The sequence below is a fragment of the Heliorestis acidaminivorans genome, from assembly GCF_008933955.1.
Taxonomy (GTDB): domain Bacteria; phylum Bacillota; class Desulfitobacteriia; order Heliobacteriales; family Heliobacteriaceae; genus Heliorestis; species Heliorestis acidaminivorans.
Genome location: NZ_WBXO01000004.1, coordinates 115344 through 173014 on the forward strand (window position 1 = coordinate 115344; position 57671 = coordinate 173014).

Annotated in this window: 48 protein-coding genes, 1 other RNA gene and 1 riboswitch (2 of these 50 cut by a window edge); of the genes, 31 read left to right on the forward strand and 18 right to left on the reverse strand. The window is 42.7% G+C overall.

The window, feature by feature from the left end; translation table 11 throughout:
• A protein-coding gene (locus F9B85_RS06765; RefSeq protein WP_151619623.1) for a hypothetical protein crosses the window boundary here: on the reverse strand, positions 1-635 show its 5' portion. Its footprint begins 106 nt before the window's first position; 635 of the gene's 741 nt are visible here — the first part of the coding sequence; its start codon is at positions 633-635; its stop codon lies beyond the left edge, outside the window.
• An 819-nt stretch (positions 636-1454) separates the two neighbouring features.
• On the opposite strand from F9B85_RS06765, the gene gltB reads away from it, so the two are divergent.
• On the forward strand, positions 1455-6140 hold the full coding sequence (gene gltB / locus F9B85_RS06770; RefSeq protein WP_151619624.1) for a glutamate synthase large subunit: 4686 nt from the start codon (positions 1455-1457) through the stop codon (positions 6138-6140).
• A gap of 60 nt (positions 6141-6200) precedes the next feature.
• Positions 6201-7673: a glutamate synthase subunit beta gene (locus F9B85_RS06775; protein ID WP_151619625.1), complete on the forward strand. Its 1473-nt coding sequence runs from the start codon at positions 6201-6203 to the stop codon at positions 7671-7673.
• Positions 7674-7880: 207 nt separating this feature from the next.
• Here F9B85_RS06775 and cheB read toward each other — a convergent pair whose 3' ends face one another.
• Genes cheB through F9B85_RS06790 form a run of 3 tightly spaced genes read right to left on the reverse strand, consistent with a single transcriptional unit; the run spans position 7881 to position 12925 of the window.
• The gene (gene cheB, locus F9B85_RS06780; protein ID WP_151619626.1) at positions 7881-8993 is read right to left on the reverse strand and encodes a chemotaxis-specific protein-glutamate methyltransferase CheB; all 1113 of its coding nucleotides are present in this window, start codon (positions 8991-8993) and stop codon (positions 7881-7883) included.
• Positions 8990-9802: a CheR family methyltransferase gene (locus F9B85_RS06785; RefSeq protein ID WP_151619627.1), complete on the reverse strand. Its 813-nt coding sequence runs from the start codon at positions 9800-9802 to the stop codon at positions 8990-8992. The genes cheB and F9B85_RS06785 overlap by 4 nt, the downstream gene beginning before the upstream one ends.
• 30 nt (positions 9803-9832) lie before the next feature.
• On the reverse strand, positions 9833-12925 hold the full coding sequence (locus tag F9B85_RS06790) for a methyl-accepting chemotaxis protein (protein WP_207707065.1): 3093 nt from the start codon (positions 12923-12925) through the stop codon (positions 9833-9835).
• A gap of 350 nt (positions 12926-13275) precedes the next feature.
• Between F9B85_RS06790 and cls the strand changes: the two genes are divergently transcribed.
• Positions 13276-14724: a cardiolipin synthase gene (cls, locus tag F9B85_RS06795; RefSeq protein ID WP_151619628.1), complete on the forward strand. Its 1449-nt coding sequence runs from the start codon at positions 13276-13278 to the stop codon at positions 14722-14724.
• Positions 14725-14922: 198 nt separating this feature from the next.
• Here the strand turns inward: cls and cshA are convergent, their stop codons facing one another.
• The gene (gene cshA, locus F9B85_RS06800; RefSeq protein WP_423245050.1) at positions 14923-16392 is read right to left on the reverse strand and encodes a degradosome RNA helicase CshA; all 1470 of its coding nucleotides are present in this window, start codon (positions 16390-16392) and stop codon (positions 14923-14925) included.
• Positions 16393-16611: 219 nt separating this feature from the next.
• On the opposite strand from cshA, the gene F9B85_RS06805 reads away from it, so the two are divergent.
• Positions 16612-17757 carry a DUF362 domain-containing protein gene (locus tag F9B85_RS06805; protein WP_151619629.1) on the forward strand — a complete coding sequence of 382 codons (1146 nt, stop codon included), beginning with the start codon at positions 16612-16614 and terminating at the stop codon, positions 17755-17757.
• On the opposite strand, the gene F9B85_RS06810 is transcribed toward F9B85_RS06805, so the two are convergent.
• Genes F9B85_RS06810 through F9B85_RS06820 form a run of 3 tightly spaced genes read right to left on the reverse strand, consistent with a single transcriptional unit; the run spans position 17744 to position 21476 of the window.
• Positions 17744-19921, reverse strand: coding sequence for a TRAP transporter permease (locus tag F9B85_RS06810; protein WP_207707066.1), 2178 nt, complete (start codon positions 19919-19921; stop codon positions 17744-17746). The genes F9B85_RS06805 and F9B85_RS06810 overlap by 14 nt on opposite strands.
• Positions 19922-19925: 4 nt before the next feature.
• Positions 19926-20498, reverse strand: a complete 573-nt coding sequence (locus F9B85_RS06815) for a DUF1850 domain-containing protein (RefSeq protein WP_151619630.1) — start codon at positions 20496-20498, stop codon at positions 19926-19928.
• 24 nt (positions 20499-20522) lie between these two features.
• The gene (locus F9B85_RS06820; protein WP_151619631.1) at positions 20523-21476 is read right to left on the reverse strand and encodes a TAXI family TRAP transporter solute-binding subunit; all 954 of its coding nucleotides are present in this window, start codon (positions 21474-21476) and stop codon (positions 20523-20525) included.
• Between the two features lie 268 nt (positions 21477-21744).
• Here F9B85_RS06820 and F9B85_RS06825 point away from each other — a divergent pair, with 268 nt between their 5' ends.
• Both F9B85_RS06825 and F9B85_RS06830 read left to right on the forward strand, forming a co-directional pair.
• Positions 21745-22641: an ATP-grasp domain-containing protein gene (locus tag F9B85_RS06825; protein ID WP_243138105.1), complete on the forward strand. Its 897-nt coding sequence runs from the start codon at positions 21745-21747 to the stop codon at positions 22639-22641.
• 30 nt (positions 22642-22671) lie between these two features.
• The gene (locus F9B85_RS06830; RefSeq protein WP_170270273.1) at positions 22672-23553 is read left to right on the forward strand and encodes an ATP-grasp domain-containing protein; all 882 of its coding nucleotides are present in this window, start codon (positions 22672-22674) and stop codon (positions 23551-23553) included.
• 123 nt (positions 23554-23676) lie between these two features.
• Here F9B85_RS06830 and F9B85_RS06835 read toward each other — a convergent pair whose 3' ends face one another.
• Positions 23677-24963, reverse strand: coding sequence for a LysM peptidoglycan-binding domain-containing protein (locus tag F9B85_RS06835; protein WP_151619634.1), 1287 nt, complete (start codon positions 24961-24963; stop codon positions 23677-23679).
• A gap of 180 nt (positions 24964-25143) precedes the next feature.
• On the opposite strand from F9B85_RS06835, the gene F9B85_RS06840 reads away from it, so the two are divergent.
• From F9B85_RS06840 to F9B85_RS06850, 3 genes are all read left to right on the forward strand, one after another.
• Complete coding sequence (locus F9B85_RS06840) at positions 25144-25458, forward strand: hypothetical protein (RefSeq protein WP_151619635.1); 315 nt, start codon at positions 25144-25146, stop codon at positions 25456-25458.
• 69 nt (positions 25459-25527) lie between these two features.
• Positions 25528-25830 (forward strand): MoaD-like domain-containing protein, encoded by a 303-nt coding sequence (locus F9B85_RS06845; RefSeq protein WP_151619636.1) that lies wholly within the window; start codon positions 25528-25530, stop codon positions 25828-25830.
• Between the two features lie 84 nt (positions 25831-25914).
• A complete protein-coding gene (locus tag F9B85_RS06850; RefSeq protein WP_151619637.1) occupies positions 25915-26658 on the forward strand; it encodes a ZIP family metal transporter in 744 nt (247 codons plus the stop codon).
• Positions 26659-26726: 68 nt separating this feature from the next.
• On the opposite strand, the gene F9B85_RS06855 is transcribed toward F9B85_RS06850, so the two are convergent.
• Positions 26727-28106, reverse strand: coding sequence for an NAD(P)-dependent oxidoreductase (locus F9B85_RS06855; protein WP_151619638.1), 1380 nt, complete (start codon positions 28104-28106; stop codon positions 26727-26729).
• 311 nt (positions 28107-28417) lie between these two features.
• On the opposite strand from F9B85_RS06855, the gene F9B85_RS06860 reads away from it, so the two are divergent.
• The 8 genes from F9B85_RS06860 (at position 28418) to F9B85_RS06895 (ending at position 36933) form a co-directional block, all read left to right on the forward strand.
• Positions 28418-30835 carry a cyclic nucleotide-binding domain-containing protein gene (locus tag F9B85_RS06860; RefSeq protein ID WP_151619639.1) on the forward strand — a complete coding sequence of 806 codons (2418 nt, stop codon included), beginning with the start codon at positions 28418-28420 and terminating at the stop codon, positions 30833-30835.
• A 180-nt stretch (positions 30836-31015) separates the two neighbouring features.
• A complete protein-coding gene (locus F9B85_RS06865; RefSeq protein ID WP_151619640.1) occupies positions 31016-31312 on the forward strand; it encodes a zinc-ribbon domain containing protein in 297 nt (98 codons plus the stop codon).
• A gap of 193 nt (positions 31313-31505) precedes the next feature.
• A riboswitch (molybdenum cofactor riboswitch) is annotated at positions 31506-31633 on the forward strand.
• A 77-nt stretch (positions 31634-31710) separates the two neighbouring features.
• Positions 31711-32409 carry an ABC transporter permease gene (locus tag F9B85_RS06870; RefSeq protein WP_151619641.1) on the forward strand — a complete coding sequence of 233 codons (699 nt, stop codon included), beginning with the start codon at positions 31711-31713 and terminating at the stop codon, positions 32407-32409.
• Positions 32406-33494: an ABC transporter ATP-binding protein gene (locus tag F9B85_RS06875; RefSeq protein WP_151619642.1), complete on the forward strand. Its 1089-nt coding sequence runs from the start codon at positions 32406-32408 to the stop codon at positions 33492-33494. The genes F9B85_RS06870 and F9B85_RS06875 overlap by 4 nt, the downstream gene beginning before the upstream one ends.
• A gap of 156 nt (positions 33495-33650) precedes the next feature.
• Complete coding sequence (locus tag F9B85_RS06880) at positions 33651-34046, forward strand: bacteriohemerythrin (protein ID WP_151619643.1); 396 nt, start codon at positions 33651-33653, stop codon at positions 34044-34046.
• Positions 34047-34091: 45 nt separating this feature from the next.
• Positions 34092-34745 (forward strand): chemotaxis protein CheC, encoded by a 654-nt coding sequence (locus F9B85_RS06885; RefSeq protein WP_151619644.1) that lies wholly within the window; start codon positions 34092-34094, stop codon positions 34743-34745.
• Entirely contained in the window at positions 34732-35217 is a 486-nt protein-coding gene (locus tag F9B85_RS06890; RefSeq protein WP_151619645.1) for a chemotaxis protein CheD, read from the forward strand. The genes F9B85_RS06885 and F9B85_RS06890 overlap by 14 nt, the downstream gene beginning before the upstream one ends.
• 42 nt (positions 35218-35259) lie before the next feature.
• Complete coding sequence (locus tag F9B85_RS06895; protein ID WP_151619646.1) at positions 35260-36933, forward strand: two-component system response regulator; 1674 nt, start codon at positions 35260-35262, stop codon at positions 36931-36933.
• Between the two features lie 389 nt (positions 36934-37322).
• On the opposite strand, the gene F9B85_RS06900 is transcribed toward F9B85_RS06895, so the two are convergent.
• The 4 genes from F9B85_RS06900 to F9B85_RS14370 all read right to left on the reverse strand — a co-directional run bounded on the left by F9B85_RS06900 (position 37323) and on the right by F9B85_RS14370 (position 40207).
• On the reverse strand, positions 37323-37487 hold the full coding sequence (locus F9B85_RS06900) for a DUF1540 domain-containing protein (protein ID WP_151619647.1): 165 nt from the start codon (positions 37485-37487) through the stop codon (positions 37323-37325).
• 129 nt (positions 37488-37616) lie between these two features.
• The gene (dnaX, locus tag F9B85_RS06905; protein WP_170270275.1) at positions 37617-39449 is read right to left on the reverse strand and encodes a DNA polymerase III subunit gamma/tau; all 1833 of its coding nucleotides are present in this window, start codon (positions 39447-39449) and stop codon (positions 37617-37619) included.
• Between the two features lie 99 nt (positions 39450-39548).
• Positions 39549-39813, reverse strand: an RNA gene (ffs, locus tag F9B85_RS06910) — signal recognition particle sRNA large type.
• Between the two features lie 253 nt (positions 39814-40066).
• Positions 40067-40207: a hypothetical protein gene (locus tag F9B85_RS14370; protein ID WP_170270277.1), complete on the reverse strand. Its 141-nt coding sequence runs from the start codon at positions 40205-40207 to the stop codon at positions 40067-40069.
• Positions 40208-40331: 124 nt separating this feature from the next.
• Here F9B85_RS14370 and F9B85_RS06915 point away from each other — a divergent pair, with 124 nt between their 5' ends.
• The 9 genes from F9B85_RS06915 (at position 40332) to F9B85_RS06955 (ending at position 46557) form a co-directional block, all read left to right on the forward strand.
• Positions 40332-40649, forward strand: coding sequence for a YbaB/EbfC family nucleoid-associated protein (locus F9B85_RS06915; protein WP_151619649.1), 318 nt, complete (start codon positions 40332-40334; stop codon positions 40647-40649).
• A gap of 13 nt (positions 40650-40662) precedes the next feature.
• The gene (gene recR, locus F9B85_RS06920; RefSeq protein ID WP_151619650.1) at positions 40663-41262 is read left to right on the forward strand and encodes a recombination mediator RecR; all 600 of its coding nucleotides are present in this window, start codon (positions 40663-40665) and stop codon (positions 41260-41262) included.
• A 161-nt stretch (positions 41263-41423) separates the two neighbouring features.
• On the forward strand, positions 41424-41699 hold the full coding sequence (locus F9B85_RS06925; RefSeq protein WP_243138106.1) for a pro-sigmaK processing inhibitor BofA family protein: 276 nt from the start codon (positions 41424-41426) through the stop codon (positions 41697-41699).
• Positions 41700-41951: 252 nt separating this feature from the next.
• Positions 41952-42605, forward strand: a complete 654-nt coding sequence (locus tag F9B85_RS06930) for a hypothetical protein (RefSeq protein ID WP_151619651.1) — start codon at positions 41952-41954, stop codon at positions 42603-42605.
• 29 nt (positions 42606-42634) lie between these two features.
• Entirely contained in the window at positions 42635-43720 is a 1086-nt protein-coding gene (locus F9B85_RS06935; RefSeq protein ID WP_151619652.1) for a transketolase C-terminal domain-containing protein, read from the forward strand.
• A 17-nt stretch (positions 43721-43737) separates the two neighbouring features.
• A complete protein-coding gene (locus F9B85_RS06940) occupies positions 43738-44499 on the forward strand; it encodes a thiamine pyrophosphate-dependent enzyme (RefSeq protein ID WP_151619653.1) in 762 nt (253 codons plus the stop codon).
• A gap of 2 nt (positions 44500-44501) precedes the next feature.
• Positions 44502-45071 carry a 2-oxoacid:acceptor oxidoreductase family protein gene (locus tag F9B85_RS06945; RefSeq protein WP_151619654.1) on the forward strand — a complete coding sequence of 190 codons (570 nt, stop codon included), beginning with the start codon at positions 44502-44504 and terminating at the stop codon, positions 45069-45071.
• Between the two features lie 32 nt (positions 45072-45103).
• Positions 45104-45376 carry a 4Fe-4S dicluster domain-containing protein gene (locus tag F9B85_RS06950; protein WP_151619655.1) on the forward strand — a complete coding sequence of 91 codons (273 nt, stop codon included), beginning with the start codon at positions 45104-45106 and terminating at the stop codon, positions 45374-45376.
• Between the two features lie 134 nt (positions 45377-45510).
• A complete protein-coding gene (locus F9B85_RS06955; RefSeq protein WP_151619656.1) occupies positions 45511-46557 on the forward strand; it encodes a hypothetical protein in 1047 nt (348 codons plus the stop codon).
• Positions 46558-46568: 11 nt separating this feature from the next.
• On the opposite strand, the gene F9B85_RS06960 is transcribed toward F9B85_RS06955, so the two are convergent.
• On the reverse strand, positions 46569-48389 hold the full coding sequence (locus tag F9B85_RS06960; protein WP_151619657.1) for a divergent polysaccharide deacetylase family protein: 1821 nt from the start codon (positions 48387-48389) through the stop codon (positions 46569-46571).
• 557 nt (positions 48390-48946) lie between these two features.
• On the opposite strand from F9B85_RS06960, the gene F9B85_RS06965 reads away from it, so the two are divergent.
• From F9B85_RS06965 to F9B85_RS06980, 4 genes are read left to right on the forward strand one after another with little or no spacing between them, the layout of a single operon-like run.
• Positions 48947-49249 carry a DUF4212 domain-containing protein gene (locus tag F9B85_RS06965; protein ID WP_151619658.1) on the forward strand — a complete coding sequence of 101 codons (303 nt, stop codon included), beginning with the start codon at positions 48947-48949 and terminating at the stop codon, positions 49247-49249.
• Between the two features lie 21 nt (positions 49250-49270).
• Positions 49271-50932 carry a sodium:solute symporter family protein gene (locus F9B85_RS06970; protein ID WP_151619659.1) on the forward strand — a complete coding sequence of 554 codons (1662 nt, stop codon included), beginning with the start codon at positions 49271-49273 and terminating at the stop codon, positions 50930-50932.
• Positions 50916-52844: a DUF294 nucleotidyltransferase-like domain-containing protein gene (locus tag F9B85_RS06975; RefSeq protein ID WP_151619660.1), complete on the forward strand. Its 1929-nt coding sequence runs from the start codon at positions 50916-50918 to the stop codon at positions 52842-52844. The genes F9B85_RS06970 and F9B85_RS06975 overlap by 17 nt, the downstream gene beginning before the upstream one ends.
• 32 nt (positions 52845-52876) lie before the next feature.
• The gene (locus tag F9B85_RS06980; protein WP_207707067.1) at positions 52877-53539 is read left to right on the forward strand and encodes a 3'-5' exonuclease; all 663 of its coding nucleotides are present in this window, start codon (positions 52877-52879) and stop codon (positions 53537-53539) included.
• A gap of 97 nt (positions 53540-53636) precedes the next feature.
• Here the strand turns inward: F9B85_RS06980 and F9B85_RS06985 are convergent, their stop codons facing one another.
• The 3 genes from F9B85_RS06985 to rd form a co-directional block, all read right to left on the reverse strand.
• Positions 53637-55493, reverse strand: coding sequence for a pyruvate kinase (locus F9B85_RS06985; protein WP_243138112.1), 1857 nt, complete (start codon positions 55491-55493; stop codon positions 53637-53639).
• Between the two features lie 207 nt (positions 55494-55700).
• The gene (locus F9B85_RS06990; RefSeq protein WP_151619663.1) at positions 55701-56894 is read right to left on the reverse strand and encodes a VanW family protein; all 1194 of its coding nucleotides are present in this window, start codon (positions 56892-56894) and stop codon (positions 55701-55703) included.
• 160 nt (positions 56895-57054) lie between these two features.
• A complete protein-coding gene (rd, locus tag F9B85_RS06995; protein WP_151619664.1) occupies positions 57055-57216 on the reverse strand; it encodes a rubredoxin in 162 nt (53 codons plus the stop codon).
• A gap of 171 nt (positions 57217-57387) precedes the next feature.
• Here rd and rnhA point away from each other — a divergent pair, with 171 nt between their 5' ends.
• Positions 57388-57671: the 5' portion of a ribonuclease HI gene (rnhA, locus tag F9B85_RS07000; RefSeq protein WP_151619665.1), read on the forward strand. 184 nt of this gene lie beyond the right edge of the window; 284 of the gene's 468 nt are visible here — the first part of the coding sequence; the start codon lies at positions 57388-57390; the stop codon falls past the right edge of the window.

Here is a 57671-nt window from a genome sequence, read left to right on the forward strand (position 1 = left end):
GTAACTGTAACGCAACCACGAATTGTTACGTTAGCGATTGCTACTTCTTCTGTTACTGTTACATCACCGTTAAGTACAGTAAACTCAGCTTTTTTACGGTCAAAATGTTCGCTGTTGTCGCCATCGAAGTCTTGGTCAATTACGACATCGCTCCAGATAGCGGGGTACTTCTCATCAAGGCCTTGGCTGAAGACTTGCTCTACTTTTTGCACTTGACCACTTAGGCCAGTTACTTCTTGACCTTCTAAGTTCTTGATAGTGCCAACTAAAGTAACAGTAGTACCTTCTTCAGCTCTTTCACCAAGCTCCAGAACAGTCCAGAAAACTTCGTCAGCGTTGATACCTTTAGGAGGGCCAGGAGGTCCTACGCTAGTAACACCTTTGACAGTGTAGCCTTCAACTGCAAAAGTCTCTTCGTCAATACCATCGTTGGCCATCAATTCACTATAGCCAACGGCAACTTTTGTTCCATAAGCATAGATATAAGGTGCATCATTAACCATTGCTAATTGTGGGGAAGCTTCGACTGCAACATCCTCGATGGGAGCTGTTGTTTCCTCTACTTTCGTCTCGCCGCCACAAGCTGTTAAGACTAGAGATAGACCGAGTACACCTGCAAGAAATAACTTTTTCATAGTTCTTTTCTAGCTCTCCTTTTATTTTTGGATTCACTAGGCCATAAATCTTAGAAAAAACAGAATGTTTATGGCCAAGCATTACAATTTAGCATTTTACTGGAATATGCTAACCAATTCAAGAATATAGAGGAAACTTATTTCTGCTAGTATTTTTTGAATCTTAAAAAAGCTTGATTGCTAGAAGAGGTAAATTAGATAAAATGCACACCTTTACAGAGCTAATGCATATCATGTAGTGGAATTAATTCCCAAGAAAGGAGTGCAATCCGTAATGAGTCACGCCCACGGCTTTTTTGGTGGTCTTCGCAGTATCGCAGGCCTCGTAATTGCTTTGATTGTAATTGGTGCTTTCTTCCCTCATCTCTTTGGTCGTTACTAAACAATAAAGATTTTTCAGCATAGGAAGGGAGGACTTGACCGTGAGCTTTGCAGGAAGAGCTGGCTTTTTCGGCAACGACATTGTTGCAATGGCAATCTTAATCATCATCATCGCGATTCTAGGTGCATCAACCTATCGCGGTTATTGCTAACAAAGAATAAAGTATCCTAAAGAAGTGCAAAGAGCCAGTGTGTTACAGTTTAACTGTGCACACTGGCTCTTTCAGATTGAAGACATTTGCCTAGATATTATTTTATCAATTTTTTTTTATAACTTTTATAGCAGTTTATAACTTAGTATACAAAATACTATATCCACCATAAACCTCTTCTTACTATTTTTTAGTGTATACATTTGTAAAAAACCTTTACAAAGTCAACCTGAAAAAAGGATAATATAAATAAAGCACAATAAAACTAGGAGAGAGGTTGCAGTGTATGAGACAAATTGGATACCCAGCTCGACAAGGGCTTTACGATCCTCAATTTGAACATGATGCATGCGGTATCGGTGTTGTGGCTCATATCAAGGGGAAAAAGTCGCACCACATCGTTTCGCAAGCTTTAACAGTCTTGTTGAATCTCGACCATCGCGGAGCGCGGGGCAGTGATGCCAATACTGGCGATGGAGCCGGGATCTTGATGCAAATTCCTCATACTTTTTTAAGTCAAGCCTGTAGTAAGCTGGGCTTCCAGCTTCCTGAACCGGGTGAGTACGGTGTAGGAATGCTCTTTCTACCACCTCATGCTGAAGAACGTCAAAAGTGTACGGAAGTTTTAGAGCGGATAGTAGCAGAAGAAGGACAACAATTACTAGGCTGGCGTGCTGTGCCTACTGACAATAGCACTTTAGGTACGGCGGCTAAGGAAGTACAACCTTTTGTTAGTCAAATCTTCCTAGCCCCTGGTCAAAAACATGACGATCCTCTTGCTTTTGAGCGGAAGCTTTATGTAATTCGAAAAAGAGCGGAAAAAGAGATTCGTTATTCCAATCTTGCCGGTGGTGAGTTCTTCTACGCTTCAAGCTTTTCGTCGCGCACTATTGTATACAAAGGTATGTTAGCGCCTGAACAGGTTGATGTTTTTTTTCCTGAACTAAAAGATCCAGCTCTGGAGTCGGCTATTGCTCTTGTTCATTCTCGTTTTAGTACGAACACTTTTCCTAGTTGGGAGCGGGCTCATCCTTATCACTACATAATTCATAATGGTGAAATTAATACTTTGCGGGGCAATGTGAACTGGATGCATGCGCGACAAGCCCTTTGTCAATCGGAGCTTTTTGGCGATGATATGGCTAAGGTTTTGCCTGTTATTGATAATAACGGCAGTGACTCAGCAATGTTCGACAACTGCTTTGAGTTACTCGTGCTAGCCGGTCGGGAACTGCCTCATGCGGCTATGATGATGATCCCTGAACCATGGGCTAACCACGAAAGTATGCCTGAAGATATTCGTGCCTTCTATGAGTACCATAGTTGCCTCATGGAGCCCTGGGATGGTCCGGCGGCTATTGCCTTTACGGATGGCAAAGTAATTGGCGCTTCCCTCGACCGTAATGGTCTCCGCCCAGCTCGTTATTATGTAACTGATGATGATCTGATTGTGCTCGCCTCCGAAGTAGGCGTTCTTGATATTCCACCGGAAAAAGTAGTTTGCAAAGAGCGACTTCATCCTGGTCGCATGCTCGTAGTCGATACAGAAGAAGGTCGCATTATTACAGATGAAGAAATCAAAAAGAAATATGCATCAGAAAAACCTTATGGCCAATGGTTAAAAGAAAATTTAATTGACTTAAAAGATCTACCTTCTGCGCCAGCACTTGCTCAAGCTTCAAGTCAATCAAGTGAGGGCTCTTGTCAGTGTAACTGCAATTGTAAGGAAGATGAGCAGATTAAGGGTGGACTTAGTGGTGATTGTCATGATCTGCTTACTCGCCAGCAAGCTTTTGGCTATACCTATGAGGTATTAACAAAAGTCTTAGAGCCTATGGCCAAAAACGGTGTCGATCCGATTGGTTCGATGGGCTATGATTCACCTATTGCTGTTTTATCAGAAAAGCCTTGCTTGCTCTATGATTACTTTAAGCAACTTTTTGCTCAGGTAACTAACCCTCCCATTGATGCTATTCGGGAAGAATTGATTACTTCAACGATTACAACAGTCGGTTCAGAAAGAAATCTAATCAATCCTGAACGGGAAAGTTGTCGCCACATTCGTTTGCAAACACCAATATTAAGTAACAACGATTTGGCCAAACTTCGCGCTGTTGATCAAGAGGGCTTTAGTGCTGTCACCTTGCCTATTCTTTATGAAGTGGCGCAAGGAGGAGATGGTCTAGAGCAAGCTTTAGAAAAGCTATTCCAAAAAGCTGATGAAGCTATTGAAGAAGGCGCTAACTTACTCGTCCTCTCAGATCGGGGCTTTACAGCTAAGCTGTCGCCTATGCCTGCTCTTTTAGCGATGAGCGGTCTTCATCATCACTTGATCCGCCAAGGTAGTCGTACTCGTGTTGCCTTGATTTTAGAATCGGGAGAGCCGCGAGAAGTCCATCATTTTGCAGTGCTTATCGGCTATGGAGCTAGTGCTATTAATCCTTATCTAGCTTTTGAAACGGTTGAAGATATGTTAGAGCGAGGTCTGTTGACGAATGTAACAGCAGAGCAGGCTGTGAAGAACTACATTAAAGCGTCTACCAAAGGAGTCGTCAAAGTTCTTTCCAAAATGGGCATTTCGACGATTCAAAGTTATCGCGGTGCTCAGATTTTTGAAGCTTTAGGCGTAGATCGCTCTGTTATCGATAAATATTTTACCTGGACGGCTTCACGCATTGGCGGCGTTACGCTTCAGGAGATTGCACAGGAAGTTGCTTTGCGTCATCAGAAGGCTTTTGCTCAAGGAGAAGCTAATCCAGTTGGCAAGGGAGTTTTGGAGTCAGGCTCTGATCTTCAGTGGCGTCATGATGGAGAAGAGCATCTTTTTGATCCTGATTCGATTCAACTACTGCAGACTTCTTGTCGCAGTGGCAACTATGAGCTTTTCAAGCAGTACTCTCAGTATTTAGATGAAGAGACTACAAGACGGAGCAAACTACGTGGTTTCTTTGAATTTAAGCAAAGAGAGCCAGTACCGATTGAGGAAGTAGAATCGGTAGAGTCCATATGTCGACGCTTTAAGACAGGTGCCATGTCTTTTGGTTCCATCAGTAGAGAAGCTCACGAAGCGATGGCTATTGCTATGAACCGCATTGGCGGTAAGAGTAACACTGGTGAAGGTGGCGAAGAAGCAAGCCGCTTTACGCCTGACGCTAATGGTGACAGTCGCCGCAGTGCTATTAAGCAAGTTGCTTCCGGTCGTTTTGGTGTTACGATTCACTATCTGGCTAACTCTGATGAGATTCAGATTAAGATGGCTCAAGGTGCTAAACCTGGTGAAGGTGGTCAGCTTCCTGGTGGTAAAGTTTATCCCTGGGTAGCTAATTGCCGTAACTCCACACCTGGTGTGGGACTCATCTCGCCACCACCGCACCACGATATTTACTCTATTGAAGATCTAGCAGAGCTGATTCACGATCTGAAAAATGCTAATCCTAAGGCACGCATTAACGTGAAGCTTGTTTCTGAAGTTGGTGTAGGCACGATTGCCGCTGGCGTTGCCAAAGGTCGCGCCGATGTAGTGCTGATCAGCGGTTACGATGGTGGTACTGGTGCTTCCCCACGGACGAGTATTAAGCATGCTGGTCTGCCTTGGGAGCTTGGTCTGGCGGAGACTCATCAGACCTTAGTACTTAATGACTTACGGGACCGTATTGTAGTAGAAACGGACGGCAAGATCATGACTGGTCGCGATCTCGTCATTGCCGCTTTACTAGGCGCTGAAGAGTATGCTTTTGGTACTGCCGCTCTTGTCGTACTCGGTTGTGTTATGATGCGTGTTTGTCAGCTCGATACATGCCCTGTTGGTGTTGCTACGCAAAACCCTGAACTGCGTAAAAACTTCCAAGGTAAGCCAGAACATCTCGTTAACTTTATGCAATTTATTGCTCAGGAAATGCGTGAGTACATGGCTCAGCTTGGCTTCCGGACTGTTAACGAAATGATTGGCCGAACCGATGTTCTGGAAGTAGGCGAAGCCTTAACACGTTGGAAAGCTAAAGGTCTCGATCTGACACCACTGCTATATCAACCTGATATGCCTGCAGAAGTAGGTCGTTATTGCCAGAAAGAGCAAGATCACGGTTTAGATAAAGCTTTAGATCGTCAGCAACTAATGGAGCTTTGCCGCCCAGCCTTAGAAAAAGGTGAAAAAGTAGAAGCTAGCTTACCGATCTGTAATATCAACCGTGTTGTAGGTACTATGATTGGTCATCAGATTACAGAGCGTTATGGCTTGGAAGGTCTACGAGAAGATACAATTACACTTAACTTCACAGGCTCTGCTGGTCAAAGTTTTGGTGCTTTCAATCCCCCAGGTATGACCCTCAAACTTGAAGGCGATGCCAACGATTATGTAGGAAAAGGTTTATCAGGTGGTAAGATTATCGTTTATCCACCTAGAACAGCTAAGTTCGTAGCGGAAGATAATATTATCATTGGTAACGTAGCTTTATATGGTGCTACAGCTGGTACAGCTTATATCCGTGGTATGGCTGGTGAACGTTTCTGTGTCCGCAACAGTGGCGTCAAAGCTGTTGTAGAAGGTGTAGGCGATCACGGTTGTGAGTACATGACGGGAGGACGGGTCGTCGTCCTTGGCGAGACAGGTCGCAACTTTGCGGCTGGTATGTCGGGCGGTATTGCTTATGTACTAGATCTAAAAGGTGACTTTGCTCGCCATTGTAATCAAGATATGGTGCTCCTTGAAAAGCTAAGCGATAATCAGGAAATAGAAGAAGTGCGCACGATGATTGAGAACCATAGAGACTATACAGGAAGTACGGTAGCTCAAAAAGTATTGCAGGACTGGGAGGAAACAGTTCCCCGCTTTGTCAGAGTAATTCCGAAAGACTACAAGCGAATGCTCGAAGCCATTGATCGGGCCTGCCAGTCTGGTTTGAGTGGTGAAGAGGCAATTATGGCCGCCTTCGAAGAGAACATGCGCGATACCTCTCGGATCGGCGGTAACTAAACACAAAGCTCTCTTGTTAGCATTATTGCTTGTTAAGAAAAAAGTTTGGAGGAATTGCTGATGGGAAAACCGACCGGTTTTATGGATTATAGACGGGAACTGCCTGCAGACCGACCTCCTCAAGAGCGCATCGAGGACTGGCAGGAGTTTCATCTGCATCTATCAGAAGAACAATTGAGCATACAAGGAGCTCGCTGTATGGCTTGCGGCACTCCTTACTGCCATAGAGGAAGCACTGCTTCAGGTTGCCCTCTTCATAATCTCATTCCTGAATGGAACGATCTTGTCTATCGTGGTTTGTGGCAAGAAGCTTTACAGCGTTTGCTTCGCACGAGCAATTTCCCTGAATTTACAGGTCGCGTCTGTCCAGCTCTTTGTGAAGGCGCTTGTACGGCCGGCCTAGTGGCAGAGCCTGTGACGATCAAAAACATTGAGTGTTCCATTATCGATAAAGCTTATGAAGAAGGTTGGATAGAACCACAACCGCCAGCTAAGCGCAGTGGCAAAAAAGTAGCTGTCATTGGCTCTGGTCCTGCTGGCCTAGCTTGTGCTGATCAGTTGAATAAAGCAGGTCATATGGTGACTGTTTACGAAAGATCTGATCGTATCGGTGGCTTGCTCACCTACGGCATTCCCAATATGAAGTTAGACAAAAAAGTAGTACAGCGTCGCGTCGATTTGATGGCCGCTGAAGGAATTAATTTTGTTACTAATACAGAAGTAGGTACAGATCTAGCAGTAGAGCAATTGCAAGCCGATTATGACGCTATCGTTTTGTGTGGTGGCGCTACGGAAGCTCGTGATCTAGCTGTAGAAGGTCGTCACCTGCAGGGAATTTATCCAGCTGTAGAATTTCTTACTGCCGATACTCGTAGTTTGCTCAATTCTAATCATAAGGATAAGCAATATATATCAGCAGAAGGCAAAGATGTGATTGTCATCGGTGGTGGCGACACTGGTACGGACTGTGTAGGTACTGCTTTACGCCATCGTTGTAATAGTGTGGTGCAGTTTGAGATTATGCCACAATTGCCAGAAAGTCGCGGTGCTAATAACCCTTGGCCTGACTATCCTCGTGTATTGAAAGTAGATTATGGTCAGCAAGAAGCGCTGGTTCTACAAGGTGCTGATCCTAGGCAGTATTGCATAATGACCAAAAAATTTGTAGGTGATGAGGCCGGTCAGCTTAAAGAAGTCCACACGGTCCAAATTGAATGGGTCAAGGGTGCTGATGGTCGCTTTGCACCGCAGGAAATTGCGGGAACTGAAAAAGTCTGGCCAGCTCAACTCGTCTTACTAGCTATGGGCTTTACAGGTCCTGAAGCACAGCTATTAGATCAACTGGGCATTGAGCGTGATAACCGCTCTAACGCTAAAGCTCCTTATGGTAAGTACACAACTAATCTTCCCGGTGTCTTCGCCGCTGGTGATATGCGTCGAGGCCAAAGTCTTGTCGTCTGGGCTATTCATGAAGGTCGTGAAGCGGCCCGTGAGTGTGACCGTTTTTTAATGGGCACTACTAACTTGCCTTAAGCTAATAATGTATACTCAGTTACTCTATTAGTTTGGTTATTCTATTAGTTTTAGTAATAATAAAGAAAAAAAGGTCAGGTAGGGTTTAGCCCCACCTGACCTTTTTTTCTGCTTTATAGGGAAAGGAGTTAACAGCTACTAATCAAAGAGCTACTAAGAAAACCTGAAGTTTGGCTTTGAAGAAAGCTAGGGCACAATAGAGCACAATTAAAGAAAAGTCATAATCTGCTGATAGAGTAGGGGGAGGGGGACTTTTTTGTCAGCGTAGCCTGCTTCAAAAACTGCTTTGGGCATGCCGTAGACGATACAAGATTCTTCGGCTTCTACTAGTACTGTGCCTTGATAGTGCTTTACATCTTTGCAACCTTCCATGCCATCGTTGCCCATGCCGGTCAGAATAACTGTGAGTAATTTTTCGCGAAAAAGAGGTGCGGCTGAGTGTAAAGTTACGTTGATAGAAGGTTTGTAAAGGTGGTTACTTTTCCCTTCCTTGCGAACTTGTAAGACAATAGAGCCTTCAGGAGTTTTCTGTAATTCTGTCTGGAAACCTGCAGGTCCTACATAGATTCGCCCTTCTTGCAAAATCTCACCGTCCACAGCTTCTGAGACAGGTCGTTGACAGAAGCTATCAAAGCGCTGAGCTAGGGCTTTGGTAAATCCTTCGGGCATATGTTGCAAGACGATTATAGGTACTTTAGTTGCTTCGGTAAAACGCGGTAGCAGAGATTGTAATGCCGAAGGACCACCTGTAGAAGATCCGATAATGAGCAGTTCGATGTTAGCGGGGCGAGCAGTCTTTTCTAAAGCAGAATCAATTCTTTTGGTCACCAGGGAGAGATCTTGATAGGCACTGCCAGTTACAGCATTCTTGTAAGCTGAGCTTCCTGCGGAGGAAGCTAAACCTTCACGATCTAAGCGAGCTTCTTCAGCGATGACCTTAATGCGACGGAGAAAGTCTGTAACTGCTTCGGAAGTAAGATCTCTTTGAATTAGTTTGCTTTTTAAGAAGACGTCAAGAGCACCTAGCTCTAGAGCTCGTACTGAATTCTGAGCGCCTTTTTCAGCGTGATTGCTTAAGATGACGACAGGAACGGGATAATCTTTCATGATCTTTGCTAGTGCTTGTAAGCCATCCATTTCAGGCATCTCTATATCTAAGGTGACCAAATCTGGTCGCAGTCGCTCAACTTTCTCTAGCGCTTCTTTGCCGTTTCGAGCAATGGCAATGACAAAGAGGGCTTCATCTTGCTCAATCATACGGCTAATAGAGCGGCGCATAAAAGAGGAATCATCTACTACCAAAACACCATACTTTCTCACGAAGGAGTGCCTCCTTTTCGATAATAAAAAGCGGAGTATTGGTAGATCGTTTCAAAAGGGCTTTTAGTACCGTGAATTGTTTCAGCATGTCCTAGAAAAAGATAGCCTCCTGGCTTTATTATATCAGCAAAGCGATGAATGATCTTTTGAATGACAGGACCATCAAAATAAATTAAAACATTTCTGCAAAAAATGATATCTACTTTTTCCATTTTTCCAACTAGATAGGGTTCTAGAAGATTCAGCTTTCTAAAGGTAATCATCTCTTTCAATTCGTCATTAATCTGATAGTCTTCCCCCGTAGCAAAAAAGTATTTGCGGAGCATAACCTCAGGCATCTTGCGAAAAGAAAGAGATTTTTTTCCGTAGCGACCTCGTTGAGCTTTTTCCAGAATTTTAGAGTCTATATCAGAAGCTACAATTTGAACAGAGCCTCTAGGGAAGAGGCCACTTTCTTTGATCAACATAGCTAGTGTATAAGGCTCTTCACCACTAGAACAAGCGGCGCTCCAGATACGTAGTACCTCTGTATCTTTGCGGTACTGGTATTCTTGCAATATAGCACTAAAAGCTTCTAAAGCTTTTTCTTCTCGAAAAAAGTAAGTTTCATTGATGGTGATATGCTCAATTAATTTATCCCATTCGGCAGGGTTACTATTAAGATAGAGCAGATATTCATGAATAGTGAGGCCCAATTCCTGAAGACGACTGGTGAGCTTTGCTGTTAATGTTGCTTCCTGGTTGATAAAGTCAATGCCGCAATATTGATAAATACGTTTTGCCAATTTAGTCCATTCTTCTTGAACCATTGGCTACACCTACCTGTCCTTTCACCCAACTTAGGCTTCTTTTTTACTATCTAGTGAATGAAGAGATTCTCTAATTTCTCGGGCGTATCCAATTAGGTCCTTCGTTGACTCTAAGTTTTTCTCTAGAGCTTTGCTTGTCTTTAAGGCTTCTTTTAGATCGATCAAATGATTACCTACTTGATCGACTTCACTACTTTGTTCTTCAATGGTGCTGATTATTTGATCTACTTGCTCGGTGAGACTGCCCAGATGCTTTTGCAAATCTTCTATTCTGAAAGCTTGTTCCTTCATCGCCGCTGTAGTTTGGCGAATTTGTTCTTTGGTGTTAGTGACTGATTTTACATTGTTAGCTACGCTTTCTGCTTGTTCTTGTGTAGCTATGGTAATTTCAGAAGCTTGGGCAGTTACTTTTTCAGCGGCCTTGACAATATTTTGACCTTCTTTAGTCTGTTCTCTCACTGCCACTGTAATTTGACGGACTTGCTCCCGAGCATTAACGATGCCTTTGATAACTTCTTCGGCACCTGCTGTTTGCTCTAAAATGGACTGACGAACTTGTTCTACTTGTTCGTTCACACCTGCTACAGCTTCAACAATATGTTTGCCTTGTAGAGATTGCTCCTGCACTGCTACAGTAATTTGTCTTACTTGCTCTCTAGCGCTTATGACGGCGGCAATAATGCTATCAACGCCTAGTGCTTGTTCTTGTGTGACTTGGCTAACTTGCTCGGTCTGATTCTTTACATTCTCCATGGCCTGGGCAATATTTTTACCTTCTTTGGCTTGTGCTTGCATGGCTACGGTAATCTGACGAACTTGCTCACGGGCGTTGCCCACGCCTTTGATGACTTCTTCCACACCTAAGGCTTGCTCTTTGACAGCGCTAGTTACTTGTCCTGTCTGATTGCGCGTCATTTCCACAGACTGAACGATGTTTTGGCCTTGAATAGTCTGCTCGCGCATGGCGACGGTGATCTGACGGACTTGCTCGCGAGCGCCACCAACACCTTGAATGATTTCATCAGCACCAATAGCTTGCTCTTTTACAGCTGAAGCGACTTGCTTGACTTGTTCAGCTACACTTTCTACAGCATCGATGATCGATTTGCCTTGTTGGGCTTGCTCATTCGTAGCTACGTTTATTTGTCGGACTTGTTCTCGTGCGTTGCCTACGCCTTTGATTATGCTTTCTACACCAATGGCTTGTTCACGCGTTGCTTCTGTCATCATACTTGCTTGTTGGGTTACTGCTTTGACAGCTTCAATTATGCGTACGCTATCTTGGCGCTGTCCTTCTGTAGCGGTAGTCACTTGACGAATCTCCGTGGCAACGCTATCGATGCCATCGACAATTTTACCAATAGCTTTGCCAGCTTGATCGCTTAGCTTAGAGCCTTGTTCTACTTTATCCGAGCCTACTTCAATAGCTTTGATGGCGCTCGTCGTCTCGCCTTGAATGCCTTTAATCAACAGGGAAATTTCTTTTGTTGCTGTAGCTGTTCTTTCTGCTAGCTTACGCACCTCATCAGCTACAACGGCAAATCCTTTGCCGTGTTCACCTGCTCTAGCGGCTTCAATGGCGGCGTTGAGTGCTAGTAGGTTCGTTTGGGCGGCAATATCGTCGATTACTTCGATGATACTTCCGATTTTCTCGGAGCTTTTGCCGAGACCGTTCATCACTGTTTCAGCGCCATGAATGACTTCGGAGATTTCTCGTATGGCTACTAAAGTATCGTCGACTGCTTTTTTGCCGTCTACGGCATCAGTCTGAACAGTATCACTTAACTTGTTGATGCTTTTAGCGCTATCAGCAACGCCATTAATGGATCTAGCCATTTCTTCAATAATATTACTTGTGTCTAAAGAGGAGCGGGATAGTTCTTCGGCATTTCCTGCTACGCCTTGAATGGAAGCGCCCATTTCTTCAATAGATGCAGAAATTTCTTCTACTGATCGAGCTGTGCTTTCGCTGTTACCAGCTACTTGTTGAATAGATACGACCATTTCTTGAACGGCGGCCGCTACTTCTTCGGAAGAACCTTTTAAGCTTTCACTATTGTTAGCCACACCTCTGATGGAAGCACCCATCTGCTCGATAGAGGAAGAGATTTGCTCTACTGAACTAGCTGTGCTTTCAGCATTACCAGCTACTTGCGAAATAGAAGCAACCATTTCTTGAATGGCGGCGGCAGATTCTTCGACAGAGCTATAAAGACTTTCAGCGTTGCCAGCAACGCCTCGGATAGATGAACCCATCTGCTCGATAGAAGAAGAGATTTGCTCTACTGAACTAGCCGTACTTTCGGCATTGCCGGCTACTTGTTGTATTGAAGCAACTACTTCTTGCACTGCTACAGCTACTTCTTCGGAAGATGCAGTAAGACTCTGGGCATTCGCGGCTACCCCACGGATAGTTTGCCCCATCTCTTCAATGGCCGCTGAGATTTCTTCAACGGACTTTGCTGTACTTTCACTGTTGCCAGCTACTTGTTGAATGGAAGCTACAATTTCTTCTATAGCCGCAGAAGCTTCTTCTGTAGATTGATTTAGACGATCAGCATTGCCAGCGAGCATTTTCAGGGAACTACCCATTTGCTCGATGGAGGAAGAGACTTGCTCTACCGAGGAGGCTGTGCTTTCACTGTTGCCAGCTACTTGCTGAATAGAGGCTACGATTTCTTGTAGAGCCGCTGTTGTTTCTTCAGCTAAAGCTGTTAAGTTTTCGGCATTACCTGTAACACCTTTGATGGAGCGGCTAGTTTGCTCAAAAGAAGCGGCAATTTCTTCAACGGAATGTGAAGCGCTTTCGTTGTTACCGGCTACGCCTTGTATGGCTGTAATTATTTCTTGAAGAGATTTTTCACTTTCTTCAATTTTCTTAGTTACTTTTTCTACTTCTTTGATAACGCTTTTGATCGATTTGGACAAGTCTTTAGTGATTCCACTAGTTGCTTCTAAAGAGGAGAAGGAATCATTGCCACGGCTCAAGATGTGATTAGCTTCTGTGGTAATTAGACGAAGTTTATCTTCTAATTGCTGAGTGGCGTTATTGGCTATGTACACTTTATGGGCGAGTCCAGATGAATTCATGAATCGGAAAGCGAGTGTTTTAGATAAACCCATAAAAGGGGTCCTCCTTGTTGTTTGTTATTTTTAGCGCAATCAATTAGGCAGAATAATCATTTTTTATGGAATAGATAGATATGTTCAGTACCTTACAAAATACATTATAGATTAATACATTTGCTCGATCAATTCCAAGATCAATTGCTATAAAAAAACCTTTTGACAAAAGGGCTTGAAAAAATAAAAAATAGCAGACAAATGTAATATTTTCCTGCTAGGGAGAAGGAGAAGCATGAAAAGAAAAAGGAATGTAGAGGATCGTGGAGGAAAGTAGAGCTTTTTTTTGCGAAGTCTTTATCTGTCGGTTAAAATGGAGTGAAGTCGAAATTTAGTTGAGGTGTTAGCCAGTGCCAATAACGGAAAAGCTCACTCTAGTCTTTTATCTATTAAATATTGTATCTGCTATTGTCGTTATCTTTCTAGAGCGAAGAAACGTAGCGGCAACTTGGGCCTGGTTGATGGTTTTACTCTTCCTACCTGGATTTGGCTTTTTACTCTATTTGGTTTTGGGACAAAGCTTGAGAAGACGAAGGATCTTTAAAGTTAAGGAAGAAGAAATCAAAGCTATTGAAGAGCGTGTAACTAAGCAAAAAAAGCAATTGCATAAAGAAGAGATTACTTATAACGATCCTGAATCAGCACGTTTTCAAGATATGATATACATGAATTTAAGCAGTAATTATGCTATCTATACCCAAGACAATGCTGTGGAAATTTATACAGAAGGACAGAGTAAGTTTACTTCTTTGATACAGTCGATTGAGCAAGCGAAAGATCACATTCACTTGCTTTACTATATTGTGCGCCATGATTCTATTGGGAAAAAGATCTTGGAAGCCTTGATTAGTAAAGCCCGGGAGGGTGTGCAAGTTCGTGTCCTTTATGATCATGTTGGTTCTTCAGGTTTACACCGAGATTTTATAAAGCAGTTAAAAGAAGTTGGCGGAGAAGTGAGAGCTTTTTTTCCTTCTCGTATTCCTTATGTAAATATTCGACTCAATTATCGTAATCACCGTAAATTAGTTATTATTGATGGTACTCATGGTTTTATTGGCGGCTTTAATATTGGCGATGAATATCTTGGGTTGGACAAGCATCTTGGTTATTGGCGCGATAGTCATCTTAAGATAACAGGTAGTGCCGTTCATATGATGCAGGCCCGTTTTATTTTAGACTGGAATCTTTCTTCGCCTTCACGGATTGAATTTCCTAGTCCTGCTTATTTCCCAGCACCACAAAAAGAAGGATCTATTGGTATGCAAATCGTCACTAGTGGACCTACGTCAGAATGGCAAAGTATCAAAAATGGCTACTTGAAAATGATTCATTCGGCCAAAGAGAGCATTTACATTCAGACGCCTTATTTTATCCCTGATGATAGTTTACTAGCGGCATTAAAAATTTCTGCTTTGTCTGGTGTTGATGTACGCATTATGTTGCCTAGTAAGTCAGACCATATGATGATCTATTGGGCTTCTCATTCTTATCTTGGTGAGTTATTAGCTAGCGGTGTGCGCTGTTATCTTTACGAAAAAGGTTTTCTCCATGCTAAAGTTATGACTATTGATGGCAAAGTGAGCTCTATTGGCTCTGCTAATATTGATATTCGTAGTTTTAAGTTGAACTTTGAGATTAATGCTTTTATCTATGATTCAGCGACAACAAGTCAGTTAAATGAAAGCTTTTTCTTAGATGCAATTAACTGCCGAGAAGTTACTTTAGATGAATATGACAATCAACCATTCACGAGCCGTATAAAAGAATCCTTAGCCAGGCTATTATCTCCTATCCTATAGTCAAGCATAAGGCTAAACAAAGCATGCAAAAATATTACAAATAGAGAAAGAGTTACTGCTCTTTTGTCCAATAAAAGAAGATAAAAAAGCTTTCTTGGACAAAAGAGGTGCTCCCGATGTTTCTGCAAGAAATTAAAAAAAAAGGCTTGTACTTTCTCTTAGGAAAGGTGCAAGCCTTTTTCCTTATTCTTTTACTAGTTAGTGATAAGAAGGTTGTTGACGGTTGGGACGATCTTTTTTGCCATAGTATTTGTTAAAGCTTTTGCCAAAGCCCTTGCCTTTTCCTTGGCCTTGGCTTTGTCTGGCCTGCCGATCTGATCTTCCTCTTGGGTTACGTTGACCGCGCACACGTAAAGGTGCTTCGGGACTTAGGGTAATAGGTGTTTGATCTGTATCTTTCGTTAGCAGTTTGAGAGCCGCCGAAAGTAAGGTGACAGAGTCTTCACGACCAAGCAATTCTTTGGCCATACTGCGATAATTTTGGAGCTCGCTTTTTTCTACTGTTCGGAGCACTTTCTCGACGGCTAACCGTTGTTGACCTTCTGCCGCTTCTGTTATCGTGGGTATGGCCATGCGCATAATTTTGCGGTTTGTTGCTCTTTCAATGGAACGAAGATGCTCCAATTCTCTAGGTATGGCAAAAGAAATGGCTATACCGCTTTGACCGGCTCGTCCTGTTCTGCCAATGCGGTGTACGTAGCTTTCGGAATCTTGTGGGATATCAAAGTTATAGACGTGAGTAACGCCTGTAATATCTAAGCCACGGGCGGCTACATCAGTGGCCACTAGGATATCGACAGTGCCAGAGCGGAATTGGCGCAAGACGCTATCACGCTTGCCTTGTGTTAGATCGCCGTGAATGCCTTCAGCAAAGTAGCCACGTTTTTTCAACGCTTCTGTTAGTTCGTCCACACGCCGTTTAGTTCGACCAAAGACTATGGACAATTCAGGCGATTGAATGTCTATAAGTCGACAGAGGATGTCAAACTTATCGCGTTCTTGTACTTCAATGTAATGTTGTTCTACTAGAGGTATGGTAACTTCTTTGGCTTTGATGGTGATCAAGAGAGGTTCGTTCATGAAGCGGTTAGCTAAGTTCTGAATCTGTCGAGGCATAGTAGCAGAGAAGAGCAAGATTTGCTTTTGCTTTGGTGTTTCTTCCATAATCTTTTCTACGTCTTCATAAAAACCCATGTTGAGCATTTCATCTGCTTCGTCTAATACGAGCACTTGAATCTCTTGTAGGCGTATCGTTTTTCGGCGCATGTGATCCATGAGACGACCTGGTGTGGCTACGATGATTTGAGGTTTTTTCTTTAGAGCGCGGATTTGCCGCGTAATATCTTGGCCTCCATAGATTGGTAGGCAGTGGATTTCGCTTTTGTCGCTAATGCGGTTTAACTCTTCCGCAACTTGAATAGCTAATTCTCGTGTCGGTGCTAGGACGACAGCTTGCAATCCTTCTGGTCTGGTCATTACTTTGTTAATGATGGGAATGCCAAAAGCGGCTGTTTTACCTGTACCTGTCTGAGCTTGTCCGATGAGGTCTTTACCTTCTAAGGCAGGGGGAATTGTTTTTTCTTGAATGGGTGTAGGCTCTTCAAAGCCCATAGAGTTAAGGGATTGAATGATGCTGTCGTTAATGCCTAAACTTTCGAATCGCTCCAACGCTATTCAGCCTCCAGTATTTTTTCCTTAAAATTTATGCCTTTTAAGGGGCTTGTTAATGTTAATCTAGTCTTATGTTTTCCCAATTAGATGATGCTTATCGATAGTTTTTTCTTAAGACCTGCACTGGAATTATGGTAGAAGAAGTAGAGCTTATTCTTAGAGACTCTCTTAGAAAAGGTTATAATAAGAAAAAGAAAAGCAAGGGTAGGTGATAAGATGTCTCAAAAAAAAGAGCGCCTTGCGGTGACAGCATGCGCTCGTTACGATCAAGATGAAATTGATCAAGCAGTACAAAGGTTGCTAGACCGCCTTGGCGATACAGAAGCTATAAAAGCAATTCAACCAGGCATGCGCATCGCCCTAAAGCCCAATCTGGTGATGGCCAAAGAACCGGAGCGAGCGATTACGACTCATCCAGCAGTGCTCTCAGCAGTAGCGCGGTTGCTCTTGGACAAGGGTGCAAAACCTTTTATTATCGATAGTCCCGGCGGGCCGGCTAGTGCTCGAGGCTTAGAAACGCTTTATACAAGAACAGGTATGAAGGAAGTAGCTCAACAGCTAGGTCTTGAGCTTTGTTACGATATGTCGGAAGTGGAAGTGCCCTTAGCAGGAAAAAGTCCTATCAAAAAAATCTATCTTCTCAAAGCTATTGTTGAAGCAGACGGTTTGATTAACTTACCTAAGATTAAGACGCACGGCCAAACAGGTTATACTGGTGCTGTCAAAAACTTGTACGGCGCTATTCCGGGCTTGCGTAAAGCAGAGTATCATTTTCGCTTGCAAGAGCGGGCTATCTTTTCTCAATTGCTCTTAGACTTAAATGAACTGTTAAAGCCTTTACTGCACATCGCTGATGGTGTTATAGGGATGGAAGGCGATGGACCAACAGGCGGTGTTCCGAAGCCTTTTGGTTATCTATTTGCTTCTTCTTCTCCTTATGCTCTCGATCATTATGTCTTATCGCTGATCAAGCTGTCCGACATTGAAACAGATCTGCAAGCTCAGGAGCGTGCTTTACTAGGCCACTTTGAGGTCTTAGATGGTGGTGAAGAAGTTCAGGAAGTACCATTTCGACCGGCCAAGAGTCGCCAAGTTAACTTTGCCGAGAATTTTTTGCCTCGTCCTTTGGCTGACTTTGTGTCGCGCCGCCTGCGTCCTTTACCAAGCTTTCATGGTGATAAGTGTACAGGATGTCGCATCTGTCTTAAAAGTTGTCCTTCCCAAGCCCTTACTTTTCAGAAGTTACCACAATTAGAGCGAGCTAAGTGTTTTGGTTGCCTTTGCTGTCATGAACTTTGTCCAGAGGGAGCTATCTCTATTCGGCGCAGTTTTTTAGATCGACCTAGATCTACAAGGTCATAGCTGATTCTGTTGCCCTCTCTTTATCTTTTTTTCTACGATAGTACTGGCTAGCGAAGAGGAAGAGCAAGATGGCAATACCAGCAATGTCTGTGATAAAGCTACCGTGAATCAGCACTAAGGCGGCGATAAGAGCTAGGAGGCGCTCGTACCAGTGATATTCGCAGAGTAGCCAGCGCTGTATAAAGGAAGAGAAGGCGACGATGCCGATGAAAGCTGTAAAGATGTTAACAATTACTTGTACCCAAGTGGCTTCTGGATTGAGTAATAAGATGGTTGGGTTAGTAGCGAAGACGAAAGGTAAAAGCAAAGCTCCAGAGTCGAACTTAAAGCCTTGTATGCCTGTGCGTATAGGTTCGGCTTTGGCTATGCCTGCCGTAGCATAAGCAGGTAAGTTGATAGGTGGTGTATCGTCAGCAAGGATGCCGTAGTAGAGTACAAAAAGGTGAGCGGCCATGATAGGCAAGCCGAGCATAACGAGGGCCGGAGCAATCATGGAGGCTAAGACAACATAAGTTGCTGTCGTAGGAAGACCGAGACCCATGATTAGGCAGGCAATAACGGTAAGGAAGAGGGCAATGTAAAGTTGCAGGTTAGCGCTACTAAAAGGCAAAAAGTTGACAATATCTTCAGAGAAGCCAACGATCATATGGGGCAGTTTGCTTGATAGCCCTGTTAAGTTGACTACGCCAATTAAGATACCAGCTGTAGCGCAGGCTACGACAACAGAAAGGGAGTTGCGAGCGGCCATTTCAAAGCCTGTAGCTAATTCCCGTAGGCCAAAGCGTACAGAACTTCCTTCGACGGAGTATTTGCGTTGCAACAAAACGAACAGCAAAGCAATAAAAGTACCTAAAACGATCATGGAAGTAATCTCAATTTTCCAGTTGAGCAGATAATGGAGTCCATAAGATACTACAAAAAGAGAAGCGGCGATAAGCATGCCCATGCCGACGCGCTCGCGAAAATGGCTGGCAAAAAAGGCTAAAGAAAGCAAGATGATGATAGCAAAAAAAGCGGCGTTCGGCACTGTTTGCCCTTTGGCTAAGAAAAAGACGAGGATCACAAGGGGCAGTAAAAGATAACCTTGTTGTAATAAAGTTTGGCGACCGGAAACGAGTTCATGAGGTGATAAACCTCTAATATTGTTTTTGGCCGCTTCAAAATGAACCATCAATAAGATGGCGGCGTAGCTGAGCAAAGAAGGGATAGCGGCACTGCGGATGATTTCTATGTAGCTGTGCCCCGTGTATTCAATCATCAAAAAAGCTGCAGCACCCATGATGGGCGGTAAAAGTTGTCCACTAGAGGAAGCGGCTACTTCGATGCCACCAGCTACATGAGGCTTAAAGCCTACTTTTTTCATCAGGGGAATAGTGAAAGTACCGGTTGTAACAGCGTTAGCTACGGAGCTACCGGAGATGCTACCGAGCATACCACTCGATAAGACAGCCGCTTTGGCAGGTCCACCTCGGTATTTGCCAAAAGCGCGCAAGGCTAGATCGATAAACATTTTGCCAGCGCCTGTTGCTTCTAAGATAGCGCCAAAGAGGATGAAGATAAAAACGTAGTTAGCTGAAACCCAGATGGGTGTACTGAAGAGTCCTGTTGTAGTAAAGGCCATTTCATAGAAAAAGTCATGAAAGTCAGCTCGACTGTGCCGAAAGGGTGGCAGGAGATAAGAACCGAGAAAGAAATAAGCTGTAAAGAGTCCAGCAATGATGACCAGCGGTTTGCCTACGACTCGTCGTGTTGCTTCTACGACTAAGAGGATTAAAGAAATGGCTACAGCTAGATCAAGAGTTGTCATGCGAGCGCTTAAGATGGAAGGAGACTGCTGGTTAAAGATAATGTAACTACCGATAGAAGCGGCAAAGAGAGCCAGCAAGAGATCATACCAAGGAATTGTTCGTTGACTTAAGCCTTTTTTTATCGGGTAGATGAGAAAGACGAGGGTAAGTGCCATTGTCAGGTGCAGGATTAGATGGCTACGAGAGCCAACAAGCAAGCCAAAGCCAGCAGTGAGAAAGTGGTATAAAGACATAGCAATGCTGATGAGGAGAATGAGAAGAGCCAGCATGCCGCCAACGTTGCGGTCACTACCTTCTAACTCCATGGCTTGTTTTTGAATCTTTTCTTGCATATCCTCGATCTTTTTAGATTGCAAGCTATCACGCCCTTGTGGTAAAAGATTTTGAGGATTTGCCTAAGAAGGGCAACAGTTTGTAGTGCCAAAAAGAAAAACTTCGGACATCTATCTGAATCACTCTGCCTACATAGGGAGGAGCTGATAACAAGATTTCTTCTTCTGCTACGAAAAAGTGATGGGGAAAAGAATGATCAGGAAGTAAGTACAAGGAGGAAACAGGCTCTTGTAGATCCTGTAAGACATAGTAGCCATCGATAAGCGCGCTTTTTCCTTTGCTAAGATGAGGTAATCCGGCGCCAAAAGAAGAAGTCCAGCTTTCCATGGTCATGATGTGCCCTTCTTCATCAATCATAAACTTCTCGAACACTTCCGACTTTTCTACAGAATGGATATAACGGTGAGAGAACCAATCACCTTTTTCTATAGCTGTACTATAGAGCAGTGAGCTTTGCTCTTTGTCTTCAATGACTAGGTAAAGCTGAGTTGATGGATAGAAAAATCCCAGGAGGATCAACGAGAAGGCAAAAGCGCAGAAAAAGGCACTGCCCAGGAGCAATGCCTTTTTCTTACCCTTAGAGCTGAGCAAATTTTTCATAATAAAGGACCTGGTAGAAATCCTTTAGTTCAGAACTTCGTCATAGTAACGTTGTGCACCAGGGTGAATCTTCACGGAAAGACCATCTAAAGCACTGTCAAGGCTGATATCTTTTCCTCTCTGATGAGTGTTGCCAAAAAGCTCAAGGTTGTCAAAGAGCGCTTTGGTGATGTTATAGACATCATCATCACTGACTTCATCGCTTACAACAAGCATAGCCTGGACAGCTACGGTAGTAGCTTCTTCATCGCGATCGTAAATATCTTTAGTTAGGGTGAAGGAGGTATAGTAAGGATAGAGGGCTGTGAGTTCTTGGATTTTGTCGGCGCTAATGCTAACAATGCGGACAGGCTTAACAGCTTTTAAGGCTTCAATAGCACCTGTAGGTGTTCCGGCAGTTACGAAAGCGGCATCGATATTGCCATCTTGAATACCATTAGCGGCATCACCAAAAGCCATGTACTCAACGCGAATATCGTCATAGGTAAGGCCGTGTACTTCTAAGATTTGCTTCGTGTTGGCTTCTACGCCAGAGCCTTGATCACCTACTGCAACGCGCTTGCCTCTTAAGTCATTTACACTTACGATACCACTATCGGCGGCAGTAACAATATGTACAACTTCTGGATAGAGGCTGGCAATAGCTGAGAAAGAGCCAATCTTTTCGTTGAATTGTACTAAGCCTTCTGTAGCGTAGTAGGCAATATCGTTTTGAACGAAAGCGAGCTGACCTTTCTTATCTTTGAGCTGGTTGACGTTAACGACGGAAGCTCCAGTTACGACAGCTGTAGCCGACACATCATCTACATTGCGGGAGATGACTTGAGCTAAAGCACTGCCGAGGGGATAGTACGTTCCCTGCTCGCCACCTGTTAAAATGGTGTAGTCTTTTCCTGTTTGAGCACCGCAAGCGGTGAGCAAAAAAGAAAAGGCGATAAGGAGCGCAGAGATAGACAGTAACTTAGATTTCTTGAACATGGAGAGAACACACCTTTCTTTTTGTTTCTTCTGCTTTGTTCAATACTATGGATTTTCTTATACATTCTTGAGAAATGCTCTTTAATTTTACCATGGCTTACAGAAAAGGGGTTGTTCTTTGTTATAACAAAATTTTATACCCCTTTTAATGAGTGCACTGAAAAACTGATTGTGCCATTCTTTCCTATTATAGTCTGCTATAGATAGCTTAAAGGCCTTCAGAGAAAGTGTAGATAGAGATGTCTATAAGAAAGTAGAGGGATACCTTTTGCGGGAAAAGAAAAAGGGCTGGATTATATTTAACGGCAACTTGAGGACACCGAAATTCATGGAAATTATTAATTGGTTGCATAATTGCGCCTGTCAGTACGGTTTGGAAACAGAGCTGGTTAGAAACAATGATTTAATTGTAACTATAGACAATGGTTCGTCCAAACTTATAGGTAAGTACGGACAAAGTAAGCCTGACTTTGTGCTTTTCTGGGATAAGGATATAACTTTAGCGAGGCATTTAGAGCAGATGGGGATGAGGCTTTTCAATAGAGCAGAGACGATAGCTATCTGTGATAATAAAGCTTTAACTGTTCAATGTTTAGCTGGGAAAAATATTGCTATGCCTAAAACGATAGTAGGGCCACTTGTTTTTCAAGAGCTAGAAGCATGGGAGCACCTAGAAGTAATCGCAGAAGAGCTGTGCTTTCCTCTAGTGCTCAAAGAATGTTATGGTTCTTTTGGCCAGCAAGTTTATCTAATCCACAATTACGCTGAGTTGCTAAACAAGGTCAAAGAATTAAAAAATGTACCTTATCTTTTTCAAGAGCTGGTACAGTCTAGTTACGGTCAAGACGTGCGTCTACAAGTAGTAGGTGACAAAGTGGTAGCGGCTATGCTTCGTAAGTCGGACCATGATTTTCGAGCTAATGTTACTAATGGAGCGAAGATGTTCCCTTATGAGCCCACGGAAGAGGAGATTGCTCTAGCTATAAAATGCTCACAATTAGTAGGTGCTGATTTTTCTGCTGTTGATCTGCTTTTTGGTCCTCAGGGAGAACCTTTACTTTGCGAAGTCAACTCCAATGGACACTTCAAAAATATTTATGATTGTACGGGAGTAGATGTGGCTAAAGCGATTATGGAACATATACTTGTTGACTTAGGGATTTAAGGAATAGACTTTTATGTCAGGATGATAAGTATGCTCAAAGGTTGGTTGATATACAACCAAAAAGATGCTCAAAGAAATGAAGCTTATATTAAGTGGTTTCTAGAAGAAGCAAAAGACTTAGATGTAGAACTGTCTCTTCTATTAAAAGAGGATCTTACTTTTGGTATCGCTAAGCAAAAGCTTTTCTGTAACTATCGAGGAGAAGCGATAGCAAAGCCAGACTTCGCTATTGTAAGAAACAGAGATGCTCTTTTTAGTGAACAGTTAGAGTTAATGGCGATTAGGACTTTTAATAGCTCGAAAGTGAGTAGAATTTGTAATGATAAAGCAAGGACTCATCAATATCTAGCAGGTTATGAGATTCCTATGTTAGATACGGTTTTTTGGAGAGCTGGAGAGTTTTCGGAATACAAGCTTGCGTACCTGAACTTTCCCATCGTCGTCAAAACCGTAGCAGGTCATGGAGGACAAGAAGTTTATCAAGTAAAAAATGAGCAGGCTTTGCGCGATTTGCTTAATACTTTAGCCAGTAAAGATTTAATTCTCCAAGCGATGGGTCAAGCAGGGCGAGATGTTCGTGTCTTTGTGGTAGGCAAAGAGATTGTTGGTGCTGTACTTAGACAGTCGGAGCAAGATTTTCGTTCTAACTATTCTTTAGGCGGTCAGTCTCAGCTTTATGATCTATCGCTAGAACAGAGAGAGCTAGTACACAAAGTAATTGATGCTTTTGATGAACTAGCTATGGTGGGAGTAGACTTTATCTTTGATCAAGAGGGGCGTTTTGTCTTGAATGAGATTGAAGATGTAGTCGGGAGCAGAACTTTAAGCCTGCACAGTGATGTGAACATTGTGCGGAAATACTTACTTCATATTATGAATTGTGTTATGGGAAGCAAGAAAGTTTGTCCGTGAAGGCGAAGAATACGTTAGCATGTACTAGTCGGAGAATCTTCTGTTTAGCTATTTTTTTAGCCGCCTGACTTTTTGGGAAAAGAGTCGAGGCGGCTTTTTTCATTTATCCTGTTAAATTATAATTTACCCAATAATTTTGCGAATCTCGAAATTATCAGCAAGGAGCGGCCAGTTCTGTGGAAAAGGCAGACCTAAGACCCAGTAGCTCACACCACGCAAGTTATATTCACGGACTAGATCGAACTTAGCTTGCACACTGCGGGCATCTTCAAACCAAACGATATGCTCTCGCCCTTGCTCATCGTAGTAACCGTAAAAAGGTGCTTCCGCAATAGGGTCGTATTCAATAGCGGCATTATACTGAATGGCTCGTGCTAGAGCACCTTGAGGGCTTAAAGTCGTTGCCCTCGTTTCTCCAGCGACAAAGGGCAAGGTCCAATCGTAGCCATAGAGAGGCATGCCCATCATAATCTTTGCACGAGGAATGGCTGTGACAGCATAATCTAAGACGCGGCGCATCTGATTAACTGGTGAAACGGCCATAGGCGGTCCGCCAATCCAGCCCCACTCATAGGTCATAATGATGACAAAGTCGAGGAGCTCACCGTGGACGGGATAATCGTGGGCTTCATACAAAAGTCCAACTTGATCAGCCCTTACCTTAGGAGCTACGGCACTGGAGATGGTGTATCCTGCAGGACGTAGTCTAGCGACAACTCTACGGAGAAAATCATTATAGAGCTCGCGGTCAGCAGGATAGACATATTCAAAATCTACGTTTACGCCAGTAAATCCGCGAGCTTCCATAGTAGCAAGTATGTTGGTAATTAGTGCTTCTTGTACTTCTACGTTTCCTAAAATAGCACGGGCTAAGTCTGGACTAAAGTCTTCGCCAGCCACTATGTTGGTAATGACCATCAGTGGGGCCGCCCCTCTTGCGCGGGCGGCGGCAATAATTGCTTCATCAGCTAAGGGTGCTAGCGTACCATCTTCACGAACTTCATAGCTAAAAAGACTTAGGTAAGTAAGATATTGACCAGTTTCTTCTACAGCATTAAGACCAACTGCATCAAGACGTTGCACATAAGCGTTTGCTTCAATAGTCGGTCTAGGCCGCGGTGGTATGGTTAACACCATGCCTGGGAAGATCAAAGCTGGATCTACAATTTGATTAGCCTCGGCAATAGCTTGCACGGTCGTACCGAAACGCTGTGCTAGAACCCAAAGATTTTCCCCTGGTTGGACCATATGAGTAGCTGGTCGATCTCGTGGCACTAGCAGACTTTGCCCAATCAGCAGTCGTGAAGGATCAGGCAATTGGTTAACTTCAACGATTCGGTTAGGATTGACGCCATAAATTCGCGATATAGACCAAACGCTTTCACCAGGACTTACAGTATGGATGATCAAATAAAGACACCTCCTCATGCTTCAATACTATGAAAGGCTATTGAAAAAGTGCTTGTTAACTGCTTTTCTCTGCTGGAATGTTCAGGAATTGTGAAAGAAGCAACGCTTCTGGTACAATGAGAAGGATAGAACAGATTACATAGGTAAAAAAATGATTCAAAGGAGCCGATGGACTAAAGGATGAAAGGAAATATCAAGCGCCTTCTTGCGCTACTCGCGATTTTTGCTATTGTTTACGCTAACTATGCTTTCTTCGCTGTTCATTTCTTAGAAAGAAAAGTTGTTAAAGTCTTTATGCCTTGGCCTACTTACGTTGTTTTTACGGAAAAGCTTAGTGAAGAGGAAGTACCTAAAGAAGCTTTTGATCAATACATGCTAGAACAGGGTTGGGCTTTTCAAGAACAACTAGGTTCTTTGATCGTTTATGAAAAAGAAGGTCAACAGAAGAGTTTTACTTGGAAAGCTTCTAGTGCCTATCACCGTTTTGCGCAGTAAAAGAATATAAGCCTGCTAGCTATTTTGGCGAGCAGGCTTTCAGTAAATTGGTTAAGGAGCTGGAGTTTTTTGCAAGAAGGAGTAGCTAAAAACGAAAGTATAGAAGATAAGGGAAAATGCAAGCAAACTCTCCAGATACAAGGGATTGCACAGTGGGAGCTTCGTCAGATTCTTGAGCAACTTGGTGGCATAGAAGATAAGGATGGAAATTACCAGAGTGACTGTTGGCAAGCGGTGCTGTCGGATGAGCAGAAAGTAACTATAGGTTCTCTTACTTTGCAGACAACGACCATTACTTTTTCTGGCTCAAGGCCAGAGCTAGAGAAGCTTCTGCTTGCTTTTCGGAAGAAAACTTTGCGCGGCGGAGGCTAGGTAAAACAATAGGATTATGTAAGCATATATAAGTCGCAGATGATAGAAAAGCAACTTTTTATGTAACAAAAGGACGGGTTGCTGATGAGTGAAGTTTTTTGGGCCAGTTTCTTAGCTGGCTCGGCCACTTTGTTAGGCGCTATACCATTACTTTTCTTACGACGAGTTCCTCATATGGCGCAAGACGCTTTTCTTGGTTTTGCCGCTGGTGTTATGATTGCGGCTAGTTTTACTTTGCTGGGCGAAGGTATGGAAATTGGTGGTTCTTTTCTTATTGTGATTGCCGGTCTGCTCGTTGGTGCTATCTTTGTTGCTGTGCTTGGCGCAATCTTACCTGATAATATCTTTGCCCGGTTTTTGAAGATACCTCAAAGCGGTAAGGGAGAACTTAAGTTAGCTTGGCTTACGTTCACTGCCGTAATGTTACACAATATTCCCGAAGGCCTTGTTGTAGGTGTGGGTTATGGTAGTGGCGATGAAGCGCTAGGTTTATTGATGGCTGTAACTATCGGCATTCAAAATGCACCAGAAGGTCTTGTTATAGCCGCTCCCCTGAAACAAAAAGGTGTGCCTGTTAGTCGCATTTTGCTACTTGTTGCCATAGCAGGCTTAATTGAACCAGTTGCGGCGCTTTTCGGTTTCTGGGCTGTCGATGTGGTCGCTGGACTCCTACCTTTTGCCCTAGGCTTTGCTGGTGGCGCGATGCTGTATGTAACTTCGAAAGAGTTGATTCCTGAAAGCCATGGTCATGGCTTTGTGCAGACAGCGACTTTTGCTCTTCTTTTCGGCGTTATTACTATGCTTTCTATGGAAGCGATTTTATTCTAGGAAGTCAAAAAAAGGCATAAGAAAGCCCAGACCATCAAGATGAAGTGAGGTCTGGGCTTTGTTTCTTTCTAGAGGCCGCCGCATTCTTCGATTAGTTTTTTGGCTTCAATGTACATGGCCATGCCGGCGGCTACTTTTTTGGCTTCTTTCATGGCTAGGACGACGGTAGCAGGCTCGTGGACTACGTCGCCACCAGCGAAAACTCCACGGCGTGTTGTCATTCCGTAAGGTTTATCGCGGGTGATGACGTAGCCTTGTTCATTAACTTCAATACCGCTGGTAGTGGAGATGATGCGAGCGGCGGGCCGTTGACCAATAGCTAAAATAACTTTATCAACGGGTAGGTTTTCTCGACGACCGCTGTCGACTACAGAGCCATCAGGCTTCGTTTCCATTAGTGCTATTTCTAAGGCTTCTACTTTGTGGTCTCCTATGTAGCGCAGTGGTGATGACATCCAACTAAAGCCAACACCTTCTGCTTTAGCATGTTCATATTCACTTTGTAGAGCTGTCATGGTACTTTTGTCCCGTCGATAGAGAACGGTTACTTCTGAAGCACCGACACGCAGAGCTGTTCGCGCCGCGTCCATAGCTACGTTGCCGGCGCCAATGATAGCTACCTTGTCGCCAGGGTTGACTGGGATTTCTCTACGACTTACGTTACCGCTGTTGGCTAGGGCAAGAACGCGCAAGAAATAAGAAGCTTGCATAATGCCGGGCAAGTCACATCCAGGCAAGTCAAGGCTTTTCGGGACAGCAGTACCAGTGCCGATAAATATGGCTTCAAAACCTTCGTCTAAGATTTCGTCAATAGTACAGTCTGTTCCGACGAGAACTTGGTTGCGGAACTCGACGCCAAGCATTTGTATCCTGTTAATTTCGCGGCGTACTACTTCCTTGCTCAGACGAAAATCAGGAATACCATACATTAAGATACCACCGGGCTCTTCCTGGGCGTCAAAGACTGTTACGTCATAGCAAAGTTTGGCTAGATCGCCAGCAACAGTAAGTCCTGCTGGTCCTGAGCCAATGACAGCAACTTTACCTTTACTCAAAGCAGAACAACTGCTGGGTTGTGTTAGACCTACTTCAGCATCAAAGTCAGCTACAAAGCGTTCTAGTTTGCCAATGCGAATAGCTTGGCCTTGCTTAGCTAAGATACAACTTCCTTCACACTGTTTTTCATGAGGGCAGACGCGACCGCAGACGGCAGGTAAGTTACTGCGGCGAGCAATAATAGCTGTCGCTTCTCCCATGTTACCTTTAGCTAGGGCTTCGATAAATTGAGGGATCTCTTGCTCGATAGGACAGTTTTTGCGACAGAGGGGTTTAGGACAAGTTAGACAGCGTTTTGCTTCGGCAATAGCTTGTCTAAAGGTATAGCCTTCATCTATTTCTTCGAAAGTTAATTCCCTTTGATCAAAATCACTTTGCTTATCGATGATCATAGCGAGACTCCTTTTTTTTGCTTTCTTCGCTGTGAAACCGAGTTTACTATTAAATCAAGTCAGCTTTTGCAAAAGGGCAGATATAAGCAAGGCTTATTGCTTATAGAAATAAAGATTCCCCTTGTTCCAAAAAAATCCTGCTGATAAATTTTATAAAGCTTATAGTTATCTAGTCAAGGTGGTAGAAAGAACTTGTCAAAGCAGTTACCAATTCTGTCCTACTGTGATTAGCCTCACTTCATTTATTCTTATAGGCTGTTACGATTATTTGATAAGTGAGGAAATCAGGAGAGTAAAGGGGGTGAACGTAGATGGAACAGAATAAAGTGCTTGCTTTGTTACAAGTTGATTTTTTCTCTGACTTGACGAAAGAGGAAATAGTCGGATTAGCTGAAGAATTTCGATGGAAGAGTTGTGAGCAAGGCGAGATTATCATACCGCAAGGTGTTGAAGATCATCCTTTCTTTGTTGTTGTTGAAGGTGCTGTAGAAGCAGTTGTGACGAAGGGAGAGCTTGAACCTGTTCGCATCAATACGTTCACTGCTGGCGATTCTTTTGGCAAGATATCTTTATGCCTTAATGAGCCAGCACCGACGACGATTCGAGCTCTTGTTAACTGTGAATTCCTCTATCTTGAACGGCAGTCTTTTCTACAGCTTATGGTGCGTTGGCCTATTCTTTATAAAAAGTTAGCTGAGCGTTTGTCCCGTCATGTAAATAATGTCAATCTCGGCCTCTGGGATGCCAGACAAAAGGAGTTTTTGCGCTCTACTCTTTATCTTAATGAGATTGAAAAGCGATTTTATAAAGTATGGGGCGGTCCAAAGTCTACTAAAGTGATGAACGAGGTTATTGAGGAGATAAGCCAGCAGAAAAATCATGTCATCCTTTATGGAGAACGTGGAACAGGTCGGCAGATGTTGGCTTGGGCTATTCATAAAAAGCGCTTTGGACCTTCAGCGCCCTTTGTTATAGTGGAAGGTAATCAGTTAGAGCGCTATCTAGCGGAGATGGATCGAGAACTGAGTGAGCTAGCTTGCTCTCTGCCAGATGCATCGCTAAGCGATGGGGGTTTGCTGAAAATGGTAGAAGGCGGAACTTTGTTTGTGCAGGATATGAACGAAGTAACGCCTTTTCAGCAAAGAAAGCTAGCTAGAATCTTAAGTTCTGATCAAAGTAACTTTGTTGTGACAGCTTCTATTTTAGCGGCACAAGAAAAGATGCCTGCATTATCAGTGCTCTTAGAGTCTGAGCTTGCTCCTTTCTTTACTTTTACTTATTCATTACCAGCGATTCGCCAGCGCAAGAGAGATCTACCTTTTCTTGTTAAAGGTATTCTTCAAGAATTAGCAGAGAGACAACAGCGGTCAGCTCCTGCTGTCAGTAATGAAGCGATGAAGCTATTGTTGTCTCATAATTATCGTCAAGGTAATGTTACTGAGCTAGCTCAGGTGATTGAGCGAGCCTTTTTGCTTGCTGATGGAATGACTATTGATTTGGAGCATGTCTTCTTCGGGCCTACAGCTAAGAAAGCAGGGGGAAGTTTTAATCTTTTGTCCCTTCCTTTTCTAGCTGATCTAATCAAGAGTGGGCACTTAGTTACGCGATTACGTCAGGTTATTGGTGCTTTGTTTCTAGTGCTTTTAGTGCTTTTATTAGCTCAACCTCATTGGGCTGTGCAGGCTGGATTTTTTCTTTTTGCTTGGGGTTTATGGTGGCCTTTAATAGCTCTTTTGTCACCTATTATTGGACGTATCTGGTGCACTTTTTGCCCTGTCTCAACGATGATGGAGGCAATACAAAAAGTTCATGCTTATCAGTTACCTGTGCCTGTATGGTTGAAAAAGTATGATTACTTGGTAGTTACGGCTTTCTTTTTAATAATTTTTTGGTTAGAAATAACTTTTGCCTTGCGTTATGAGCCTTTTTTTACAGGTCTATTACTGATATTTTTGCTTTTGATGGCTCTCGTAGTTGCTCTTTTCTATTATCGTCATGCTTGGTGCCGCCACTTGTGCCCGCTGGGAGGTTTTATTGGTCTAGCTTCCCTTAGTTCTATTGTGGAGGTGCGAGCGGAAACGTCACTTTGTTTGAATCAATGTACTACTTACGATTGCTACAAAGGAAAAGGTGATGTAGCAGGTTGCCCTATGTCTCAGCATTTAGCTTATCTCGATAACAATATAGACTGCAAAGTCTGTCTCAATTGCCTCAGAAATTGTCCGAATGATGCTGTAGAATTAAATATACGTATGCCCGGTCGAGAGTTGTGGCAATTAGTGCGGATTAATCAAGGCTATGTAATCTTTGTAGCAGTCTTATCAGCTATTCTTGTTCCAGTCTTTTACTATGATGCTTTTCTCCCTTCAATTGCTCGCTTTGATGACTGGCTTTTCTTTACTTTGCTTTACTGGAGTTCGGCTCTTCTTTTTGGACTTTTGGCCTATAGAGTTGTAAAACCTTATCGCACAAAAGGCGCTACCAAAAGGGTTCAATGGGTCTTTGCGCTGGTACCGCTTATTTTTTCCGGTCATATTGTGTACCATCTTAACTATGTACCAGGCATGGAAAAGTTACTTTTGGCAATGGCTACTGTGGATGGAGAAAATCTGCAGACCTTCTACGTTTCAGCATTACAAGCTAGTCAATGGCTAGTTATTGGAGCGGGGCTCTTTTTTACATTACTCTTTGTTTGGTTAGTGCAATTGCGAAGTATAGCTAAGGTTTAGGATCATAAATTTAAATTTTTTTGATTTTTTTTGCAATTGTACCTTATAAATTTATCTCATTTAGTGTATAATTAGTGCAGACCCTGATATGGTGAACAGTACTCTTCTCAATGCCACTGGCTGGGGAGGTAGGAACAGGTGTCCCTAGCAGGGCAGAATATTGAGGAGGTTTTTTCTAGTATGTTTCAAGACAAGGTTTTAGGCTGTAAAGAATGTGGTCGTGAATTTGAGTTCACAGCTTCTGAGCAAGAGTTCTACGCTGAAAAAGGTTTCACTAACGAGCCTGGTCGTTGCCCTGAGTGCCGCGCAGCTCGCAAACAAAACCGTAACGGTGGTGGATCTTTCGGCCGTCAAGAGCGTCAAATGTACCCTGTTACATGCTCCGCTTGTGGCGTCGAGACTACAGTTCCTTTCCAACCTCGCGGTGACAGACCTGTTTACTGCCGTGACTGCTTCCAGCCTCGTAACAACTGGTAATTGCAGATTGCGTTTACAAAAGCTCGCTAATTATGGCGAGCTTTTTTTGTGCGCTTTTTTTAAGCTAGCTTTAAGGAGCTGAGGTTTTATAAGCTCAGCTGGAAAGAAGAGTCTTAGTTGTCATTATTGCACGCTGGTAGACAGTGTAATTGAAGCAGGAAAAAATCATAAAAGATAGAATTACAATATGAAGACAATGTTATAACTCCGAACTGGTATACCTACACTTCTGATAATTAGAAGCAGGGTCTGCTAGTCTTTAGGGTTAGAAGGGAAACTTTCTAGCCTCCCAAGGTGGAAAGGAGATTTTAGACTAAGAATGAGAGGTCAATCCACCTATAATGTGATTGGCCTTTTCTTTATGTTCTTTTTCGTTGGCGGAAAGGTGGTCATTGATTTTGGAGCTTATCTGGCAAGGGATCAAAGAGGCTTTCTGGCTCTTTGTTACCTTTGACGCAGAAGTTTTCGGTATTACCTTGCGAAGCCTACAAATTTCTACTTTGGCGACCATACTTGCTTTAATTACTGGTGTACCGCTAGGGCTTTACCTGGCTCTTCGAAAATTTCCTGGCCGGAAGTTTTTGATTAGCTTAGTCAATACGGGTATGGCTTTTCCGCCAGTAGCTATTGGTCTGTGGGTGAGCATTTTCCTGTGGCGCAGTGGTCCTCTTGGTGGTTTGGAACTAATATATACACCAACGGCTTTAGTTATTGCCCAGTTTGTTATTGCTTTTCCCATGATCACAGGCTTCACAATCGCTGGTATTCAACAGCTTAATCCAAAACTGCACTTGCAGATCTGGTCACTGGGAGCTTCACGTTGGCAATATTTATGGGCTATTATCAGGGAAACGAAATTACCACTAATTGCGGCAGTTATTGCAGGCTTTGGAGCGGTCATCTCAGAGGTAGGAGCTTCTATGATGGTAGGCGGTAATATTAAGGATTCTACTAGAGTACTCACGACAGCAACAGTTCTAGAAGTAGCTCGTGGTAACTTTGGTCGTGCCATGGCCCTAACTATAATTTTAATGACCATAGCCTACGTAGTCACCTTGTTACTAACTTTACTTCAACAACGGGAGCGGCGGCAATGACAATTGTAGAGCAAGATATTCTCTTAGAAGTAAATAAGCTTACCTGGCAAAAAGAAAAGAAAAGAATCTTAAGCATACCATCTTTGCAGATTAATCAAGGTGACCATACTGCTTTGATAGGTGCTAATGGTTCAGGCAAAAGCAGTCTCCTGAAAATCTTAAGCTTTCTGGAAAAGCCTACTACAGGCGAGGTTTCCTTGAAAACAGTAGCAGAAAGGTGCTCAGTGATAGAAAAAAGGCGTAAGATGGCTGTCGTTTTCCAAGAACCATTACTGCTTAATATGACTGTTTACGATAATATTGCTTACGGTCTAAAGCTTAGAGGTAAAAAGAAAGATGTAGCCGAAAAAGTTGAGTATTGGTTAGAGCGTTTGAAAATAGGGCATTTGAAGAAACGTCACCCTAGAAACTTATCAGGAGGAGAAGCACAGCGCGTTAGTATTGCAAGAGCTATGGCCTTAGATCCTCAGTTGCTTTTTCTTGATGAGCCTTTTAGCGCTCTTGATGCTCCAACTAAAGGACAGCTCTTAGAAGATTTGTCGGCCATTGTGAAGAAAAGTAAGATGACTACTCTGTTTGTTACTCATGACTTTTCGGAGATTCCCTTTATGGCTGATAAAATCATCGTTTTGTCTGAAGGGGAAGTTGTACAGCAGGGTACAGTGGAAGATATTTTTTATCGTCCAGCTAATTCAGCTGTGGCTAAGCTTGTAGGTGCTGATAATGAATGGTCCGGTTATGTGTTGAAAAAGGAAAGTTCTGCTCATTTTATTATTAAACTAGAGAGTGGTAAAGAGCTTTTAGTAGAATCTTCTGCTGGAGAGAATGGCTTTGCTGAGGGGCAAGGGGTGATTCTTTTTGCCCGCTCGGAAGATCTAGCCTTGGGCTCTGCTATAACTAATAACTTGCGAGGTCAGATCAAAAGGCTGTCACCTTACGGCTGGCAATATAAGCTTACTTTAGATTGTGGATTCCCTGTTACTGTTCTTATAGATAAGCACAGTTTCTTACAGCTTAAGCCTGAGCTTGGCAATTATATAGACTTGCATATAGTTCCTAGGAAGATTCATATGATTAAAAAGTGAAAGAAGTAAGTTCTTTCACTTTTTTTGTTTATTTGTTGTAGTAAGGCTTCCCGATGCTGATTTATTTGATATACTTTGAGTATAGTAGCTGGAGTTTTCTTGAAATAGCGTTGCCTTGGTTGCGTACATTGAGAGAAAGGCGGATGAGTTAGGTTTATGAAAGTAGAATGGAATGACGAACTCTTAACGGGCCTTGGTATGATTGATGATCAACATAAGAAACTGGTAGCTAGGATTGCTTCCTTTACTGAAGCGGTGAATCAACAGGATTTCAAGGCTATAGAAGAGACTGTTAACTACCTCATTGGCTATTCTATTCAGCACTTTGGTGCAGAAGAGTTGATCATGATTAGAAATGGCTATGATGAATTTAAGAGCCATCGAGAGGAACATAGTTGGTTTATTAACAAAGTTTACGATTTGCAGAAAAGTCTCTTGCAGAAAGAGTTGTCACAGGAACAGCTCGAAGAAATGAGAGATGTGCTTGTAAATTGGACGCTCCAACATATAAAGATTAGAGATAAGCGGATCTCAGAGAAAATTAGCTCTTAACTTAAGGCTTTTGGTTTAAAGATTATAAAGCATGGAGGTTCTGTGATGGGCGACTTGATCAAAGATATGGCGGCTTTTCATCTTGATGTACTTAAAGAGATTAGCAATATTGGATCAGGCCACGCGGCAACAGCTCTGTCTCAAATGTTAGGCAAACGAGTAGATATGCAAGTTTCTCGTGTCATGCCTATGCCTTTTGATGAAATTACTGAATATGTTGGTGGAGCGGAGAATTTAATTACTTCTGTATTCTTGCGTTTCGAAGGTGACATTACAGGGAATATGTTTTTTATTGTTGACAAAGAAGATGCAGAGTCACTCGTTCAGGATTTAGCAGGAATTCAAGTAGAAGGTGATTTCTGTGAAATGTCCCTTTCTGTATTACAAGAGGTAGGGAATATTCTGTCAGGTTCTTATCTAACGGCACTGGCAGATTTTACAGCCATGGAAATGAAGCCTACTGTGCCTTCCCTAGCTATTGATATGGCAGGGGCTTTGTTGAGTTATGGTCTTACAGAGATTGGAAAAAGTAGTGATTATGCCATTATGATTGATGCGGAGATTCAAGCGGAAGGGATGGGACATGTTCGGAAGGATGGGAAAAAAGGTAAGACAGGCCACTTTTTTCTCTTGCCTGATCCGGAATCTTTTGAAAAGGTCTTTTTGGCCTTAGGAGTTCATCAATATGGCGGTCATTAAAGTAGGCATTGCTGACTTAAATGTCGCGGCCTATCCAGACACCATCACAACGCTGGGCCTGGGCTCTTGTGTTGGTGTAACCTTATACGATAGTACAACAAAGATTGCTGGTTTGGCTCATGTGATGTTGCCTTCTACGGAACTATCGAAGACTGCTGTTGTCAACAAAGCAAAATTTGCCGACTCTGCATTACCAGAATTAGTCGATCGTATGTTGAAAAAAGGTGCTGTAGCAAGGCGGATCAAAGCTAAGATGGCTGGTGGTGCTCAGATGTTTCAGTTTAAAGATTCTACAGGACAAAAAAGTATTGGCGACAGAAACATCGAAGCTTGTAAGATGGCCTTACGAAAGTTAGGAATCCCTCTTGTAGCAGAAGACGTAGGTGGTAACTATGGAAGAACGATCGAGTTATTTACGGAAACCGGCATGCTAGAAGTGCGTGCTATTTCTAAAGATATAAAGCATATCTGATTGTAACTTCCCTTCAAAGCTATAGATGGGAGGAGAGCGGAATTGCTGGGAGCATTCGAAAAAGAAGCTAAGAATATGAGCGTTCTTTATGTAGAAGATGAACGGATCATACGTGAGCAGATGAAGCGTCTCCTGGGGAAGTTCTTTGCCGATGTGAAGATTGCTGAAGATGGCGAAAAAGGATTGGCTTTCTATCAGGATAATCCTAAGGCTTATGATATTGTAATGACTGATATCTCTATGCCTCATATGGATGGGCTTGAAATGATCAAAGCTATTAAAGCGATCAATTCTGTACAGCATATTATTGTCTTATCAGCTCACAACGATGCCGATAATTTATTAAAAGCAATTGATTTAGGTGTTGATCATTTTATGATCAAGCCGGTTTATCGTGAGAAGTTTTTGCATGTTATTCAAAAGGCTGTCCTGCGTATTGCTAGAGAAAGAGAAATAAAAACAATCGAGAAACTCTATAGCGACGTTATGACAGGATTGCCTAATAGATTTAAGTTGCTTAAAGACTTGCAAGAGCAATATGAGCAAAATTCTCCATCGCTGTTTTTGTTAAATATTGATAATTTCAAGGAGACGAACGACCTTTTTGGCTATGATGCTGGTGACTTTGTGCTGGTTGAGTTGTCCAAGCGAGTTCGTGCCTTATTGCCTGACGATAACTACAATCTTTATCGCATACAAGGCGATGAATACGCTATTCTCATCAACTGCTCTGTTCCTTCTTCTGAATACTTAGGCTTAGTGGAGCGCATTCTTCAGGAAGCAAATGATCGGCCCTTTCTGTATCAAGACCTAGATATTTATATAACTCTTAGCATTAGTGTGGTTCGTGGAGAAGATGGTTACCAAGGCGAAGATATTGTACTGCAAGCTAATAGGGCTATGAACATTGTAAAAGAAAAAAAGAAAAGCTTCTTAATATACGATCCTGCCCAGTGGACTTCTGAGGACTATAAGGAAAACCTTAAGTACACTAGGATGATCAAAGAAGCTCTCCATAACGATAAAATCATATTATATTACCAGCCAATCTGGAACAACAGAAAGCAGAAAATTGGAAAATACGAGTGCTTAGTGCGATTGGTAGATGAAGAGGGTCAAGTACACGGGCCTTTCAAGTTCTTAAAAATTGCTAAAAAAACGAAAACTCATGGTTTGATTACTCGTCGAGTGATAGAAAAGTCTTTTCAGCGTTTTTCTCAGCAAAACATTGACTTTTCTATTAACTTATCTGTACAAGATATTCTTGATGAAGATATTGTACAAACAATCCGAAAAGGATTGATCGATCAGAAAATTAAGCCTGGTCAGGTAGGCTTTGAGATTTTGGAATCAGAAGGTATAGAGAACTATCATGAAGTAATGAAGTTTATTAAAGAAATGAAGACTCTAGGTCATAAAATTAGTATTGATGATTTTGGTATGGGTTACTCCAACTTTAATCATATTATTCAGTTGAACGTAGACTATCTGAAGCTCGATAGTTCTCTTATAAAAAATATTGATCAAGATATAGCGGCCCAAACCATAGTTCGATCTATTGTACACTTCACAAAAAAACTAGGTATTAAAACGATTGCTGAATTCGTGCATTCTGAAGCAGTTTTCAATAAAGTCAGAGAATTGGGGATTGATTTCTCGCAGGGTTACTATATTGGAAAGCCTTCTATGTACTTAATGGGCGAATGTGAAAATTAAGGTAAAGAGATAGTGATTTTTTCTCCTAAATCAGATACAATGATAGTGAATCGAATGTTTATATTTTGTTTGCAAAAAGGAAAACTTGAAGACACGTCGAATTAATGGCTAAATCGCCAAGTTCTGGTTGCTAAACTATTTTAACAACTAGAGCAGGTGCAATTTATAATTTACAGGAGGTGTTCAAGCATGGAAATGTACAGCCCCATTTGGAATGTAGCTCATGTATTGGCTCTTATGTTACTTTTACTTCATATCCCTTTCTATTTTGTCTTGAAAGACTAGTACATGAAAAGGCTTGGTCCCTCTAGAAAGAGCCAGAAGATAGAGACCCGAATGGGTGGTCTCTTTTCTTCTGGCTCTTTCTCTACGTAAAGAACTATTTTGCTTTACTTCTTAGTTGTTGATCTAGGAACGAAAGTTTCACAAGCTGTGTCGTCGGAAATACTAGTCATGTGATCAGGCACTCTTGATTTTACCTGTACTGTAGAGGCCTGGCAAAATTCACTGTGATTGTAATGACACTCTTCTACATCGCATTTAATCATAGACATTAACTTCACCTCCTGTCCTATCCGCCTTTATTTTTGCCGGAAGGTAAAAGATTATGAGAGGCTTCAAGGTGGAAGTTTCTGTTAAGTGCCTGCTTTTCTTTTTAACTTTTCTTGCTAACTACTGTTGCTTTAATCTTTTAGCTTATATTTGAGAGATGCTTTTTCTTCTGGAGGTCTGTCAATATACTGGATTTCTAGGTCTGGAGCGTCTAGGATCTGACGAACTTTTGCTTCGTCCAAAAGGGGTGCTCCTTCAAGTGGCTCAGGTGTTGTAGCCGAGTTCTTAGGAAAAGGAACAGTATTGTTTTTTTTAGAGGAAATTGCTTCCGAGGGGGTAAGTATTACCGGGCGGTCTTCAGCAGTGCCTTGGCTTTCGTGGTACAAAGCTATTTCTAGGGGCTGACTAAAAATTTCTAAGAGAGCTTTTTTTACTGATAAGGTAAGATCTTTAAGTCTAGGGTCGTTAGGCTGGCTGTATAGAGGGCAACTATGCTGTAAATAGACTGTTTTTTCGTGGACTTTATCCAGACTTGTCTGGTTACGTAAAATAGAACGAAGGGGTGGCGAGCTTAAGTACTCTTTGGCTTTCTCAAGTACTTCAGGCCAGTAGCGCTGTAGTTGCTCTAGTGTTATTGTTGAATCGGAAGAAGGAGCTACAGATTTAACTTGATAACTTGCTGTAGAAGCTGTGGAAGAGGGCTCTTTTAGCAAAGGAGTAGTTGGCGGCGGGGGAATGTTTTCTGTCCCTAAGTTTACTCTAGCTAAGCGCTTTTCTAGTTCTTCGATGCGTTGGCGAAGAGCTTGAAGTTCCCTAGGATCAGCATTTGTTGAACTAGTTGGTACTGCTGTGACTTTTGGTTTTTCTAAGTCTTCTTGGTTAGCAATTCGGATAAAAGCCACTTCTAGCAGTAGTCTAGGATGGCTTGTCCACTTCATATCTGTTTCTGCTTTGCTTAGTAAAGCTAGAGCTCTTTGAATATCATCAGCTGAAAGAGATGATTTCATAGCAAGAATCTTGTTGGACAGTTCAGGAGATAAGTTGACTAGATCGTGGCTCTTCGGTATGGTAGTGAGAATCAAGCGATCACGATAATGATCTAAGAGATCTCTAGTGAGAGGCCGAATTTCTTTTCCGCGGCTAATTAGTTCATGAAGAAGTAGCAAGGCTTCTGAAAGTTGACCTTCTGCTAAGTATTGACTTATCTCAAAAAGAGTTTCGTCGCTGACAGCACCTAAAATGCTAGTAATGTCTTCAATAGTAATAGATGAACCGGCAAAAGAATGAGCTTGATCTAAGATGCTGAGAGCATCGCGCATGCCACCTTCTGCTTTGCGAGCAATAAAGTGAAGCGTATCATCACTTATTTCTAGTTGGTAATGGGTAGCAATTTCCCGCAGTCTCTGCACAATTTGAGCCACATCAAGGCGACGAAAATCAAAACGTTGACAGCGAGATAAAATAGTTGCTGGTATTTTGTGTACTTCTGTTGTTGCTAGTACAAAGATTACGTTAGCCGGCGGTTCTTCCAGTGTTTTTAACAAAGCGTTAAAAGCTTCTGTCGTTAGCATATGAACTTCGTCAATAATATAAACTTTATATGTTCCTTCTTGTGGTGCGTACTTTACTTGTTCACGAAGCTCTCTAATTTCATCGACACCTCGGTTGGAGGCGGCGTCAATTTCCAAAACGTCATGAGATGAGCCGTTGTTGATGGCACGACAATTACTGCAGTCGTTGCAAGGCTTTCTCTTGGCCTCTAAGCTACTACTGCAGTTAAGCGCTTTAGCTAATACCTTGGCTGTTGTTGTTTTTCCAGTGCCCCGAGGTCCGCAGAAGAGATAAGCGTGGGCTATGCGCTGATAGAGAAGTGCATTCTGCAAAGTGCAACTAACGTGCTCTTGGCCGACCAATTCTTGAAATGTACCTGGTCGCCATTCCCGATATAAGGCTAAGTAAGCCATGGCAATCCTCCTAGATACAGAAAAAAGATGGTTCTTAACCATCTTTTTCTACCTTACTAGCTTGTTGCTATATATACTGCATTATTGTAAAATTAAAGGCCGTGCGCTTTCTTCGAACACTGCCTTCCAGGCGTTACCTCTGCAGTTAGCTCGGGCCAGGCTACCCTACGGCACCCGAAATGGCCTACTTACCGTTGCTTCCTTCCGGACCTGGCGGGGTTCATAGGTTTCCGTTGCGTAGGACCCAACCGTCTACACCACTTACAGAGGCCAGTCCCCACAAGACAGGCCCTCTAGAAAAGCTTCAACCCCGCTACAGCGGATTGCGGGTTACAAGGCACCGCTATCGCCCCGTTTAGCACGGCCAAGACTAGCTTGTTGAATACATGCAATAGTATATCTTGATTACAATGATTTGTAAAGCCGATTCTATTGGTTATGCTGGAAATGATTGTGCAGAGATCAAGTACTGACCTCTGCACAATCACTTTTTTGGCCTTTTAGCGGAAGGGCATGCGGTTGCGGAAGAGCCAGCGCAATCCCGTGCGGGCGATGTTATACATAAAGAACCCACGGACGCCCATAGGGAGAAGACGACGGACTATGGTCCACATGCTTTACCCACCTCCAGGTTTTGCCCTTTGACTCTGGTTCTTTTCAGGAAAGTCATCTGGGTTCAAACCTTCGGCCAGTTCCTGTTCGAAAGGAGTCGCAATTTGAGGCGTAACTTTGCTGAGGCTTTTTTTGCCCTTCGCCATTTCTGCTCACCTCGAATATATTGTGCCGTAGAAAAGTAGCTTTTACGCTTCCTTTTTTTTCGCCTCTTTATACTTTTTGTGGATTGTGGTAGACTAGAGTGAAGGATTTTTAGGGGGAATTGGTATGTTTGGTGGCAATATGCAAAAGATGATGAAGCAAGTGCAGAAAATGCAAACTGATATGGCCAAAATGCAAGAAGAACTGGCTGAGCGTACAGTAGAGGCAACAGCAGGCGGTGGCGCAATTAAAGTTGTAGCTAACGGTAAGAACGAAGTGCTTTCTATTGAGATTGCACCGGAAGCTGTTGATCCCGATGATGTAGAAATGTTACAAGATTTGGTGCTTGCGGCAGTTAATGAGTCCCTGCGTAAGTCACAAGAAATGGTAGCTCAAGAAATGTCTAAGATCACTGGTGGAGTAAAAATCCCCGGTTTGTTCTAATTGATGAACCATTATGCTTTATTATGCAGAACCTGTAAGTAAGCTTATAGAAGAACTCTCCAAATTGCCTGGTGTTGGCCCTAAGACGGCGCAGAGACTTGCTTTCTTTCTGCTTCGCCAGTCTCGGTCTGATGCTGTCGCTTTAGCGAGAGCCATTGTTGATGCTCACGACAAGACCAAATACTGTTCTTCTTGCATGAACTTGACGGAACGTGATCCCTGCCGCTTCTGTTGTGATGAACAGCGTGACCAATCACTGATTTGTGTGGTGGAAGATCCGAGAGATGTAGTGGCTATTGAGAAGACCCGTGATTATCACGGTCTTTATCATGTTCTCCATGGTTCTCTATCACCGATGGAAGGGATTGGACCTGAACAGCTAAAAATCAAAGAGTTGATGTCTCGCTTATCTTCTCCTCACTTAAGGGAAGTAATCGTTGCTTCTAACCCTACAGTAGAAGGTGAAGCGACAGCGGCTTATCTAGCTCGTTTGATTAAGCCCATGGGACTGAAGGTTACTAGGATAGCTCATGGTTTACCTGTTGGTGGCGATTTGGAATATGCTGATCAAGTTACTTTGTTACGTGCTTTAGAAGGACGTAGAGAACTATAAATAGAAGAAAGTATAACAAGAAACAGCTCGATGCCGAAAAAATGGCAGGGCTGTTTTTTCTTTTTCAGTTCTGTTTTTGTCGGACAGGCGTAAGATGTAGGGGGAAAGTTTTTCCAGAAATTATTATGATTTTTTAGGAATTAATAAAGAGGTGAATGCTGATGATGGAGTTAACGACAGAGCAGTTTGTAATTACTATTGTTGTTGCTTTTTTGTTACTGCTTGCTGTTCATTTTTTGTGGCGACCTATTCGCTGGATCTTTGTCATTGCCTTTAATTCTTTACTGGGTCTTTTAGTGCTTTGGGCCATTAACTTTGTAGGTGCTCTTGTAGGTTTTTCTCTCCCTTTGAACTTATTTACAGCACTAGTCGTTGGTTTTCTAGGCCTACCTGGTTTGTTATTACTGATTATATTAAAGTACTGGATATTGTTGTAGTAGATACTTGACCTAATTGACTTTAATTATATATAATAGGCAATGGTAGGCGAGGCTAGAAATGTCTTCCCTGACAAGATAGTCCTCGTTCTTTTGCTATGTAGATATAGAATCTTTTTCTTGATTTTTATGCAATTTGGCATATTAAGGAAAGAGAAAGGGTTTGTTCATTGGGAGCATGATTCCAATTAAGACCGGGGAATATAAAGTCAATGGAGGTGGTGAACGATTAACAGCTCCGATCAACGGAGAATGGTAGAAGCTTATATCGGTGAATATGCAAGTGGTAAAAGTGAAAATGCTGTCAACCGTGCTCTCGATCTTCTCGAGAGAGGTAGGACCGTTACACTAGTCGACTTAGATATTGTCGAACCATTTTATACGCTAAGACCGATAAAAAAAGAGCTAGAAGCAAAGGGGCTTTCGGTCATCGCCTGGGAAACAGGTGATACGGTAGGCCTCGGAGAAGCTGGCAATTTGCTACGAGGCGATATGCTCTGGGCTTTACGTCGAGAAGGGGACATAGTGCTCGACATAGGTTATGGAGTAGAAGGTTCTAAAACCTTAAATTTGCTTCATGGTGCCCATCAAGATCCGGAACTTCGCATTATTGCCGTCATTAATATTTCTCGTCCTATGACTTCTTCGGTACAAGATGTTGTTGATTATGTTCGTGATCTGGGTCCTGTTCATGCAATATTGAACAACACCCATCTAGGTGAGGAAACAGATGAACAGATCATACAAGAAGGTGCCAAAGTCGTGGCAGAAGCGGCTAAAATTTTAGGGTTGCCCGTTGAGGCAACGGCGGCCGATGAGAAATTTCGGCCAACTTTAGGAGAAACTGATGCAATGGGACATCCTGTCCGTTACTTGCATCGCTTGATGCCCAAAACATTTTGGTAACATAACACCTCAGGAGGTGCACCTGCTACATGGCTGATAAGCCGATTCAAGGAGAAAAGCGGATGTTCGTTACAGGTAATGAGGCAGTAGCTTATGCTGCTCTAGCCGCTAACGTAGACATCATGTATGGGTATCCCATTACACCACAAAACGAGATTATGCATTATTTTACTCGTTTGGCCCCTAAATTTGACAAGCCTTTTTTGCAGACTGAAGATGAAATCTCTGCAGGCTTTACTACAGTTGGCGGTGTAATGTCAGGTAAAAGATCTTTCACAGCTACAGCTGGTCCTGGTAATACTCTAATGCAGGAATCCATGTCCATGGCTGAAATGATGCGCATTCCTACAGTTGTCGTTATCATGCAGAGGGGTGGCCCATCTACAGCAACAGTTATCTATTCACAACAAGAAGTAACTATGACTTGTTATGGTGCTAACGGAGAAGGTATCCGTGTTGTCTACTCTACTTGTAACCACCAAGAGTTGTATGACTACACCATCAAGTCTTTCAATACAGCTTGGAAGTACCGCATTCCTACTTTCGTCTTAGGTGATGGCTACCAGGCGAAGATGCGTGAATCTTTAACTATGTATGATCCAGAAGCTCGTGGTATCAAGATGGTTGATACCTATCCGCTAGTAGGTCTTCCCGGATCTCCTGGTGTAGACCGTGATCCAGCTCACTTAAGAAATACCTACAACACAGAAGAAGAGCTTTACGAAGTTGTCAGTAACCTCGTGAAGGATTACGAAGCAGTAGCACCTGAAATCGTAGAAAGCGAAAGCTTCGATTGTGATGATGCTGAAGTAGTCGTGCTAGCTCATGGTGTTGTAAGTCGTGCCGCTGTAGAAGCAGTTCGTGAACTGCGTAAAGCAGGCATTAAAGCTGGACATTTCCGTCCGATTACGTTACGTCCCTTCCCTGACAAAGAGTTAAAAGCTGTGGCTAATCAAGCTAAGAAACTTCTTGTCGTAGAATCAGCCCAAGGACAGTTTGCAAAGCTTGTCCATCACTCTCTCTATGGCGATTCTACACCAATGGAGTACATCTTCAAGCCTGGCTTGGGGATCACGTCCGATGAAATTATTAATAAAGTAAAAGCCATGCTCTAAAGGGAGGGATAGAAAGAATGACTGTTACATCTGTAATGGAACCGAAAATGCCAAAATGCTGGCGGCAGGAAACTAAGCCTCATAAATTCTGCCCTGGTTGTGGTCACGGTGACGTATTAAAAGCTCTTGGTACTGCTATTGATGAATTGGGCATTCAAGATCGTGTCGTTTTCGGTTGCGATATTGGTTGCTCCCTTCTATCCTGGGATTTCTTTAACTTTGACTCAATTCAGACGCACCATGGACGTACTACACCTGTAATTACTGGTGTAAAGCGTGCTCGTCCTGAATTGATTTGTATTGCCTATATGGGTGACGGTGGCGGTTACGCTATTGGCTCTCAGCATCTAGTGAACGCGGCTAGCCGTAACGAGCGTATTTTTGTACTCTTAGCTAACAACGCTCAGTATGGTATGACCGGGGGACAAATGGCTCCTACAACTTTACCAGGCATGAAGACGGAGACTTCTCCTTACGGTCGTGATGTAGAATGGACAGGTAATCCTACTCTTGGCCCTGAGATGGTAGCTGCAATTACGCCTGATAGTGCTTATGTAGCCCGCGGAACTATGTCTAATCTTCGTCAGTTAACACAAATGATGAAGAAAGCTCTGCAAAACCAGATCGATGGCAATGGCTTTTCCTTCGTAGAGGCTCTTGCTTCCTGCCCAACTAACTGGCGCACTAATGCGGCTAAGACTTGGGAGTTCGTGGAAAAAGAAATGCCTCAATACTTCAAAGTCGGCGAACTGAAAGTTCCCGCCAAGAAGGAGGGTTAAGCATGGGTAATCTCGTAAAAATTGCCTTAGCTGGTGAAGGTGGACAGGGTGTTCAGTCTGTTGCTGAAATCCTGGTAGAAGCGGCTAACGAAGAAGGCAAAGAAGCGCTCTATATTCCTAACTTTGGTGTGGAACAACGTGGTGGTGTATCCATTGCTTTTTGTCAGGTTTCTGATGATAAGAAAATTGGTTCACCGAAGTTTGAAAAAGGCGATATTGTGATTGCCTTGTCTGATCGTGCTATCCGACGTTGTGCTCAGTATGTAGATGAAAATACTGTTTTCATCTATGATACTTCTATTGAGGGAGCAGAAGGGGATCTGCCCAAAAATGCGAAGAAAGTTTTTGGCATTCCAGCTATCGAGGTAGCGAAGAATGAACTGCATCCTCGCGTCTTCAATATCATCATCATGGGTGCAACGATTCGTGCTACTCAGGTTGTTACGCCTGAACAAGCAAAACAAGCTTTAGAAGATAAGCTAGGATATAAATTTGAGCAGAATCCAAAGCTGCGTGAATTAAACTACCGCGCCCTTGAGCGGGGCATGCAACTGGTTGAAGGCCAGATGTAAGATCCCTGCGGGAAAAAGGAGGAACTCCCCCAATGGCCGAATGGAAAGTCTACGTAACGGAAAGCGGTAAGGGAAGATTTAATATGTTCCCAGGACTTTGCAAGGGTTGCGGCCTTTGCATCGAGAAATGTCCTACCGATACAATTACTTGGTCTGATAAGTTAGGTGTCTACGGTACACCAGCTGTAGAAGTTCAACAAGATCCTGCTTGTATTGCCTGTGGCATTTGTCAGAACGTATGTCCTGATTGTGCCATTGTTATAGAAAAGCTTCCTAAAGAGCAGCAAAAAGAGCCTAAAGGATAAGAACAGAGCTTTTTAAGAAGAGCTCTATACAAAAAAGAAGCACGCCGAGAGTAAGTCTCGGGTGCTTCTTTTTTCTTCTAGTTCCCTTTTGCTGTACTCTTCAGTATAATAAGTGATAGAGGTGATCAATCAATATGGCAGGTTTATTGAGTCGGCTGTTTGGAAAAAAAGAAGAACAGCCTCCCGTAGTGCCTCAAGTAACGTCACTAGGGGGAAAAAATACTAATGCTTCCCTTGACGTAGTGAAGGGGCAGGAGAATCGCTGGAATATTACTAGCTTGACTAATGCTCTTCCCCACTATGAACTAGAAAAAGTTGCAATTATTCATTCCAACCGAGATTTCTATGTCGATTTGCCTCTAGAGTTGAAGCCTTTTATGTTGCAGAAAAACAAGAACTTTGTTTTTCATGAGGACAAGTCTTTTGACGGTTTTGGTTATTACTCTGATATTCCTATGCGTACAGGAATTATGGAACTTGTTGAGTTACTCAACAAGCACCGACTCATTGCGGCTAAGGAATGGTTGGAAGAAGCTACAGGAACTTTTGAGAATGAAACTAAGTGGGGCGTACTACATATCAACCCTTACGGCAAAACAGGCAGAATTGGTGAAGAAAACGCTTTAGAAGTGCAAGTGTACAAAACTGATGAGTTTACTCATCGTGTCTTCCGTTCCATCTACAGAGAGCTTAAGAGCAACAATCATGAGATTTCTAAGATTGGACTTAACGAGGTTAATCGTTATAATTGCTTCTTAACGGAATTTAGACTTTATGGAGTTTTCTTGAACGAGAAGGGTACAGAGCAAGAAGTGATTCTGCAAAATGATGGAAAAGCCTCTGTGCAGGCCTTAGAAGAGAGTTCTTTAGAAGATCGTAAATTCAGTCTACAAAAATGGTTTGCTAGTACCACGGCAAGAGACGCTGGTAGTAACGACAAAGCTTGGTCTAGTCTCAAGTATTATGATTTGTTTATCGACAAAGAAGATTTGACTATAGGCTTTACAGCATCAGCAACTTTACAGGGAGCAAGTGCTGTAACCTCTATGGCAATAGGAAAAAGTAAGGTTGTACCGTTGACCAAGCAAGGACTATCTTCCTTGATGTCAGAAGGTATTGACCGTTCAACTGCTTATCAGCTTAGTATGTTAGGTGCACGCAATGAGATTGTAATCACATAAGATGACAGAACTTAAAGGCTTTGAGGAATACTCGAAGCCTTTTCTGTTTTTTCACCTACCTTACGAACGATATCTGTAACAGGAACGATCTCAACATTCCTTGCTTCTAGTGCCGGTAGTACTTCTCTGATGGCTTGCACTGTGCTTTTGCCTCCGTCTGGCCCTACATGACCTATAACTAAGACCTCACCTGTTTTGAGAGCCCTTTCAGCAGCTTTGAGTATGCGTTTCTTCGTACCATCCTTACTGTGAGCTACATCGATGAAGTAGTCTCGACTGCCATATAGCACTTCTTGCCGTTGCGCTTCTTTGATTAATTGAGAATCTTCCGATGTACGGCTATCAATGACGAGCCAATTTAAGCTTTTGGCTGTTTCCACAAGGAGGCGAGCAACTCGAACATCGGAAGTTGCCTTAGAGCCCATATGATTATTAAATCCGATGGCATGAGGGACTGAGCTATGGGCCTCTTCTAAGATGGTAATAATGTCCTCATCTGCCATAGATGTTTTTATTGTTTTAGGGCCATACCAATTTGGAGAGGCGCGATTCGCTTCTAAAGAGAGATGAACAATGATGGGAAAACCTGCGCGGTGAGCTTTTTCGCTTTCATCAGTAGAATATTCCATGAAGGGCATAATGGCCAAAGTGATGGGTCGATTGATTTGCAAAAGTTCTTTTGTTCCCACAGCGTTGTTACCTAAATCATCGATGACGATGGCCATTTTGGCTTGTAACTTTGTAACTAAAATGTTTTGATCCCATTCTAATTGTCGATCAGCTTGCTCAGAAAGTGCTTCTCCTTCACAAAGCAAGGAAAAGGTATCAAATGGACCTTCGGAAATACGATCTGCTAAGGCCGTCATAGCTTCGCGAAAAGCTGTGGGATCCTCTTTGAGGAAATCTTCTAGAGCTTGGTTAAAGTTAAGTTGTATATGATTATCTTCGATGGTCAATTCCTTAAGAATTAGCTTTTCGGGAAAAAGGCCTGATTTTTTTTGCCAGTTATGGAGAGTGCTACGCAAATCTTGTGCTTCCGTAAACACTAATTCTTGACTAGCTTTAGGAGCTGTTGTAGAGCGAATGACTGGATCGGAAAAGAAATCGACGTTAAAAAAAGACAAACCTGCTAGATATTCTTCTGCGCCTTCTGCAAGGCCGTAAACAAGATCTCGTTGGTATAAAGGATCTTGTAGTAGTTGCAAGTCTTCAGGATTAGACATAAAGCCTAATTCCACAAGTACGGCCGGAATAGAGCTATGTCGTAAAAGATAGAAGTTAGCTGAACGTGGTTGATAAGTTTTAGTAATAGCTGGTGTACTGTTCATAGCTAGATAATTCATATGACGCTGTAAATGGTAGGCCAGTTCTTTGCTGGCTGGAGAAGCATGATGGTAGAAAGTCATGGGACCGCGCTCACTGCCTTTTTGGGTGGCGTTGCAATGAATGCTGATCAACAAATCAGCTTTTGATTCTTCCATTCGATCTACTCGTAGTTGTAAATCTTGTCGTTCACTGTAAGGCAGGCCTTCTAAGGAGCACATATCACTATCTTCCGTCCGGCTATAAAGGACTTCATAACCTCGTGACTGCAGTTCTTGGCCTAAAGCTAGAGCAATTTGTAAGTTAAGGTCTTTTTCCTTAACGTCAAAGTAGTAAGCCCCACTGTCGATTCCTCCATGACCAGCATCGATGAATATGGTAGTTGCGGTAGTTTTATTTTTGCCTAGAAGCAAATAGATGGACAAAAAAACAAGTAAAAGTCCAAAGAAGGCTATTATTTTTTTTAGGATAGGACGAGAAAGGTAAAGGAATAAGCCCTTTTTTCTCACTCTTTCACACCCTTTTGCTCTTTTTTCTAGTTTTAATACTTATGACAAAGAAGTCTTGCATAAACGTTTTTTGCAAAAAAAATTAAAGAGACTTTTTCTTGTGAGCCATTTAAAGGCTACTTTGGCTTTTTTGTCCGCTCAAGACTTGTAATCTACCGTTAAGCATTAAAATTTTGCGGCTTAAAAAAAGTTTTTGCAACAATTACAAAATTCAGATACAATAAGGCACGAGCCCTTTCCACAAAGAACCAGTTCTTGGGGGGAGGGCGGCAAAAGGTAACGAATAATCAAAATATTTAAACAAAGGAGGAGAAGGTAAGGTGCTTTATTTTTTACTACTGGTAGTTGTAGCCAGTATCTTTCTGGCTGTTTATCGGAAACAGCCCTTATTCCTCGGATTACCTTTTGCTGCCATATTTGTCCATGTATTGGTTCAGATTGCGATGGTGCCTATGGGTTTTTTCGAGACTCTCAAGTTTATCATGAGTCTCCGGTAACCCAGGTCGAGGACAAAGCGAAAGAGGCGAATGTCTACTTTTTGAAAGAAGGTGATGGGTGTGAAGAAACTTGATAAGCAGTTGGCCAATGCCTACTACTACACTAGAATCAAACATATCTCCATTTATTTGACCATCTGGTTTATCGTTTCCTTTGGAGTAGTTGCCTTTGCCGACTCCTTAACGGGTTTTTCAATGAATGGGATGCCTTTTCACTACTTCATGGGAGCTCAGGGTGCGCTCATCATCTTCGTCGCACTGCTCTTTATAAATGCAGTCGTCAGTGATCGCGTAGACAGAAGCTTTGGCATTGATGAAGAGGCCAATGAAAGACTAGGGTCTGGAAAAACCCTAGACCATTAAAATCGAATAGGGGGGAACAGCGTGGATCAGCAATTTTTGACCAGTATGGCTTTTATTTTCCTTTCCTTTGCCCTGTACATTGGGATTGCCGTCTACAATCGTGCTCGGCAAACGTCTGACTTCTACGTGGCTAGCCGCGGTGTTCCTCCAGTGTGGAATGGGATGGCCATTGCCGGTGACTGGATGAGTGCAGCTTCCTTTATCGGAATGGCTGGTACTGTAATGATTCTTGGTTATGACGGTCTTGCCTATATCATGGGTTGGACAGGTGGATATTTGCTTCTAACTTTTCTACTAGCGCCTCAGTTAAGAAAGTATGGTCGCTACACCGTACCTGAGTTTATAGGTGACCGTTTTGACAGCCATACAGCACGATTAATTGCAGCCGTTGGAACAATGATTATTAGTTTCGTATACATTATCGGACAATTGTCCGGTACTGGTGTTGTTTTAGGACGGTTGTTTGAAATTGATACAGCCATTGCTACGATGATCGGTGTCGCTGTTATTACCGTTTACGCAACTTTCGGTGGTATGAGAGGAATCACCTGGACACAGGTGGCTCAGTTTATCATTCTCATCATTGCCTACGTCGTTCCTGTTGTGTTTATGTCTTTGCAGATTACAGGGAATCCAATCCCCTGGCTTACTTACGGGGATGTGGTATCGAAGCTCGGCGAACTAGACCGCGAGCTTGGTATTAGTGAATACTTTGCACCTTTTGAACAGACCAATAAAGCACAGTTTCTGGCCTTGCTTTTCTGTTTAATGGCCGGTACTGCGGCTCTTCCTCACGTTATTGTTCGTTTCTATACCGTTTCTACCATGAAAGCGGCTCGTTGGAGTGGTGCTTGGGCTCTGCTATTTATCTGTATGCTTTATCTCACAGCTCCTGCCTACGCGGCTTTCTCTCGCTTCATCTTAATGACAGAAGTAGCTGGTAGACCTTTTGATGCTTTGCCTGCATGGACGCAGTCCTGGATTGATACAGGCCGCTTGAAGTTAATCGATCAAAATGGTGATGGTATCTTACAGTGGTCTGAGATTTCTATTAGTAACGATATCGTAGTTATGGCCACTCCTGAAATTGCTAATTTAGGCGTCTTTGTTGTTGGCTTAATGGCCGCTGGTGCTCTAGCCGCCGCTTTGTCTACAGCTGGGGGCTTGCTGATTGCTATATCTTCTTCTTTTGCTCATGACATCTACTACCGCTTGATTAACCCACAGGCCAGTGAAGAAAAACGCTTGCTTGTTGCTCGTGTCTCTATTGCAGTTGCTACTATCGTAGCGGGTATCGTTGCTCTGGATCCACCAGGTGTTATTACACAGATTGTAGCCTGGGCCTTCTCGATGGCCGCGGGAACTTTCTTCCCTGTACTTTTCCTAGGTGTCTGGTGGACGCGATGCAATGCTCAAGGAGCTATTGCTGGTATGCTATCCGGTATGGCGGTAACAATGAGCTACATTATTGCCGCTCGTTATTTTGAATTTTCCCTTTTTGGTATTATTGATACAGGTGCTGGAATCTTTGGAGCTCCTATTAGCTTGTTAGCTACGATAATTGTTTCTTTAGCAACTGCCGCGCCTTCTCAGAAGTTGCAGGAAGAAGTTATGGATTTACGTTATCCAGAACAAATGACTTACAAAGACGGGGAAGTGTGGATTCATGAAAACACCAGATAATCTACTGCTCCGTCAGATAGGTAGACACCCCCTTTTCAAGGGGGTGTCCCTATCGGAGCTAGAAAGACTTATTAGCTTATGTGAACTGAAGCAGTATAGCCGTTCTGAGAAAGTTTTCTACTCCAAAACGGCCGATGACGGGTTGCTTCTTTTGCTAAGTGGGATGTTAGAGATCTATATCGATTGCCCTAGCCTTGATGATGAGGAAAAAGATACTTTAGAAGTATTACAGCCTAATCAGTTGGTCGGCCTTTCTATTATTGCTGATTTTCTTGAAGAGCCAACTCATCATGTAATGCCTCCTAACTTATCTGTGCGAGCTCTAGAAGAGTCGCAGTGCTTGCAAATTCCTTTTGAGGTCTTAGAAGAACGCTGGAGTAAAGATGGTGTTCGAGATTATATACTTCGTCAATTGGCAGCACGGTTAAAAGATGTCTATGCATCTCTGGCTGAACAAGTTAAGCTAGCTAGGGAATGGGGAGAGCGGGAGACTTTTGTGCGTCGCGTCGACGATTTAATGTCCTATCCTGTGCTTACTGTAGAATATGGAACTTCTATTCGTGAAGCGGCTGATAAGATGCTTGCTAATGGTGCAAGCTCTGTTGTCATTTTAAAAGAAGAAAAGCTTGTAGGCATTATTACAGAAAAAGATATGGTAGCTTCGGTGGTGCAAGATCATAATGCTCGAGAAGCCAAGGTAGAACAGATCATGACATCAGCACCATTCACCATTTCCCGACAAGCTTACTATTATGAAGCAATCTCTAGTTTTTTGATGAAAGGTATTAAGCATTTACCTGTAACTGATGGCAATCAAGTTGTAGGGATGATTACTTTATCTGACTTGCTTCGCAAAAAGCACAAAGGTACTGTAAAGATGTTGCAGGCTATTGAAGAGGCAAGTCGAGAAAAGTTACCTGAAGTCAAAGACGGGATCAGTTATATTTTATCGAGCTTGTTAAAAGACGGCACGCCTATCTTGCACACTCTTGACACGATTACGAGCCTTTATGATCGCCTCGTAAGACATTGTGTTGACTTAGCTTTACAGAATCTGGAAAGTCAAGGCCACGGTAAAGCACCAGTGCCCTTTTGCTGGCTTCAAATGGGTAGTGCTGGTAGGGGAGAGCAATTTATCTTAACAGATCAAGATCACTTCCTCGTTTATGCTAATGCTGTTGCAAGTGAAGAAAAAGAAGTAGAACAATACTTTGCTCTACTAGGGCAGGAAATTGTTCGTCATCTTGAGCAGGCTGGTTATGCTCCCTGTAAAGGAAAGATGATGGCTAGTGAGCGTCAGTGGCGTGGTTCATTAACACAATGGGAAGAACGCTTGCGCAGTTGGATGGTTCATGCAACTAATGAAAAGTTGATGCTAGCTCAGAACTTTTTCTCATTCCGTTTCGTTTACGGTGATCCGGTCCTTTATGGTCGTTTTCTTGAAGGGATTTACAGTCAGCTCGATCGTTCGGGGATTTTCCTCTTCCGTCTTGCGCAAGTGGAAAAAGAACAACCTGTGCCGCAATTAGGCGATCCGATACGCTCTCTTTTCCGCTTAGAGCGCAAAAGTATTGATCTCAAAAAGGAAGCCCTTTTTCCCTTTCATCATGCTTTGCAGATCTTATCTCTTCACCATGGCGTCATTGATGGAACTCCACGAAAGCGTATCCAACATCTCGTTGAAAAAGAAGCCATGACGGCTGAGTTTGCTGATAACTTAAATGATGCTTTTAGTACAGTTATGCGTATACGAGTAGAGTACGCTTGGAAGAAGTATGAGCGTCAAGAAGAAGCTTCTTCTGTTATTCCTTTTAGCTATTTACGTTCTAATGAAAAAGACGAGTTAGTCAGAGCCTTAAAAGCTTTGCGCTCTTTACAAAATCATATGTTTGCTGAATTCGGTTTGTTGTAATCTACATGGGCGTAAGAAGGGGGGGAGTTTCTTTGTTCTGGAGAAAAAAGAGATTGAACGTAGAGTTCAATGATCAGATTGCCTTATCTACGGCCTTGGAAGATTTGTCCTTTGTTGTTTTTGATACGGAAACAACTGGTTTTAATATTTTTGGGGAAGACCGTCTGATTGAGATTGGGGCTGTTCACGTTCAGAATCTGGTCGTAACGGATAACTCTTTTCGGACTTATGTCGATCCGAAGCGAGAAATTCCCCAGATTATTAAGGATTTGACGGGCATTGATTCTGCAATGGTAGCTAATGCTCCTGATTCATTCACTGGTGTAGAGAGCTTTTTTCGCTTTACCGAAGACTTGAAGGCTACTTGTCTTGTTGCTCATTGTTTGCCTTTTGATCTTTCTGTACTGAAAAGTGAGTTGCAGCGTCAGGATTATGAGGTTAAGTTACCAAGAGGAATTGATACTCTCGATTTGTTACGGACGTTAAATCGTTATGGAGCTCATAAGGATCTTGCTGATTATGCAAAGGAATGCAATACACCTGTTTTTGAACGTCATCGTGCCTTAGGTGATGCTCTTACAGCGGCCCATCTATTCTGCGCTTTACTACATCAATTGATGGAACGAGGCTGTAGAAGCTGGGGTGATTTGCTCTTTATGGCTGATCAACATCGTCGACAGATTGCGATGAGTTAGGAGGCATCTCTGTCTCTGTGGACTGCGTACAAAATAAGAAGAAAAAAGCCTGAGAAGGAAAGAACATAAAGTCTTTCTAACTCAGGCTTTTTTCTTCTTAGAAAATATCGTGCTGTTCTGTAAAGTCGCGGAAAATTTGTCTTTTTTTCAGGTGGTATCTTTCTTCAGAGCTTAGTAAGCTGGAGAGGGTTTTGACAGCATCTAAGATATGAGGGCCTTTGTTTAACATGACACATTCTGCGCGGTGAGACATAGCGGCATCAGTTATTTCTGCTCGTGCAGGTAAACCTTTTTTGGCTAAGTTCTCCAATACTTGAGTAGCCCAAATAACTGGTACATGGGCGGCTTCGCAGAGGCAAAGAATATCTTCTTGAACTAGAGAGAGGTTTTCAAAACCAACTTCTACTGCTAGATCGCCTCTAGCAATCATGATGCCAAAGTTTGAAAAATCAAGACCTTTTAAGAGGATTCGAGAAAGCTGATGGATTGCTTCGCGCGTCTCTATTTTGGCGACTATGCCTATATCTTCGCGGTTATGCTTTTTCAGTTCTACACGTAAATCATCTAGATCTTGAGGTCTGTGTATAAAAGAAAGGGCTAAAGCATCAGCGTTGGCTACGATAAATTCTAAATCTATTCGGTCTTGCTCCGTTAAGGCGGGCATATTGATCGAGCTTTCAGGAAAATTAAGTCCTTTTTCTGGTCTAATACGAGCAGATCTGTCGTCAGGAGAAATAACTTCTAGATCTACGTAGTCTTTTTGCTTATTGATTACGCGGGCACCGATTTTTCCATCGTCAATAAAGACAGGGTCTTCAAGATGTAGGCTTTGTAATACTTCAGGAACGGTACAACTGATGGACGCTGGTTCTGACTCCGTAGCATTGTGACCTTGGCGATGGGGATCAAAGTATAATCGTAAGACCTGACCAGCTTGAACTTCTATGTTTATTGGTAGTGCCTTAGGAGCTCCCAGTGTCAGTTTTTCTTGTTGACCATAGTTTAGAGTGAGGCCCTCTTGGACATAGGCTGTTCTTTCTAAAGCTACTTTAATTCGATTAGGGCTAATGCGTTCGATGACTCGAAATTTTCTTTTTCTATTACGGCTATCTTTAAAAGTTAATACTTCACCGATGTGGAGGCTATCTAGAGGAATTTGTTCTTCAATGGCAATAACAAAATGTTGGTTTTGCCCATATCTATCTTCTACGAGTTCTGTGTAAGTAGCTTTATTATCAAGATATCCTTCAAGAATTCTAATAGGTTGACCATAAATATCTCGAGGTACTTTCAAGCGAAGTGGGATAGTTTTCTCCATAACCGGCCCTGTGCGAATCTTAGGGCCGCCAAGATCCATAATGATCCGGCATTTTCTGCCTGTTCCTTGTGCCTTTTTCTCTAATCGGGCTTCAGCTTCTCGTAGTGAGCAGATCATTTTTTCCCAAAGCTCTTGGTGATCATGAGCGCAATTAATACGTGCAATATCCATGCCTTGTCGAAGTAAATCTTCCATTAATTCGGGATGGTCGCTGTAGCTACTATCTAATGTAACCATGATTCGAGTATTTCGTCCTCGTCGAGGACGTCCAAATAGTTTTCGTGCTCGTTTGCTAGCTAGGAGGCGGGCGTTTTTGGAATCCGTTTTGTGAAGCAGGTAGTCAGGAACAGGTGTTGCTAGATGCTTAAGCACTTTTTCTATGCTCGTCAACACGCATTCTTCAAGACGGCCTAAAGAGGAAAGTCCAAATTCAGCAAGCTCAAGTTGCAAGTCAAAAAGGTCATGACGTCGCAAGGCTATGTAAGCCAGTAGATTGTCGCGGCTTTGCTCACTTTCTTTTTGCGAGAGGGGAAATTTATCTCTTGCGGTGAGAGCTTGCGTGGCAATCAAGTTGTAAAGCGTCCCGAGCTCTTCTGCAAACTTATGCTCTTGACTCGTACAACCTTCTGAAATCATCCTCACTATCACAAACTCCTTTTGGTGAATTCGACGAAAAGTTAGTTAATCCGACTGTCTTTATCCTAGTGTATCGTTTTTGAGAGGAAGTAGGCAACCGTTTTTTTGTAAAATTTTGATTATATTCGCTTTAAGAAAAAAAGCGCCCCTTTATGGGAGGCGCTTTTTTATTCTATTATTAAGGCAAGTCTATAGTTCCTTTAGGCGCTAAAAAAAGTCATATTCTTCATCATCTAGCTCAGAAGGTGATAAAGGTTGTTCTAGGTCTTTGAAAAGCTCTATGTCTGGCTGTAACTTCTGCTCTTCTAGCTCTTCATATAGGTGGGGAACATGGTCTTCCTTCAGGGTAAGCTCATCTTGCTCGATGAGTAAATTATTTTTATCTATTGGTTCTTTCTCAGGGTCTTCGTCTGTCGTCACCGACTCTGCTTCTGCACTTTCTTCTATGTCTAGGTCTATAAATTTTTCTATATCTGGTGAAATTATCGATACACTTTCGAGGGGAGGCATAGTTATATGTATAGACTTCTGTTCTGCATCCCAGTAGACTTGGCCGTCTAAAGATTCAATGATTTCCCTTAAAGGTACTATAGTATGACCCTCGACAATTTGCACTCGTGGCGATAAAGGAACTGTAGTGTTGTCTTTTTCTAAGGAGGAGTTAGTCACGGAAAGCTGTAGTTCTTGCTCTCCATAGACAATTACAATTTTTTTACTATCAGGATGCCAGCTTAGCTGACCATCTATCTGCTCCATGAGACTGCGCAGTGGTACCATAATGGTATCTTGAACGACTACTGCTTGAGGTGTGAAGGTAAGTATTTCTTCGTTTAACTTGAAGGTTACGGCTGGTTCTTGTGTGTAGATTTCATAGAGACGAAAATTTAATATATTTTCGCGAGAAGAAAAGTCGATGCGAATAGGATTTGCTTTGTTATTACGAAACTTATAATCTAATTGCCCCCAGTAGACTGTGGCATCTGTACCGCGAGCTGTGTAAGAAACAGGTACGGAATGAAGATGTCTCTCTACAATATGTAAGCCTGCTTTTTCTACAGCTTGGTGAAGAGCAGTAGATGTACGACAGATTCCGCCGCCTATGCTTTGTACCGTTACCCAACGTCCGTTAACATAACTAAAGACGCCTCCGCGGACAAATCCTCTTTCTGCCGTACGTCGCCCTACTGTTTGATTAAAAGAAAAGGTTTGGCCAGGATTAAGGATGGTGTCATCGATATAATTTCCCGCTTTTATAGCGTTATGCAAACCTGAGTCAGCGGGAATTGTCAAATCCACTTCAGAAATCAATTGTTGATAAGCCTCTGAAGGTGTTGCCCACCAAAAAGTAAATACTAATAAGAATCCCATGATAAGCTTACTAAGGGGTAATGAAACAATCATTAGATAAGCTCCTTTCTTTCTGTAGAAATTCCATAATATGGATTCTACAGAAAGAAGAAAGCTCCTTCCATAAAAAGGAAAAAACTCTTCCTTTTTATAAAATAAAAGGAGAGTTTTTTTGAGCAGTCTCTTATGCTAAAAGAACTAATATCTGGTAAAACTATTCTTGTGGTTCAAATTGATCTTTGCCAGCGGCGCAAACGGGGCAGACCCAGTCTTCGGGCAAAGAGTCAAAGGAGGTACCAGGTTCGATGTTGTTTTCTGTGTCCCCTTCTTGAGGGTCATATACATAGCCACAGGGAATGCATACGTATTTTTTCACTTAAAAAAAACTCCTTCTCTATAAGTCTACTTTCCAGATCCAATGCTGGAAAAGTTCTCTATAAGTATGAACTACTTCTTATAGAAAAATACAAATTATTGTAGATGAAGGAAGGAGTAGAGCTTTTTAAATGGTAAAATAGTGTTGTCTCGATGATCTGAGGTGATATTGTTGAAAAGAGTAACCATTTATACTGATGGAGCTTGTCTGGGCAATCCCGGTCCTGGCGGCTATGGAGTCGTTCTTTTATATAAAGAACAGCGTAAAGAGTTAGCTGGCGGATATGATGATACGACAAATAATCGTATGGAGATTATGGCTGTCATAAAAGGGTTAGAAGCACTGAAAGAGCCTTGTCAGGTTACAGTGTATAGTGATTCCCGTTATGTTGTTGATGCCATGACCAAAGGATGGGCCAAGAAGTGGCGAACTCAAGGCTGGATGAGGGATAAGAA

Excerpts from the sequence above, each read along its gene's own strand:
- gltB (WP_151619624.1), top strand. The coding sequence starts at position 1,455 with ATGAGACAAATTGGATACCCAGCTCGACAAGGGCTTTACGATCCTCAA.
- F9B85_RS06775 (WP_151619625.1), top strand. The coding sequence starts at position 6,201 with ATGGGAAAACCGACCGGTTTTATGGATTATAGACGGGAACTGCCTGCA.
- F9B85_RS06785 (WP_151619627.1), bottom strand. The coding sequence starts at position 9,802 with ATGGTTCAAGAAGAATGGACTAAATTGGCAAAACGTATTTATCAATAT.
- F9B85_RS06790 (WP_207707065.1), bottom strand. The coding sequence starts at position 12,925 with ATGGGTTTATCTAAAACACTCGCTTTCCGATTCATGAATTCATCTGGA.
- F9B85_RS06805 (WP_151619629.1), top strand. The coding sequence starts at position 16,612 with ATGTCTCAAAAAAAAGAGCGCCTTGCGGTGACAGCATGCGCTCGTTAC.
- F9B85_RS06815 (WP_151619630.1), bottom strand. The coding sequence starts at position 20,498 with ATGAAAAATTTGCTCAGCTCTAAGGGTAAGAAAAAGGCATTGCTCCTG.
- F9B85_RS06820 (WP_151619631.1), bottom strand. The coding sequence starts at position 21,476 with ATGTTCAAGAAATCTAAGTTACTGTCTATCTCTGCGCTCCTTATCGCC.
- F9B85_RS06830 (WP_170270273.1), top strand. The coding sequence starts at position 22,672 with ATGCTCAAAGGTTGGTTGATATACAACCAAAAAGATGCTCAAAGAAAT.
- F9B85_RS06840 (WP_151619635.1), top strand. The coding sequence starts at position 25,144 with ATGAAAGGAAATATCAAGCGCCTTCTTGCGCTACTCGCGATTTTTGCT.
- F9B85_RS06850 (WP_151619637.1), top strand. The coding sequence starts at position 25,915 with ATGAGTGAAGTTTTTTGGGCCAGTTTCTTAGCTGGCTCGGCCACTTTG.
- F9B85_RS06855 (WP_151619638.1), bottom strand. The coding sequence starts at position 28,106 with ATGATCATCGATAAGCAAAGTGATTTTGATCAAAGGGAATTAACTTTC.
- F9B85_RS06860 (WP_151619639.1), top strand. The coding sequence starts at position 28,418 with ATGGAACAGAATAAAGTGCTTGCTTTGTTACAAGTTGATTTTTTCTCT.
- F9B85_RS06865 (WP_151619640.1), top strand. The coding sequence starts at position 31,016 with ATGTTTCAAGACAAGGTTTTAGGCTGTAAAGAATGTGGTCGTGAATTT.
- F9B85_RS06875 (WP_151619642.1), top strand. The coding sequence starts at position 32,406 with ATGACAATTGTAGAGCAAGATATTCTCTTAGAAGTAAATAAGCTTACC.
- F9B85_RS06880 (WP_151619643.1), top strand. The coding sequence starts at position 33,651 with ATGAAAGTAGAATGGAATGACGAACTCTTAACGGGCCTTGGTATGATT.
- F9B85_RS06885 (WP_151619644.1), top strand. The coding sequence starts at position 34,092 with ATGGGCGACTTGATCAAAGATATGGCGGCTTTTCATCTTGATGTACTT.
- F9B85_RS06890 (WP_151619645.1), top strand. The coding sequence starts at position 34,732 with ATGGCGGTCATTAAAGTAGGCATTGCTGACTTAAATGTCGCGGCCTAT.
- F9B85_RS06900 (WP_151619647.1), bottom strand. The coding sequence starts at position 37,487 with ATGTCTATGATTAAATGCGATGTAGAAGAGTGTCATTACAATCACAGT.
- dnaX (WP_170270275.1), bottom strand. The coding sequence starts at position 39,449 with ATGGCTTACTTAGCCTTATATCGGGAATGGCGACCAGGTACATTTCAA.
- F9B85_RS14370 (WP_170270277.1), bottom strand. The coding sequence starts at position 40,207 with ATGGCGAAGGGCAAAAAAAGCCTCAGCAAAGTTACGCCTCAAATTGCG.
- F9B85_RS06915 (WP_151619649.1), top strand. The coding sequence starts at position 40,332 with ATGTTTGGTGGCAATATGCAAAAGATGATGAAGCAAGTGCAGAAAATG.
- recR (WP_151619650.1), top strand. The coding sequence starts at position 40,663 with ATGCTTTATTATGCAGAACCTGTAAGTAAGCTTATAGAAGAACTCTCC.
- F9B85_RS06925 (WP_243138106.1), top strand. The coding sequence starts at position 41,424 with ATGATGGAGTTAACGACAGAGCAGTTTGTAATTACTATTGTTGTTGCT.
- F9B85_RS06930 (WP_151619651.1), top strand. The coding sequence starts at position 41,952 with ATGGTAGAAGCTTATATCGGTGAATATGCAAGTGGTAAAAGTGAAAAT.
- F9B85_RS06935 (WP_151619652.1), top strand. The coding sequence starts at position 42,635 with ATGGCTGATAAGCCGATTCAAGGAGAAAAGCGGATGTTCGTTACAGGT.
- F9B85_RS06940 (WP_151619653.1), top strand. The coding sequence starts at position 43,738 with ATGACTGTTACATCTGTAATGGAACCGAAAATGCCAAAATGCTGGCGG.
- F9B85_RS06945 (WP_151619654.1), top strand. The coding sequence starts at position 44,502 with ATGGGTAATCTCGTAAAAATTGCCTTAGCTGGTGAAGGTGGACAGGGT.
- F9B85_RS06950 (WP_151619655.1), top strand. The coding sequence starts at position 45,104 with ATGGCCGAATGGAAAGTCTACGTAACGGAAAGCGGTAAGGGAAGATTT.
- F9B85_RS06955 (WP_151619656.1), top strand. The coding sequence starts at position 45,511 with ATGGCAGGTTTATTGAGTCGGCTGTTTGGAAAAAAAGAAGAACAGCCT.
- F9B85_RS06975 (WP_151619660.1), top strand. The coding sequence starts at position 50,916 with ATGAAAACACCAGATAATCTACTGCTCCGTCAGATAGGTAGACACCCC.
- F9B85_RS06985 (WP_243138112.1), bottom strand. The coding sequence starts at position 55,493 with ATGATTTCAGAAGGTTGTACGAGTCAAGAGCATAAGTTTGCAGAAGAG.
- F9B85_RS06990 (WP_151619663.1), bottom strand. The coding sequence starts at position 56,894 with ATGATTGTTTCATTACCCCTTAGTAAGCTTATCATGGGATTCTTATTA.